The sequence below is a fragment of the Streptomyces rishiriensis genome (genome assembly GCF_030815485.1).
In the GTDB taxonomy this organism is placed as follows: Bacteria; Actinomycetota; Actinomycetes; order Streptomycetales; family Streptomycetaceae; genus Streptomyces; species Streptomyces rishiriensis_A.
The window spans coordinates 3,322,191-3,379,706 of sequence record NZ_JAUSWV010000002.1 but is presented as its reverse complement, the minus strand read 5'-3'; the positions used below and the strand labels follow the sequence as shown (position 1 = coordinate 3,379,706).

Here is a 57,516-nt window from a genome sequence, read left to right as displayed (position 1 = left end):
GGGACGCGGTGGAACTGCTCACCGATCCCGTCGCCCGGGCGGGACTGCGGCAGTGCGCGGGGGACAACTGCCCGATCGTGTATGTCGACATGTCCCGGGGGCGTCGGCGTCGCTGGTGTTCCAGTGAGGTCTGCGGGAACCGGGAGCGGGTGGCGCGGCACCGTCGGCGGGCGGCGCTCGCTTCGCAGCCGTAACTGCCCTGCCTGGTATGCGGCTTTCGTAGAGGCGTCGCCGACCGGCTGTCGAAGTGATTTCGATTACACGCCGTTTACCCGGGCCGCGCGCCGGGCACACGGCGTGATCTTGTCGATGTGGCGAAAACGTAAAGAAAAAGCGGTGGGAATGTGCCGCCATGTCCCCGCTCGTCATGACACCACGAAGAAAAGTGTCTCCCCGGTTTGAACGCTCAACACCCCGCTTGCGTACCCGTCGTCGAGCGACCGACTGGGGGATCCCCCGGACACCGGAGGTGGGCGTGCGCAAGGATGCGGCCGTGGCCAATGAACGTGGATCGAGGGCCCGACATCGCATGTCCCAGCCCTCGGAACCTGACGAGGAGCTGATGCGTGCTCTGTATCGGGAGCATGCCGGACCCCTGCTTGCGTATGTCCTGCGCCTGGTTGCCGGAGACCGGCAGCGCGCCGAGGACGTCGTGCAGGAGACGCTCATCCGTGCCTGGAAGAACGCCGGTCAGCTCAATCGTGCGACCGGATCTGTACGCCCCTGGCTGGTGACGGTCGCACGCCGCATCGTCATCGACGGCCACCGCAGCCGGCAGGCCCGGCCGCAGGAGGTCGACCCGTCGCCGCTGGAGGTCATTCCTGCGGAGGACGAGATCGACAAGGCGCTGTGGCTGATGACGCTGTCCGACGCGCTCGACGACCTGACCCCGGCCCACCGGGAGGTGCTCGTCGAGACGTACTTCAAGGGGCGTACCGTCAACGAGGCGGCCGAGACGCTGGGGATACCCAGCGGCACCGTGCGCTCACGGGTCTTCTATGCCCTGCGGTCGATGAAGCTGGCTCTGGAGGAGCGGGGGGTGACGGCGTGATGAGCGTTTACGGGGGATTCGGAGCAGGTGGTTCGGGTATGTCTGGACCCATGCAGGGATCTACGGGATCTCAGAGCCCGAGCGAACACGAGACCGTCGGCGCCTACGCCCTCGGGATTCTCGACGACGCCGAAGCAACCGCTTTCGAGATGCATCTCGCCGGCTGCGAGTGGTGCGCCCAGCAGCTCGACGAGCTCGCCGGCATGGAACCCATGCTGGCCGCTCTCGCGGACCTGCCGGGCACCGGCACGCCCGCGATCGGCGAGTCCCTGTCCGCCCGCCCCAGCCCGCGGCTCGCGGAACGGCTGGTCGACGAGGTGTCCGAGCGCCGCGCGGTCAAGCGCCGCCGCTCGTTCTTCCTGGTGGCGGCCGCGGCCGCGCTGATCATCGGCGGCCCGCTCACCGTGCTGGCGGCGACCGGCGGCGACAGCGGGACCAAGGGCACGGAGGCGAGTTCCACCAAGTCGGCCAACGCCGCCAAGGACACCTTCGCCACGCTCACCGACCGGGTCTCCGCCACCGACTCCGCCACCAAGGTCTCCGCCACCGTCGCCATGGGCGAGAAGGGGTGGGGCACGGAGGTCGGCGTCGAGCTGAAGAACGTCACGGGCCCGGAGAAGTGCTCGCTCATCGCCGTCGGCAAGAACGGCGAGCGTGAGACGGTCTCCTCCTGGTCGGTCCCGGAATGGGGCTACGGCATCGCGAACGCGAAGACCGAGCAGGCCAAGAACCCGCTCTACGTCGTGGGCGGCGCCGCCTTCAAGACCAACGAGATCGACCACTTCGAGGTCATGACCTTCGACGGCAAGAAGCTCGTCCAGATCGACGCGTAACTTCCTACACGGGGTCCCCTTCGCGTACGGTTGACGGCTGCCCAGCACGTCAGAAGGGGGCCCGGTGGCCGTTCAGGCACAGCAGGAAACCGCGGTCGGATCGGTTCGGCACACCGCGCCGGATTCGGTGCGGGACCGAGAGATCGGCATCGAACAGGAACACCTCGACCGGGTGTACCGGCGCCTCGAGGAGAAGATCCACGAGGCGGAGTTCCTGATGCACGACGCGGCCAAACGGGGGCAGGTCGGCACGCCCGGCGCCCTCGCCGAGCGGGACGCCCAGGTGTTCCGCGCGGGCGTCCACCTCAACCGGCTCAACAACGAGTTCGAGGACTTCCTGTTCGGGCGCATCGACCTGCTCCCGGGCAAGGACGGCGCGAAGGGCCCGGACGGCGCCTACACCGCCGTGGAGCCCGCCGAGGGGGCCGTCCGCGACGACAACACCGCCGACATCGCCGAAACGCTCCACATCGGCCGTATCGGCGTCCTCGACTCCGACTACTCCCCGCTGGTCATCGACTGGCGGGCACCGGCCGCGGCGCCCTTCTACCGGTCCACCCCGGTCGACCCGGGGCGCGTCGTACGGCGCCGGGTCATCCGCTCGAAGGGGCGTCGCGTCCTCGGCGTCGAGGACGACCTGATGCGTCCCGAGCTGAAGGCGGTGCTGGACGGCGGCGAACTGCCCGTCATCGGCGACGGCGCCCTCATGGCCGCCCTCGGACAGGCCCGCAGCCACACCATGCGCGACATCGTCGCCTCCATCCAGGCCGAGCAGGACCTGGTCATCCGCGCCCCCGCCGCCTCCGTGACCTACGTCGAGGGCGGCCCCGGCACCGGGAAGACCGCCGTCGCGCTGCACCGGGCCGCCTACCTGCTCTACCAGGACCGGCGCCGGTACGCGGGCGGCATCCTGATCGTCTCGCCCACGCCGCTCCTCGTGGCGTACACCGAGGGCGTGCTGCCCTCGCTCGGCGAGGAGGGCCAGGTCGCCATCCGCGCCATCGGCTCCCTCGTCGACGGCGCCGAGGCCACCCTGTACGACTCGCCGGCGGTGGCCCGGGCCAAGGGGTCGTACCGGATGCTGAAGGTGCTCCGGAAGGCGGCGCGCGGCGCGCTGGAGAGCGGCGGCCGGGCCGCCGCGCAGCGGGCTTTCGACGACCCCGACGACGAGACCGGTGAGACCCCCGCGCCCAGGGCGGCACCGACCCGGCTGCGGGTCGTGGCCTTCGGCCGCCGCCTGGAACTGGAGGCCGCCGATCTGGACCGCGTCCGGCAGAGCGCCCTCAGCGGCACCGCCCCGGTGAACCTCCTGCGCCCCCGTGCCCGCAAGCTGCTCCTGGACGCCCTGTGGGAGCGCTCCGGGGCGGTGGGCCGGCACAGCGACCCCCAACTCGCCGCCGAGCTGCGCTCCTCCTTCGACGAGGACGTGACCTCCGAGGACTCGTTCATCGCCTTCCTCGACGCCTGGTGGCCCGAGCTGACCCCGGAGGCGGTCCTCGCCGCCATGGCCGACGAACGGCGGCTCGGCCGCTGGGCCCGGCGCGTCCTCAACCCGGGAGAGGTCCGCAAGGTCGCCCGCGCCCTCAGGCGGGACGGCCGCTCGGTGCACGACATCGCCATGCTCGACGAGCTCCAGGCGATCCTCGGCGCCCCGCTGCGCCCGCGGAAGCGGCGCGAGTACGACCCGCTGGACCAGCTCACCGGTCTGGAGGAGCTGATGCCGGTGCGCGAGGAGACCCAGCGCGAGCGCGCCGAGCGGCTCGCCCAGGAGCGCACCGAGTACGCCCACGTCATCGTCGACGAGGCACAGGACCTCACGCCGATGCAGTGGCGCATGGTCGGCCGCCGCGGCCGGCACGCCACCTGGACGGTCGTCGGCGACCCGGCCCAGTCCTCCTGGTCCGACCCCGACGAAGCCGCCGAGGCCCGCGACGAGGCCCTGGGCACCCGCCCGCGCCGCCGCTTCCAGCTGACCGTGAACTACCGCAACCCGGCCGAGATCGCCGAGCTGGCGGCGAAGGTGCTGGCCCTGGCCATGCCCGGCGCCGAATCCCCGTCGGCGGTCAGGTCGACGGGCGTCGTGCCGCGCTTCGAGGCCGTCACCGACACCCTGGGCGCCACCGTCCGCGCGGAGGCCGGGCGCCTGCTGGAGCGGGTCGACGGCACCGTCGGCGTCGTGGTGGCCATGAACCGCCGCGAGGAGGCGAGACGCTGGCTCGCCGGGCTGGGCGACCGGGTGGTGGCCCTCGGCAGCCTCGAGGCCAAGGGCCTGGAGTACGACGCCACGGTCGTCGTCTCACCGGCGGAGATCGCGGACGAGAGCCCGGCCGGTCTGCGCGTGCTGTACGTGGCCCTCACCCGGGCCACCCAGCAGCTCACGGTCGTCTCCGGGGACCGTGACGAACCGGACGCGGACGGCGTCCCGGACCTTCTGCGGGACTGAACGGCCGATCGTTTCCTGTGAACCTGCCGGACGGGAATGGTCTTCGGCCATCCGTTTGTTAGCCTGGTCGTGACACCGGCTCGATCCAAGCCCCCGGGCCCAACCTTCGTCGCTACGAGCGACCACTTGCCGCGAGGCGAGCATGGCGGGCCGGTGTCATGAACGGGAGAGAGGCCCACATCACTGCGATGTGGGCCTCTCTCGTTGCCTTCTCCGGCGCCTGCACCGACTTGATTGAGAACAAAACGATCGCAACCCGGGGCGGCTTTCACGTACTCGTCGGTAGGTGCGACGATCGGACGGCAATCCCGCCACCCAGCAGTGCAGAGGAAGTCGGCCATGGCAACGGCGCCCAGCGTCTCCTACTCGATCACGGTCCGTCTGGAGGTGCCCGCCAGCGGAACGGCGGTCTCCCAGATCACCACGGCCGTGGAGTCCCACGGAGGCTCGGTGACCGGCCTCGACGTCACCGCGTCCGGTCACGAGAAGCTCCGGATCGACGTCACCATCGCCGCCACCTCCACCGCCCACGCCGACGAGATCGTCGAGCAGCTGCGCGGCATCGAGGGCGTCACCCTCGGCAAGGTCTCCGACCGTACGTTCCTGATGCACCTCGGCGGCAAGATCGAGATGGCGTCCAAGCACCCCATCCGCAACCGTGACGACCTCTCGATGATCTACACGCCGGGCGTGGCCCGCGTCTGCATGGCGATCGCCGAGAACCCCGAGGACGCCCGCCGCCTCACCATCAAGCGCAACTCCGTTGCGGTCGTGACGGACGGCTCGGCCGTGCTGGGCCTCGGCAACATCGGCCCGATGGCCGCGCTGCCGGTCATGGAGGGCAAGGCGGCCCTCTTCAAGCGGTTCGCCGGCATCGACGCCTGGCCGCTGTGCCTGGACACCCAGGACACCGACGCGATCGTCGAGATCGTCAAGGCCATCGCCCCCGGCTTCGCGGGCATCAACCTCGAGGACATCTCCGCCCCCCGCTGCTTCGAGATCGAGGCCCGGCTGCGCGAGGCCCTCGACATCCCCGTCTTCCACGACGACCAGCACGGCACCGCGATCGTCGTCCTCGCGTCCCTCACGAACGCCCTGCGTGTCGTGAACAAGGGCATCGGAGACGTGCGGGTCGTCATGTCCGGCGCCGGCGCGGCCGGTACCGCCATCCTCAAGCTGCTGCTGGCGGCCGGCGTGAAGAACGCGGTCGTCGCCGACATCCACGGCGTCGTCCACGCGGACCGCGCGGACCTGGTCGACGCGGCCCCGGACTCGGCGCTGTGCTGGATCGCCGACAACACCAACCCCGAGGGCCTCACCGGCACCCTGAAGGAGGCCGTGCGCGGCGCGGACGTCTTCATCGGCGTCTCCGCCCCGAACGTCCTCGGCGGCGACGACGTGGCCGCCATGGCCGACGACGCGATCGTGTTCGCGCTCGCGAATCCGGACCCCGAGGTCGACCCGGCGATCGCCCGTCAGACGGCCGCCGTCGTGGCCACCGGCCGCTCCGACTTCCCCAACCAGATCAACAACGTGCTGGTCTTCCCGGGCGTCTTCCGCGGCCTGCTGGACGCGCAGTCCCGCACCGTCAACACCGAGATGATGCTCGCGGCCGCGAAGGCCCTCGCGGACGTCGTGAGCGACGACGAGCTCAACGCGAACTACATCATCCCCAGCGTCTTCAACGACAAGGTCGCCGGCGCCGTGGCGGGTGCGGTGCGGGAGGCCGCGAAGGCGGCGGGAGCGTCGGCCTCGTAAGCCCGGGATCGGCACAAGCCCGAGATCGGCGCCATGATCTCGGCGCCGCCGGGTATGCGGGGGCTGTGAGGATCGCCACGGCGGCCCCCGCAACGGCGCGTCGCGGAACCTCGCGCCGTCGACAGCCCTCTAGGGTTGCGCCCGACCCAACCGTCCTTCGTGTGACTCCCAAGGGTTGTCTCACGACTCCGTGCGGGTGCCGGATTGGCTTTCGCGCCGCTGGTAGGGGCAGGATGCGTCTCTGGGCGCGTGCACATCGACTTTCGCTGTGCCCAACATGCGGCTCCGCCGCGTGGCACGCCGCAACGGCAAGAAGAACACGGGAGTAACAACATGAACCGCAGTGAGCTGGTGGCCGCGCTGGCCGACCGCGCCGAGGTGACCCGCAAGGACGCCGACGCAGTGCTGGCCGCGTTCGCCGAGGTCGTCGGCGACATCGTCTCCAAGGGCGACGAGAAGGTCACGATCCCCGGCTTCCTGACCTTCGAGCGCACCCACCGTGCCGCTCGCACCGCCCGCAACCCGCAGACCGGTGACCCGATCCAGATCCCGGCCGGCTACAGCGTCAAGGTCTCCGCGGGCTCGAAGCTCAAGGAAGCGGCAAAGGGCAAGTGACCTTGCCGTCTACACCTCACCGGACGGTGTACGCGGTGTAGGCAACGTGATGGGGCGGCACCCGGATTCCGGGTGCCGCCCCATCGTTGTGCCCTCACGCACGCCCTCGAGCGCCGGCCGGGCCGGTTCCACCGGCCCGCGCCGAGGGGTTCCGGGCCAGTGCTCCGCCCGGGAGCCGGACCTCCGGGCCCAGCTCCACGAGCCTCTCCGGGCTGCCTTCTCCGTGCTGCCGCCGTGTCTGCCCGGGCGCGCCCCCCCGGACCCCCGGCCGGGTCGCTTCTCCGGGCCGGGGTGAGGCGGTGGGGGTCAGCCCAGTGCTTTGCCCGGGAGCTCGACCTTCGCGCCCAGCTCCACGAGCTTCTCCATGAAGTTCTCGTAGCCGCGGTTGATCAGGTCGATGCCGTGCACCCGGGAGGTGCCCTGGGCCGCGAGAGCGGCGATCAGGTACGAGAAGCCGCCGCGGAGGTCGGGGATGACCAGGTCGGCGCCCTGGAGCTTCGTGGGGCCCGACACGACCGCGGAGTGCAGGAAGTTGCGCTGCCCGAAGCGGCAGTTCGAGCCGCCGAGGCACTCGCGGTACAGCTGGATGTGGGCGCCCATCTGGTTGAGCGCGGAGGTGAAGCCCAGACGGGACTCGTAGACCGTCTCATGGATGATCGAGAGGCCGGTGGCCTGCGTCAGCGCGACGACCAGCGGCTGCTGCCAGTCGGTCTGGAAACCGGGGTGGACGTCCGTCTCCAGCGCGATGGACTTCAGCTGGCCGCCCGGGTGCCAGAAGCGGATGCCCTCGTCGTCGATCTCGAACGCGCCGCCCACCTTGCGGTAGGTGTTCAGGAACGTCATCATCGAGCGCTGCTGGGCGCCGCGGACGTAGATGTTGCCCTCGGTCGCCAGCGCCGCGGACGCCCAGGAGGCGGCCTCCAGGCGGTCGGACAGGGCGGCGTGGTTGTAGCCGCCGAGCTTGTCGACACCGGTGATGCGGATCGTGCGGTCGGTGTCCATCGCGATGATGGCGCCCATCTTCTGGAGCACGCAGATGAGATCCTCGATCTCCGGCTCCACGGCCGCGTTCGAGAGCTCGGTGACGCCCTCCGCCAGGACGGCGGTCAGCAGCACCTGCTCGGTCGCGCCGACGGAGGGGTACGGCAGCACGATCTTGGTGCCGCGCAGCCGCTGCGGGGCCTCCAGGTACTGGCCGTCCTCCCGCTTCTCGATCTTCGCGCCGAACTGCCGCAGCACGTCGAAGTGGAAGTCGATGGGCCGGCCGCCGATGTCGCAGCCGCCCAGGCCCGGGATGAACGCGTGGCCGAGGCGGTGCAGCAGCGGGCCGCAGAACAGGATCGGGATCCGGCTCGAACCCGCGTGGGCGTCGATGTCGGCGACGTTCGCGCTCTCCACGTAGGTCGGGTCGAGCACCAGCTCGCCCGGCTCCTCGCCCGGCCGGACCGTCACACCGTGCAGCTGGAGCAGGCCGCGTACGACCCGCACGTCACGGATGTCCGGAACATTGCGCAGCCGACTCGGCTCACTGCCCAGCAGGGCGGCGACCATGGCCTTGGGTACGAGGTTCTTCGCACCGCGGACACGGATCTCGCCCTCGAGCGGGGTGCCGCCGTGGACAAGCAGTACGTCGTCAGAGCCGTTGACGGTCATGTATCTCGCGTTCCATGGATGGTGGATGGGGCAAGGGCCGTTGATGTCGGGGGCAGGGCCAGATGAGACAGAGTAATCGCCGCCGACCCCTGTCCCGTAAGCCCAGGGACCGCCCAGGTGCGTCATAGCTGTGTCACAACACGAACCGTTCCCCACCGGGCACATGGGGTCACCGCCGACCGCCGCGCGGGCCTGTGCGCCCGGACCGCACCCGTGCGCGCCCCCGGTGCCCGGGTTGCCTCCCCACTTCACGGGAAGATGCGGGATCATGTCTGGCATGACCGAGGTGTCCTCGCTCACGGGGCGGCTGCTCGTGGCAACGCCCGCCCTGGCGGACCCGAACTTCGACCGTGCGGTGGTGCTCCTTCTCGACCACGACGAGGAGGGCTCCCTCGGTGTCGTCCTCAACCGGCCCACTCCGGTGGGCGTGAGCGACATCCTGGAGGGCTGGGCGGATCTCACCGGTGAACCCGGCGTCGTCTTCCAGGGCGGCCCGGTCTCCCTCGACTCGGCCCTCGGCATCGCCGTCATCCCGGGTGGCACGACCGTCAACGGCACCCCGATCGGCTGGCGCCGGGTGCACGGCGCGATCGGTCTCGTCGACCTGGAGGCCCCACCGGAACTCCTGGCCTCGGCCCTCGGCTCCCTGCGGATCTTCGCCGGATATGCCGGCTGGGGCCCGGGTCAGCTGGAGGACGAGCTGGAGGAGGGCGCCTGGTACGTCGTGGAGTCCGAACCGGGTGACGTGTCCTCGCCGTCCCCCGAGAGACTCTGGCGCGAGGTGCTGCGCCGCCAGCGCAGCGAACTCGCGATGGTGGCGACCTATCCGGACGACGCCTCGCTCAACTGACGGGTGTGAGCTTCGGTACGCGGCTTCAGTACCCTTGGCGTCATGAGCACTCTTGAGCCTGAGACCCAGCCCCAGCGAGGCACTGGGACGGGAACCCTCGTAGAGCCGACGCCGCAGGTGTCGCACGGCGACGGGGACCACGAGCGCTACGCCCACTACGTCCAGAAGGACAAGATCATGGCGAGCGCCCTCGACGGGACGCCCGTCGTGGCGCTGTGCGGCAAGGTCTGGGTGCCCGGCCGCGACCCGAAGAAGTACCCCGTCTGCCCCATGTGCAAGGAGATCTTCGAGTCCATGGCCGGTGGCGGGGACGACAAGGGCAAGGGCGGCGACAAGAAGTAGCCGCAGGACTCAGCAGCTTTCCCGAGGCCCCCGGGGCGCGTCACCACGCGCCCCGGGGGCCTTGTGTCGCCTTGCGCCGTCTTTGTCGTTGCACGGGGTGCGTCAGGTGGTCACAGAGTGGTGGAGACCTCTTGTCGGCGCGTTCCTCCAGTCCATAGCCTCCGGTGTGTTGTGCAGAGCGAAACAGTCATTGCATATGTTGCAACGCTCGGAGGATCGCGCCATGAAGCTCCCCACCCGACTGGCCGTGCTCACGGCCGCCGCCCTGGTCGTCACCGCCTGCGCCCCCCAGACATCCGGCAACTCCTCTTCCGACACGGACGACAAGACGGGCACCCTGCGCGTCTGGCTCTTCCAGGAGGTCGGCAACCAGCCCAAGGAACAGGTCGTCGACGCCGCCGTCACCGCCTTCGAGAAGGCCCACGAGGGTGCGAAGGTCGACGTCGAGTACATCCCCGTCGAAACCCGCGCCCAGCGCGTCAAGGCCGCCTTCAACGACCCGAAGTCCGCTCCCGACGTCATCGAGTACGGCAACACCGACACGGCCGGATACGTCCACGACGGCGGACTCCTGGACGTCACCGAGGACTTCGCCGACTGGAGCGAGGCCAAGGCGACCGACCCCACGGCCAAGCAGTCGGTCACCGTCGACGGCAAGCTCTACGGCGCGCCCTTCTACGTCGGCGTCCGCGCCCTGTACTACCGCACGGACGTGTTCGAGGAGCTGGGGCTGGCAGTCCCGAGGACCATGGCCGAGCTGGCGGCCACCGCCCGGAAGATCCGGGCCGCCGAGCCCGATCTGTACGGCCTGGTGGTCGGTGGCGCCTACACCTACGGCGCGATGCCCTTCGTATGGGCCAACGGCGGTGAACTCGCCACCGGAAAGAGCGGCTCCTACGCCTCCGGCATCGACAGCGCGGCCGCCCGGAAGGGCATCGCCGCGTACACGTCGCTCTTCTCGGACGACAACTGTCCCGCCGCCAAGTGCGCGGGCATGGGCGGCAACGACACCGTCACCGCCTTCGCCGCGGGCAAGGCCGGGATGGCGATCGGCGGCGACTTCAGCCACACGGCCGTGGAGGCCGGCAAGGTGAAGGGCGAGTACGCCGTCGTACCGCTGCCGGGTGTGACGCCCGGCTCGATCGCCCCGGCCTTCGCGGGCGGCAACAACATCGGCGTGCTGAAGAGCACCTCGCACCGCACCCTCGCCGTCCAGCTGATGGAGGCCCTCGCCTCGAAGAAGACCCAGGCCGCGCTGTTCGACGCGATGGGCTTCCTGCCCACCTTCACGGACGTCCGGGACCAGGCCGCCGCGAAGGAGCCCTTCGTGAAGCCCTTCGTGCAGACCCTGGCCGCCGGGACCGAGTTCGTGCCCGCGTCGCCCGCGTGGTCGCAGATCGACTCCTCCCTCGTCCTGCCGACGATGTTCCAGGAGATCGTCAGCGGCAGGAAGGACGTGGCCGCGGCCTCGGCGGAGGCCGCGAAGAAGATGGACGCCGCGTTCGGCTCCGCCGGGTGACGCCCATGACACCCGACAGCTCAACCGCCGAGGTCCGTGGGCGACCGCGGGCCGCAGCAGTCCGGTCGCGCCCACGCGGCGGTGGCCGCACATCCGATACCGCCTCGCGCCCCTCGGCAGGGCGGAGGGGGCGGCGGCAGACGGCGCCCTGGCTCTACCTCGCGCCCGCGCTCGTCGTCCTCGCCGCGCTGCTCGCCTACCCCGTCTACCAGCTCGGCCTGATCTCGCTCTTCCGCTACACCCAGGCCCAGGTCAGCGGCGGGGAGCCCACCGCCTTCCGGGGCTTCGGCAACTACGCGGACGTCTTCTCCGACGACCGGTTCTGGCAGGTGCTCCTGTCGACGGTCGTCTTCGCGACGGCCTGTGTGGTCTCCACCCTGGCCGTCGGCTGCGCACTCGCCGTGCTCCTCACGCGCGTGCGTGCCGTGCCGCGGCTGGCGCTGATGCTGGCCGCGATGGGCGCCTGGGCGACCCCCGCGGTCACCGGCTCCACGGTCTGGCTCTTCCTGTTCGACCCCGACTTCGGTCCGGTGAACCGGCTGCTGGGCCTCGGCGACCACTCGTGGACGTACGGCCGCCTCAGCGCCTTCCTCCTCGTCCTGCTCGAAGTGGTCTGGTGTTCCTTCCCGTTCGTGATGGTCACCGTCTACGCCGGGATCCGTTCCGTGCCGTCCGAGGTCCTGGAGGCGGCGGCGCTGGACGGCGCCTCGCAGTGGCGGATCTGGCGGTCCGTGCTGGCCCCGATGCTCCGCCCGATCCTCGTGGTCGTCACCATCCAGTCGGTCATCTGGGACTTCAAGGTCTTCACCCAGATCTACGTGATGACCAACGGGGGCGGCATCGCCGGGCAGAACCTCGTCCTGAACGTCTACGCCTACCAACAGGCCTTCGCCTCCTCGCAGTACGGCCTGGGAGCGGCGATCGGCGTCGTGATGCTGCTGATCCTGCTCGCCGTCACGCTGGTCTATCTGCGGCTGCTGCGCCGACAGGGGGAGGAACTGTGAGAGGAGTCGCGAAACGCGGAAGCGTGCGTTCTGTGCGGGGCGCGGTGGCCCGTCCATGGCGGTTCGCCGCCGAGGCCTGCGCGCTGCTGGTCGCGGTGGTCGTCGCCTTCCCGCTGTACTGGATGGTGCTGGGCGCCTTCAAACCGGCCGGGGAGATCCGCTCGAGCGAGCCACGGCCGTGGACGCTCGCACCCTCCCTGGATTCCTTCCGGCGCGTCTTCGGGCAGCAGGAATTCGGCCGCTACTTCCTCAACAGCCTGGTCGTGGCGGGTGCGGTGGTGATCGCCTCCGGAGTGATCGCGTTTCTCGCCGCGACCGCCGTGACCCGGTTCCGGTTCCGCTTCCGCACCACCCTGCTGATCATGTTCCTGGTGGCCCAGATGGTGCCCGTGGAGGCGCTGACGATCCCGTTGTTCTTCCTCATGCGGGACTTCGGCCAGCTGAACACCCTGGGCTCCCTGATCCTGCCGCACATCGCTTTCTCACTGCCCTTCGCGATCTGGATGCTGAGAGGGTTCGTGAAAGCGGTTCCGGAAGCGCTGGAGGAGGCCGCGTACCTCGACGGGGCGAGCCGTACGCGCTTTATGTGGCAGATCCTTTTCCCGCTCGTCCTGCCGGGTCTGGTGGCCACGAGCGTGTTTTCCTTCATCTCCGCCTGGAACGACTTCCTGTTCGCCAAGTCCTTCATCATCAGCGACACCTCGCAGTCGACGCTGCCGATGGCCCTGCTGGTCTTCTACGAGCCGGACGACCCCGACTGGGGCGGGGTGATGGCGGGTTCCACGGTCATGACGATTCCGGTTCTGGTGTTCTTCGTACTCGTACAGCGACGGCTGGTCTCCGGGCTGGGCGGAGCGGTAAAGGACTGATGTGACTTCTGCATTCGACCTCGTCGACCTCGTCCCCGCGCCGCGTGCCGTGGAGGGCCCCAAGCGCTGCGGTGTCGACATCGACGAGCACACCACCGTGTGGGCCGCGCCCGGCACGGAGGGCACCGAACGCTGGCTGCGCGCCACCCTGGGCGCGGCCTTCGGGGTGCCCCTGCGTCCCGGGCCGCAGGGCGCCCGCGACTCCGTGCGGCTGTGTCTGGACGACACGATGGAGCCGGAGGCGTACCGGCTGAGCGTCGTCGCCACCCGGGGCATCGAGATCCTCGGCGGAAGCCCGGCCGGTGTCTTCTGGGGCGCGCAGACGCTGCGTCAGCTGCTCGGCCGGCACGCGTTCCGGCGCGCCCCCGTGCGGCCCGGGATCACCTACGGCGTCCCGCACCAGATCATCGAGGACGCCCCCCGCTTCCGCTGGCGCGGCCTGATGCTCGACGTCGCCCGCCACTTCATGCCCAAGGACGGCGTCCTGCGCTACCTGGACCTGATGGCGGCGCACAAACTCAACGTCTTCCACTTCCACCTGACGGACGACCAGGGCTGGCGCATCGAGATCGAGCGGTACCCCCGGCTGACCGAGGTCGGTTCCTGGCGGACCCGCACGAAATTCGGCCACCGGGCCTCACCGCTGTGGGAGGAGAAGCCGCACGGTGGCTTCTACACGCGGGACGACATCCGGGAGATCGTCGCCTACGCCGCCGAGCGGCATATCACCGTGGTCCCGGAAATCGACGTCCCCGGCCACTCGCAGGCCGCGATCGCCGCCTATCCGGAACTCGGCAACACCGACGTCGTCCCCGCGTCCGCCGACGGGGGCGCCGCCCTCTCCGTGTGGGACGACTGGGGGATCAGTCCCCACGTACTCGCCCCCACCGACGACACCCTGCGCTTCTACGAGGGCGTCTTCGAGGAAGTGCTGGAGCTGTTCCCCTCGGAGTTCATCCACGTCGGGGGTGACGAATGCCTCAAGGACCAGTGGCGGCGGTCGCCTGCCGCGCAGGCCCGCATCGGGGAACTCGGCCTCGCCGACGAGGACGAGCTCCAGTCCTGGTTCGTCCGGCACTTCGACACATGGCTCTCCGCGCGCGGGCGCCGGCTCATCGGCTGGGACGAGATCCTGGAGGGCGGGCTCGCGGACGGGGCGGCCGTGTCGTCCTGGCGTGGCTACGCGGGCGGGATCGCCGCCGCGCGAGCCGGGCACGACGTCGTGATGTGCCCCGAGCAGCAGGTGTACCTGGACCACCGGCAGGACGGCGGAGCGGACGAGCCGGTGCCGATCGGGTTCGTGCGCACCCTGGAGGACGTCTACCGGTTCGAACCCGTTCCCGAGGAGCTCACACCGAAGGAGGCGGGGCACGTGCTCGGCACGCAGGCCAACCTGTGGACCGAGGTGATGGAGGACCACGCGCGCGTGGACTACCAGGCCTTCCCCCGGCTCGCCGCCTTCGCCGAGGTCGCCTGGAGTGTCCTGCCCGCCCCGGCGGAGCGGGACTTCGCCGACTTCGAGCGGCGGATGGAGGCCCACTACGAACGGCTCGACGCGCTGGGCGTCGGCTACCGTCCGCCCACCGGGCCCAGGCCGTGGCAGCGGCGCCCGGGCGTCCTGGGGCGCCCGATCGACGGCCCACCCCCGAACCGGTGATGCCGTACGTCCTGGATAAACCCCGGCATGCTCACCGAAGAGTGGCAATTCACGCGCACCGGCGATGCCGTACGAAAACGGACCATCTCCCCGATGAGGTGGGCGAATGCCTCCTAGCGGACCCCCGCGTTCGGGTGTTGCGAAGATGTGCCAGAGTTGCCACGTCCGCCCTGTCAGCACGTACCGTACGGCAGCACAGGTGGGACCAGGTGGGGCAGCGGGAAGGGGCAGCCGGTTTTGACCACGCACGCACCGCAGGCGGGGCAGGCCGTCACCCTGCCCACGACGCTGGACGAGGCCGTGGCGGCGCTGGCCGCCATGCCCGCCGCCGTCCCGGTGGCCGGCGGCACCGACCTGATGGCCGCCGTCAACTCGGGGCAGCTCAGGCCCACCGGCCTGGTCGGCCTCGGCCGCATCAGCGAGATCCGCGGCTGGCAGTACCAGGACGGCCACGCGCTGCTCGGCGCCGGACTCACCCACGCGCGGATGGGCCGCCCCGACTTCGCCGCCCTGATCCCGGCGCTCGCCGCGGCCGCGCGCGCCGCGGGCCCGCCGCAGATCCGCAACGCGGGCACCCTCGGCGGCAACATCGCCTCGGCCGCTCCCACGGGCGACGCGCTGCCCGTGCTGGCCGCGCTGGAGGCGACCCTGATCATCGCGGGCCCGGGCGGAGCCCGCCGTGAGATGCCGGTGTCGCACCTGCTCGCCGGCATGGAGATGCTGCGCGGCGGCGAACTCATCGGGTACGTGCGCGTGCCGCTGCTGCATGCCCCGCAGATCTTCCTGAAGGCGACCGGCCGCACCGGTCCGGGCCGTGCGGTGGCCTCCGTGGCGCTGGTCCTCGACCCCGCCCGGCGGGGCGTCAGGTGCGCCGTCGGGGCCATAGCGCCGATGCCGCTGCGGCCGCTGGAGGCCGAGCAGTGGGTCGCCCGGCTCATCGACTGGGACAACGCCCGCGCCATCGTCCCCGAGGCGCTGACCGCCTTCGGGGAGTACGTCGCCGCCGCCTGCATCCCCGACCCGGTGCCGGACGTGGACGGCTCCGTACCGGAACTTCCGCCCGCCGTACTGCACCTGCGGCGCACTGTCGCCGCGCTGGCCCGACGAGCACTGGGGAGGGCGCTGTCGTGAGCGACGACCAGCACGGACCCGGACACGGACAGGAAGACGGGCAGGGCCGGGGCGCGCCGCAGGGCGGCGGCCGCTGGGACCCGCTGCCCCAGGGGGACTACGACGACGGCGCGACCGCCTTCGTGAAGCTCCCCGAGGGCGGCATCGACGCCTTCCTGGCCGCCCGCGGCGACAGTCCCCTCGCCGCGCCGGGCCATGGGTACGTGCCGCCGCAGATAGCGGTGGCGCCCCCCACGGACGGCACCGGACCCTGGGCCGCCCCGGCCGGCGGCTCCGACTGGCCCGTCGCGCAGGACACCCCGCAGACGGTCGGCGACGACCGGTTCACCTACCACCCCGGCGCGACCGGCCAGTGGGCCTTCGAGGACACCTCCGGCGAGTCGGGCGCACCGCGGCCGGCGCCCGGCCACGACGTGACGGGCCAGTGGTCGATCCCCGTCGCGGGCGGCGACCTGCCCGACGAGTCGGGCGAGTTCACCACCTCGTCCCTGGTCGAGCAGTGGGGCGGCACGCCCCCGTCCACCCTGCCCGGCGGCGCGTCCGCGCCCTGGGCGACGGAACCGGCAGGCCCGGCGGACCACGGTGTCACGGACCACGGTGTGACGGACCAGGCGTGGGGGCAGCGCACCGACGAGGCGCACACGGCCGTGCGGCCGGCGACCGAGGAGTCCGCGTTCGGGCAGGCGCCGGAGCGCGGCCCGATGGGCGGGGAACCCGACCGGCACCACCCCGCCGCCGAGCACCCCGCCGAGTACACCGGGCAGCACGCGCACCCGAACGGGACCTACGCCCCGGAAATCTCCGCCGAGGCGTACACGGTGGCACCGAGCGGGCCTGCGGAGACCGCCGGGCGGGACGCCCAGCGGGCCGCTGAGGCCGAGGGGACCGCCGAGGCGTCCGGCGAGACCGACTACGCCCACGAGGCCGCTGACGAGCCCGCTGAGGCCTCCCACGGGCCCGCGCGACCGCCCGTGGAACCCGCGCCCCCGCACGGAGCCGCGCACGGCCCGGCCGAGGCGTCGGAGGACCGGTCCGCCGACGCGGACGCCCCTCGGGATCCCGAGGCCCACGCCGCTCCCGACACCGCCCCGCCCCGGTCCGCCGAGGCCGCCGAGCCGGCTGGGTCCGACGGGCCCGCGGACGAGACGGACGACGCCCCGGCGCCGTTCCACGAGGAACACCCCCTCGCCGGCTACGTGCTGCGCGTCAACGGCTCCGACCGCCCCGTCACCGACGCCTGGATCGGCGAGTCGCTGCTCTACGTCCTGCGCGAGCGGCTCGGCCTCGCGGGCGCCAAGGACGGCTGCTCGCAGGGCGAGTGCGGGGCCTGCAACGTCCAGGTGGACGGGCGGCTCGTCGCCTCCTGCCTGGTCCCGGCCGTCACCACCGCCGGCAGCGAGATCCGCACCGTCGAGGGCCTGGCCGTCGACGGCCAGGCCTCGGACGTGCAGCGGGCGCTCGCCCGGTGCGGTGCCGTGCAGTGCGGCTTCTGCGTGCCCGGCATGGCGATGACCGTGCACGACCTGCTGGAGGGCAACCCGGCCCCCACCGAACTCGAGGCCCGCCAGGCCCTGTGCGGCAACCTGTGCCGCTGCTCCGGCTACCGGGGCGTCCTGCGCGCCGTCCAGGACGTCGTGGCCGAGCGGGAGGCGACCGCCGCCGCGGACGCCGAGACGGACGGCGACGAGGCACGTATTCCGCACCAGGCGGGCCCGGGCGCCGGAGGCGTCCACCCGTCGGCGTTCGAGAACCCTGCACAGCCCCACCCGCACGACCCGGCGTACGGACAGGGCCAGGACGGAGGCCAGGCGTGAGCAACGAGACGGTCACCACGACGACCCCCGTGGATGCCGCCCCGGCACCCGAGCCGATCCCGCACGGGCTCGGCGCCTCCCTGCAGCCCGCCGACGCGCGCGCCAAGACGGAGGGCACCTTCCCGTACGCCGCCGACCTGTGGGCCGAGGGCCTGCTGTGGGCGGCCGTGCTGCGCTCGCCGCACCCGCACGCGCGGATCGTGTCCATCGACACGTCACACGCGCGGGAGATGCCCGGCGTCCGGGCCGTCGTCACCCACGAGGACGTCCCCGGCCGCGCCCTGCACGGTCGCGGCAGGGCCGACCGTCCGGTGTTCGCGTCCGACGTCGTACGCCACCACGGCGAGCCCATCGCGGCCGTCGCCGCCGACCACCCGGACACCGCGCGGATGGCCGCCGCGGCCGTCATCGTCGAGTACGAGGTGCTCGAGCCGGTGATCGACCCGGAGCAGGCCTTCGAGGCGCAGGCGCTGCACCCCGACGGCAACCTGATCCGGCACATCCCGCTGCACCACGGCGACCCGTCCGCGGCCGGCGACGTCGTCGTCGAGGGCCAGTACCGTATCGGCCGCGCGGATCCCGCCCCGATCGGCGCCGAGGCCGGCCTCGCGGTGCCCCGTCCCGACGGCGGTGTGGAGCTCTACCTCGCCTCCACCGACCCGCACACCGACCGGGACACCGCCGCCGCCTGCTACGGCCTCGAACCCGAGCGCGTGAAGATCGTCGTCACCGGGGTGCCCGGCGCCACCGCCGACCGCGAGGACCAGGGCTTCCAGCTCCCGCTCGGCCTGCTCGCGCTGAAGACCGGCTGCCCGGTGAAACTCACGGCCACGCGCGAGGAGTCCTTCCTCGGCCACGCCCACAGACACCCGACGCTGCTGCGCTACCGTCACCACGCCGACGCCGACGGCCGGCTGGTGAAGGTCGAGGCCCAGATCCTGCTGGACGCCGGCGCGTACGCCGACACCTCCGCCGAGGCCCTGGCCGCCGCCGTCTCCTTCGCCTGCGGCCCCTACGTCGTCCCGAACGCCTTCATCGAGGGCTGGGCGGTCCGCACGAACAACCCGCCGTCGGGCCATGTGCGCGGCGAGGGCGCGATGCAGGTCTGCGCCGCCTACGAGGCGCAGATGGACAAGCTGGCCAAGAAGCTCGGCGTCGACCCGGCGGAGCTGCGGCTGCGCAACGCCATGGCGACCGGGGACGTCCTGCCGACCGGCCAGACGGTGACCTGCCCGGCCCCCGTGGCCGAACTCCTCCAGGCCGTCCGGGAGTTCCCCCTCCCGGCGCTCCCCAAGGACACGCCGGAGGACGACTGGCTGCTGCCCGGCGGCCCCGAGGGCGCGGGCGAACCCGGTGCGGTGCGCCGGGGCGTCGGCTACGGGCTCGGCATGGTGCACATGCTGGGCGCGGAGGGCGCCGACGAGGTCTCCACGGCGACCGTGAAGGTCCAGGACGGCGTCGCGACGGTGCTGTGCGCGGCGGTGGAGACGGGGCAGGGCTTCACGACGCTGGCCCGCCAGATCGTCCAGGAGACGCTGGGCGTGGACGAGGTCCACGTGGCCCCCGTCGACACCGACCAGCCGCCCGCGGGCCCCGGCTGCCGCGGCCGGCACACGTGGGTGTCGGGCGGCGCCGTGGAGCGCGCGGCGAAGATGGTCCGCACGCAGTTGCTCCAGCCCCTGGCGCACAAGTTCGGCATGTCCACGGAGCTGCTCCAGATCACGGACGGCAAGATCACCTCGTACGACGGCGTTCTGTCGACGACCGTCATGGAGGAGATGCACGGCAAGGAGCTGTGGGCGACGGCCCAGTGCCGCCCGCACCCGACCGAGCCGCTGGACGCGGCAGGCCAGGGCGACGCCTTCGTAGGCCTCGCCTTCTGCGCGATCCGCGCGGTCGTGGACGTCGACATCGAGCTGGGCTCGGTCCGGGTCGTCGAACTCGCGGTCGCCCAGGACGTCGGCCGGATCCTCAACCCGGCGCAGCTCACCGCGCGCATCGAGGCCGGTGTGACGCAGGGGGTCGGCATCGCGCTCACCGAGAACCTCCGCACGCCGAGGGGCCTGCTCCGCCACCCCGACCTCACCGGTTACGCGCTGCCCACGGCTCTGGACGCCCCGGACATCCGGATCGTCAAGCTGGTCGAGGAACGCGATGTGGTCGCCCCGTTCGGCGCGAAGGCCGCCAGCGCGGTCCCGGTGGTGACCTCGCCCGCGGCGATCGCCTCCGCCGTGCGGGCCGCCACGGGCCGCCCGGTGAACCGGCTGCCGATAAGGCCGCAGGCGGCCGTGGTGACGGACCGGTGAGCGAGCGGCAGCCGGCGCCGGACGCACCTGCGGGCCCGGAATCGGACTCGGGCTCGGATCCGGGCTCGGACGCGCAGCGGTTCGAACCCGCGCCCGGCGTGGGCAGGCTGCTGGGCTGGATCCTGCTGTTCGTGGTGGCGGCGGTGGTCGTGGTGCTCGGCGGTGTGTACCTCACCTGAGAGGTGATCGGGCCGATCGGGCCGAAAAGGGAACTCGCGAGGCCGCCCCGACGTCTGTCAGTGCGGGACCGGTGACAGGTGTGCTGGGTGCAGTCGCTGGTCAGCGCCGTTGTCAGTGGTGCCGCATAGGCTGCGGAGCAGTGGGACGGCGCACGCAACTTTCCGCACGGGGGACCCGATGGGCACGACCAGGACCACCACCGCCACGACGACGATCACCTTCACCGAGGACGAGCTCTTCCCTCACGTCACGCATGCGCCGACGCGCCGCTGGCTCACCGGCCCCGGCCTGCCCGCGACCCCGGGCGACGGCGGCCTGCTGACGTTCGAGGCGCTGCGCACGGACGGCCTGCGCACGGTGGGTGACTCCACGGGCGACCCCGGCGGCCGTCTGGCGGCGGAGCTGCGTGACCGGCTGGTGATAGGCGGGCTCCTGGGCGCCGACGGCCGTGAGACGGAGTCCGTCCTGCTCGACGGCATGACGGGCGAGATCTCCACGACCTACTTCCTGCACGACCGCCCCGACCTGATGGACCTCCGCCCGCTCGCGCCCTCCCTGGAGAAGCTGGTGCGCTACGCGACGGCGGTGGACGAACTGGCGGCGCTGCGCGGCCAGTTCGCCTGCTACGCGAGCCGGCTCGGGCCGAAGGCGGTGGCGGAGGCGTCACGGCAGCTGCTGGCCGTCTTCGAGGAGGGCGCGAAGGACACGGGCGGCGCGTCCGGCCCCTTCTGGAAGCTGGCCGCGGTGATCCGCCCGCTGGCCCTGGTGGCGGGCCCGGGCACGGCGTCCGGCCTGGCCCTGGATCTGCCGGTCCGTCTCCTGGACGAGGAGTTCGGCTCCGGCGAGGTCGTCCGGTTCGAGGACGTCGACTGCCCGAGGGCACTCACGCACGCCCCGACCCGCCGCTTCCTGCGCGAGGTGGGCCTGCCGGAGCAGGTCGTCTGGTTCTCGCTGGAGACGGACATGCCGCTGCAGACCCTCGCCGAGTACTACGCGGACGACCGCGCCGGCGTCCTCACCGAGGAGCTGCTGCCCGCGAACGCCGACCGGCTGATCCGCCTGGGCCATCTCCTCGAGGACACCAGCCTGGTCGTCGACGGCGCCACCGGCGCGGTGCTGAGCTGGAGCGAGCCGGACCTCGGCCTGCGCCCGCTCAACGCCGACATCTCGACGCTGGCGTTCACCCTCTGGCTGATACGCCGTGAGCGGGCCCTGGACGCGGTGCACCGGCTGACCGAGGCCTACGACCAGCTCGCCGAGACGATGTCCCGCACCCTGGCCGCCGTCGACCCGGTCGCCTGCGACCCGACCCCGGTTGCGGCCGTCCCCACGGACGACGGCCGGCGGTACTGGCCGGAGGTCTTCGAGGACGAGGCGGGCGGGGGCCTGTACGCGTAACCCGGGCCCGCACCCGCCCGCACCCGCTCCGCCGTTCTCCTGCTCCGCGGTCAGTCCTTGCGGCACCGGCTGACGTCGATCCGTACGACCTGCGGGTCGTGATCGCTGGCCTGGTCGGCGAACTCGGCGTTGATGTGCACCACGTCGTAGTCGTAGTGCGTGACGGCCGGGCTCGTCAGGATGTGGTCCAGGGTCTGCGAGTTGCCGTCGTAGACGTAGGTGTAGCGCTCCGCGGCCGGCAGGGTGCTGATCAGCGGCTTGAGGACCTTGCCGTCCGTGAGGGTGGTGACGGTCCGGGAGAACTCGTAGTCGTTGAGGTCGCCGAGCACCACCGTCCTGGCGTTCTTGTCCGCCGCGAGCAGGGACTTGACGAACGAGTTCACCTCGGCCGCCTGTGCCTGGCGCTGGGTCTCGGAGCTGCGCGACGGCGGCTGGTAGCGGCCGTGCAGGGGCTGGTCGCCGCCCTTGGAGGTGAAGTGGTTGGCGATCACGAAGACCGTCTCGCCGTGGAAGACGAACTCGCCGACCAGCGGCTTGCGGCTGTTGTCCCAGGCGTCGGAGGCCGGGTCGATGCGACCGGGGGAGGCGGTGAGCCTCGCGCCCTTCCTGGTCTTCACCACGCCGGTGGCCGTGACGGCGTCACCGCCGGCCCGGTCGGCGAAGGAGACCCGCTCGGGGTTGAAGAGGAAGACCTGACGGATGTTGCCGCCGGGCTCGCCGCCGTCCTGGTCGTCGGTGGGGGCGATGTAGCGCCACCGGTAGCGGGGGCCGCCGGCGGCGCGGATGGCGTCGGTGAACCGCTTCAGGGTGGCCTCGGAGGTGACGGTGCCGTCGTCGGTGGCGCCGTTGTCGTCCTGGATCTCCTCCAGGGCGACGACGTCCGGGGAGTTGAGGTTGACGGCGACACCGTGGGCGAGCCGGTCGATCTTCTCCTGGGCGTCCAGCGCGTCCAGGTTCTCCACGTTGTACGTGGCGACCGCGAGCTCGTGGCCCTTCTGCCGGCGGGTCACTTCCTGCTTCAGCCCGTTGTCGACCAGGGTGCCGAGTCGCGTGGCCTGGACGTTGTAGCCGCCGTAGGTGGAGTAGTCGAGCGGCCCGGTGGTCGTGCCGGACAGTTCGTCACCGACGTCGGCGCTGGGGAAGGCGGAGGCGCTGTCGAGCGACATGACCTCCAGGCGGCCGGTGTTCGGCCGGTCGTAGGACGAGTAGAGGGTCCCGCCGCGGGGTGTGGCGTCCTCGTCCGGCTTGACGGTCACCCACAGCTCGCCGTACGCGTCGCTCGCGCCGACGACACGGGCGTCGGAGAAGGCGACCCGCATCCCCTCCGCCGCCTCGTAGAAGTCCTGGGCGTACACGCCCGGTTCGAGGGCGAGCGACTCGATGCTGCCGCCTCCGGCGGTGGGGATGTACGCGTCGGGCACGTCGGCGGCGTTCAGGGCGACGGCGGCGGGCAGCGCGTCGCCGCCGGACAGCACGGTCGTGGTGGGCGCGGTGAGCTCGGTGACCGACTGGCTGGTGCTGCTGGGGTAGTACTCGCTGACCTTGCCGTCGACCAGCACCGAGTCCCCGACGGCGACGGTGGGCGTGGCGGAGCCGGTGTACACGAACACGCCCTCGCTGGTGCGGGGGTCGGCGTCCGCCGTGGGGTCCTGGATCCAGTACCCCTTGGACCCGGAGGCCCGCACCCCGGTGACGACGCCCGGCACCCGGCTGACGGTCTGCCCGGCGAGCGGGGAGAGCCGGGTGGTGCCCTGGATGTCGTGGACGCGGACGGCGCCGGGCGTGGTGGGATCGCTACTGCCGTCCCCACCGTCCCCGCCGTCTCCTGAACCGGGCGTCTGTCCGGCGGAGTTGACGGGCGAGGGCGTCCCGGCCGTGAGATCGGCGGCGTTGTCGTCGCTGTCGCCCAGCGCGGCGCCCCGGGCGACGGCGGCGGTGTTGGAGGACCCGCTGGCAGGCCCGCTGCCCTCCCGTACGAGAGCGCTGCCGTAGCCGACGAGGTCGACGATCCGGCTGTCGGCGGCGCAGTCGGCGGCGGTCCTGCACGTCAAGGCGGTGGTGCCGGAGACGAGCGCGACGGTGCCGCTGGTGGCGCTCATGGCGACGGACCCGGTGGCGTCGGCGGTGGGCAGCGCGGTGCTCCCTCCGGTCCCGGCGGCCTCGGCGACGAGGAAACGCCCGCCGGGCGCGACGGCCCCGCTCAGCGTGGTCACCTGCCACAGCGAGGAAGCCGACGGCGCGCCCGGCAGGTACTGCACGCTGTACCCGGCCAGGTCATAGGCCGCCGAGCCCGCGTTGCCCAGCTCGACGAAGTCCCGGGTCAGGGTCGCCCCCGAGTTCCCGCCACCGCCGTACACCTCGGAGATCACCGCGGTGGCGGACGGCGTGGCGTAGGCGGCGGGCAGCGAGGTGACGGCGAACGCGCTCGCGACGCCCACGGATGTGAGCGCGTACGCGGCACGGCGGGATCTGTTTCCTACGGGTCTGGACACGCTGGGGGTCTCCTCGTACGTCGTGTACGGCCGATGACGGTGTGGGGGAGTCGGCTCAAGTTACGCGCGTAGAGAGGGACTTGTTAAGGGGTCGTAGGTTAAATCGGGGGAACGGAAAGGTGTGTTGCCCGTGTGGGGGAGTTCGCGCCGCCGCGACGAGGAGGAGGGCCCGATGCCGGGGGATCCGGTCCCACGTGAGGTCGCTTTCCCGAGTGGGCCGGTGCGTCTGGCCGGCTCACTGACGGTGCCGGGCGTCGCTGGGGCGGACGTGTTCCTGAGGGGTGCAACCGCCGCCGACGCGGCTACGGCGGACGGGACCACGGCAGGCCTGATCACGGCGGGCGCGTCGCCGGCCGGCTGTGCCTCGGCGGGTGTGGTCATGGTCGGTGGGTCCGGGCCGTCGGACCGGCACAACGACACGTACTTTCCGCCGATCCGCAGACACCTCGTGGACGCCGGTCTCGCCGTGTTGTCCTACGACAAGCGCGGTGTCGGCGGATCGTCCGGCGAGTGGCGCGACGCGACCCTGGACGACCTGGCGGCCGACGCGGTCGCCGCGCTGGACTTCCTCCGCGCGCAACCCGGCGTACGGCCGGAGGCGGTGGGCCTGTTCGGCCACAGCGAGGGCGGCTGGGTCGTGCTGCGCGCGGCCACCACTGCCCGGGACGGCCCGTCCTGGGTGATCACCAACAGTTGTCCGGGGGTGACTCCGGCAGCCCAGGAACGCCACGCGCTGTCCCGCGCCCTGCGTGAGCGGCGACGAGCACGGCCGGACGTCGACATCGACGGTTCCCTGGCCCTTTTCGACCGCCTCGTCGAAGTGGGCCGCAGGGACGCGGACTTCGCGGAGGCGGCGCGTCTGGTCGAATCCGCGGGCCGGGCGGCCTGGTTGGGCGACTACTGGGCCGGCGTGGACGAGCGCCTCTGGGAGTTCCTCAAACGCAAGCAGGACCATGATCCGCTCTCGGACACGCCGCGTCTGCGCTGCCCCCACCTGGCGGTCTTCGGCGGCGCGGACCCGCTGGTACCCGTCGCCGAGAGCATCCACCGGTTCGCCACCGCGGCCTGCGGCCCCGGCCGCCACCCCCGGGCAACGCTGACCACAGAGGTGTTCCCCGACGCCGACCACCGCATCCACACGGCCATCGGGACCCGCCCGGCGCCTGGTCACCTCACCGGTCTGACCCGGTGGATCGGAGGCCACACGGTCGGCCGCCCGCTCCCGTAGCACGCTGTCGAGGTGGCGAATAGGCTGGTCGTAGGGGGTCGGCATGGTTCGATCCGAGGAGCCTTCCATGAGGAAGAACAGAAAGGGCGCCTGGCGCGCGACGGGAATCGTCACCGCACTCGCCACGGCCGCCGCGATCGCCTCCGTCGCACCGGTTCAGGCCCAGTCCACCGCCCAACTGTCCGCATGGGTCAGCGACGGCTGGGGCGGCGGCACCATCACCAGCACGCCCGCCGGGATCAACTGCCACCAGACGGCCTGGGATCCGTACGCGGCCGACCCGGAACCGCAGCCGTACCCGACCGGCAACTGCACCGCGAGCTTCGAGATCGGAACGAGGGTGACCTTCACGGCCACACCGGACTCGGGTTCCTACCTCAACGACGGCCCCACGCCGAACCCCGTCACCATCCGGACCGGCTACAACTTCACCTGGGTGATGTTCTGCCCGGACGGCGGCCTCTGCTCCGCGGGCTGACGAACAGAAGGGCGGCACCCCCGAAGGAGTGCCGCCCTCTCGTTCCGTTCAGAACAACTCATTGATCTACTGCGTCCACCGCAAAGCGCGGGTGGAGGAGCAGGTGTCAGCCGGTAAGCGCTGGCTGGCCAACTGTGGCCTAGTTCCGAGCCCGTCTCGGGTGGCGCTGTAACCAGCAGGCCGCCCGAGATTCGTAAAGGCCTAGCTGCTGAAGCCCGTTGGCAACGTAGTCAGCCAACGAGTCGGTAGCAGATTGTGTGCAGTGTGGCGTTCCATGAGAACGCGACGTCACAGTAGTGCCTCGTCAGCGTTTTTCCCTCATTGTGTGCAGTGCAGAGGATGGCCCCAACGGGATCCTTCGCGGGACTCGGGCACGGGGCCTTCGCTGAAACCGTTGGTACGGACGCCGTTGGGGACGCTGCGGCCGTAGTGGATGGGATGAGCAGTATCAGAGACGCTGCCATCACTAGACCGAAAATCAATCCGAAGAACTGCTTGATTCTCATGATCTGGCCTCTTTTAGAGAGGCTGGGCCAGGTCTTAGATCAAAGATGCGGCTCAGCTTGGCTATTTATGCAATTCCATGGTATGCGACGCGTCGAGCCGTGTCATCTCGGTAGTTATCGTTCAAGGTTCCATCTCTTATGGCTCAAGTCGCGCAAGTGTGCCGGGAACTGTTGCGAGTGAGGCCATCTGGGGTGCTCATACGCTCCATCGCGCAGTCATCTGGGGACGCCAGCAAGGATCTTTCGGCGTGGCTGCGGAACTGGGATCGGCCTCGGTCGCGGACCCCGAACTGGGCAGTTCGGCCTTGAGCTATCGGAGGGCGGAACTGAGACGAGAACTGAGACGGACGACGAAAGGGCGGCACCCCTTGGAGGGGACCGCCCTTTAACTTCGTCTGGTCAGGCACTTGAGGCCGTGGCGGGAATCGAACCCACGTAACTCGCTTTGCAGGCGAGTCCCTAAACCACTCGGGCACACGGCCGGGTCGGGTGCGGGGTTCTCGCCCCGTCCGAACTCGGTGGGTCGACCGTACGGGGCGGGTGGGAAGGGACTCAAGGGGGGCGCGGGGGCTGCAACGGGACTGCCACACGCCGTTCATGAAACGGGGGTGCGGGCCGGTGGTCGTAGGACCATCGTCCCGGGCACTGACCCGTCTTCCGACAGGGGCCAATGTCGGTTGTGGACCTTACCCTGGCGACCATGGCTGCCCTCGAACCCCGCGACACCGGTGTCGCCGACGAAGTCCTGTCCTCCTCCTCCGCCGCCCTGGAGCGCGACGGCGGGACCGGCGAGGCCGACGAGGCCGGCGAGACCGTCCTGGGGCGTTCCTACCGCGCCCTCACCATCGGGATCGTCTCCGTGGTGCTGCTCATCGCCTTCGAGGCGACCGCCGTGGGGACCGCGATGCCGGTGGCGGCGCGGGAGCTCGACGGGGTGGCGTTGTACGCGTTCGCGTTCTCCGGGTACTTCACCACCAGCCTGTTCGGGATGGTGTTCGCCGGGCAGTGGTCGGACCGGCGCGGGCCGCTCGGGGCGCTGGGCGGCGGCATCGCGGCCTTCGCCGCCGGGCTGCTGCTCTCGGGCAGCGCCGGGAGCATGTGGGTGTTCATCCTCGGCCGGGCCGTGCAGGGGCTCGGCGGGGGGCTGGTGATCGTCGCCCTGTACGTCGTCGTCGGGCGGGCCTATCCGGAGCGGTTGCGGCCCGCGATCATGGCCGCGTTCGCCGCCTGCTGGGTCGTACCGTCCGTGGTCGGGCCGCTGGCCGCCGGTGCGGTGACCGAGCGGCTGGGCTGGCGGTGGGTCTTCCTCGGGATACCCGCCCTCGTGGTGCTTCCGCTCGCGCTGGCGCTGCCCCGGATACGGCGCCGGGCGGGCGGGCCCGTGGAGGGCATGACCGGGGGCGCCTTCGACCGGCGGCGGATCCGGCTCGCCCTCGGCATCTCACTGGGCGCCGGACTGCTCCAGTACGCCGCCCAGGATCTGCGGCCGGTCTCCCTCGTGCCCGGCGCGGCGGGCGTCGCGCTGCTCGTGCCCGCCGTGCTCGGGCTGTTGCCGCGCGGCACGTGGCGGGCGGCCCGCGGGCTGCCGTCCGTGGTGCTGCTGCGCGGGGTGGCCGCGGGGTCCTTCATCGCCGCCGAGTCCTTCGTGCCGCTGATGCTGGTGACGGAGCGGGGGCTGAGTCCGACCCTTGCCGGGTTCTCGCTGGCGGCCGGCGGGGCGACCTGGGCGCTGGGGTCGTGGGTGCAGTCACGGCCGTGGGCGGAGCCGTACCGGGAGCGGCTGATGACGCTCGGGATGGTGCTGACGGCCGCCGCCATCGCCACCGCGCCCACGGTCCTGGTCCCTTCCGTGCCCGTCTGGACCGTGGCCGTCGCCTGGGGCTTCGGGTGTCTCGGGATGGGGCTGGTGATCGCCGCCTCGAGCGTGCTGCTCCTGAAGCTGTCCGCGCCCGAGGAGGCCGGGGCCAACTCCGCCGCCCTCCAGATCTCGGACGGACTGTCCAACGTGCTGCTGCTGGCCGCGGGCGGTGCCGCCTTCGCGGCGCTCGGCGGCGGCAGTGTGGCGCACGCGACGACAGCCGGGTCGACGGCCGGGACGTCCGCCGGTTCCCACCCGGCCGCCTTCGCCGCCGTCTTCCTGCCGATGGCGGCCGTCGCGCTGTTCGGTGCCTGGGTGACGACGCGGCTGCGGGCGGAATCGCGATGACACCGTGCGGTACCGGCCCGTACCGGCATGGCACGGCCGGACCGGACCGGACCGGCCGAGCGGTTCGTGGCGGACGGGTGTCAGGGCGCCCTCGGCGTGCCCGGTATCGCGGCCCGGTTGCCGCGCTTCGCGCGCCGGACCGGCGCCGCCCGTCCGCTGTGACCTGAGTCCCACCCGCACACGACCCGGCCTGGTTCGCTCGTTGACGGCGTCGGGCCGCCGGTAGGGTGGCCCGGTTGTCGTACGCAGCCGAGAGCCCCGAACCCGGAGACCGTGACTACCACCGCCGCTTCCTCCACCTCCCACTCCCACCATCTGTCACCGGCCTTCCCGGGCCGAGCCCCCTGGGGCACCGCGAGCAAGCTGCGGGCCTGGCAGCAGGGGGCGATGGAGAAGTACCTCCAGGAGCAGCCGCGCGATTTCCTCGCCGTCGCCACACCCGGCGCCGGCAAGACGACCTTCGCGCTGACGCTCGCCTCCTGGCTGCTGCACCACCATGTCGTGCAGCAGGTGACCGTGGTCGCGCCGACCGAGCACCTGAAGAAGCAGTGGGCGGAGGCGGCCGCGCGGATAGGGATCCGGCTGGACCCCGAGTACAGCGCGGGCCCGCTCAGCAAGGACTACCACGGCGTCGCCGTGACGTACGCGGGTGTCGGCGTCCGCCCGATGCTGCACCGCAACCGCAGCGAACAGCGCAAGACCCTCGTCATCCTCGACGAGATCCACCACGCCGGTGACTCCAAGTCCTGGGGCGAGGCCTGTCTGGAGGCCTTCGAACCCGCGACCCGTCGCCTCGCGCTCACCGGTACGCCGTTCCGCTCCGACACCAACCCCATTCCCTTCGTGACGTACGAGGAGGGCAACGACGGGATCCGGCGGTCGGCCGCCGACTACACCTACGGGTACGGGTCCGCGCTCGCCGACCAGGTCGTCCGGCCCGTCATCTTCCTCTCCTACAGCGGCAACATGCGCTGGCGGACCAAGGCGGGCGACGAGATCGCGGCGCGGCTCGGCGAGCCGATGACCAAGGACGCGATCAGTCAGGCCTGGCGTACGGCGCTGGACCCGCGCGGTGAGTGGATGCCGAGCGTGCTGCGCGCCGCCGACCAGCGGCTCACCGAGGTCAGGAAGGCGATCCCGGACGCCGGCGCGCTCGTCATCGCCTCCGACCAGGAGTCGGCCCGCGCCTACGCCAAGCTGATCCGCGAGATCACCGGGACCAAGGCGACGCTCGTCCTGTCCGACGACACCGGCGCGTCCAGCCGTATCGACGACTTCAGCGGCGGCAACGACCGCTGGATGGTCGCGGTGCGCATGGTGTCGGAAGGCGTCGACGTGCCGCGGCTCGCCGTCGGGGTCTACGCGACGACCATCTCCACACCCCTCTTCTTCGCGCAGGCCGTCGGGCGCTTCGTGCGGTCCCGGCGGCGCGGCGAGACCGCCTCCGTCTTCCTCCCGACCGTGCCCGATCTGCTCACCTTCGCCAACGAGATGGAGGTCGAGCGCGACCACGCCCTCGACAAGCCCAAGAAGGAGGGCGAGGAGGATCCGTACGCCGAGTCCGAGCAGGAGATGGACGAGGCGAACAAGGAGCAGGACGAGGACACCGGCGAGCAGGAGCAGTTCGCCTTCGAGGCGCTGGAGTCCGAGGCCGTCTTCGACCGGGTGATGTACAACGGCGCCGAGTTCGGCATGCAGGCCCACCCGGGCAGCGAGGAGGAGCAGGACTACCTGGGCATTCCGGGCCTGCTGGAGCCCGACCAGGTGCAGATGCTGCTCCAGAAGCGGCAGGCCAAGCAGATCGCGCACAGCCGCAAGAAGCCGGACACCGAGGCCGACCTGCTGGAGCTGCCGGCCGAGCGGCGGCCGGTCGTCTCGCACAAGGAGCTGATGGAGCTGCGCAAGCAGCTCAACACGATGGTCGGGGCGTACGTCCACCAGAGCGGCAAGCCGCACGGGGTGATCCACACCGAGCTGCGACGGGTGTGCGGCGGTCCGCCGAGCGCGGAGGCCACGGCGGGGCAGCTGCGGCAGCGCATCGCCAAGGTGCAGGAGTGGGCGACCCGGATGAAGTGACGGCGCCCGGTCGCCCCCGCCGTGCCCGGCGGGGGCGCGAGCCACGATGTCACGCTCCGTACGTATCGGGATAAATGCAAGTAGTCCATACCGGCCACTGACCGGATTCTGGACGGAGCCTTCCGCTCAGCGAACCTGCTTCGCTACTGTCCCGCTACGCACACGCCCCGTGGCAGCGCCGCCGCGGAGCGCAGCCGTGAAGCGACTGGGCCCGGACACGCCGGGCCCATCTGTCGATCGGCGGCCTCTGACGCGCGTCACTGACGGGACTCGGTGACGCATCCGCCGCGACGGAGGTTGCCGGCCTCACCACTTAAGGAGTGGGCGTCGTGACCGCGGAGACCTCCCAGACGCTCGATCGAGGACTGAAGGTCCTCAAGTTGCTGGCCGATACCGACCACGGGCTGACCGTCACCGAACTTTCCAACAAGCTGGGCGTCAACCGGACCGTTGTGTACCGGTTGCTCGCCACACTGGAGCAGCACGCACTCGTACGGCGTGACCTGGGCGGGCGAGCCAGGGTCGGCCTCGGGGTGCTGCGGCTCGGCCGCCAGGTGCATCCGCTGGTGCGGGAGGCCGCGTTGCCCGCGCTGCGGTCGCTGGCCGAGGACATAGGGGCGACCGCGCATCTGACCCTGGTGGACGGGACGGAGGCGCTCGCCGTCGCCGTCGTCGAGCCGACCTGGACGGACTACCACGTGGCCTACCGGGCCGGATTCCGGCATCCGCTGGACCGGGGAGCCGCCGGCCGGGCCATCCTCTTCGCCCGGCAGAAGTCGACGCGTCCGGCGGACGAACCCGGCTACACGCTGACGCACGGCGAGCTGGAGGCCGGCGCGAGCGGTGCCGCGGCCCCGCTGCTGGGCGTGACCGGCGTCGAAGGCAGCGTGGGCGTGGTGATGCTGGCCGACGCGGTGCCGGAGCGGGTGGGGCCCCGGGTCGTGGACGCGGCGCGGGAGGTGGCGGAGGCCCTGCGCTGACACCGCCAGGGCCCCGGAGCGGCGAGGTGCGGACGAGGTGCGGACGGTGAGGGGACGAGCCGGGGCCCCGCGCTCGACCGGAGGACATCCCGCCGCATCCAGCCGCGAGCGGGAACTCGTCGTCACGTTAGATTGACCTCGTGCTCTCACGCCTCTCACGCCCCAAGGCCCTCACCGTCTGCGCTCTGCCGCTCGTGGCGCTGCTCGCGACGGCCGCGTTCGCGCCGCTGCCGTTCTCGGTGGCGCAGCCGGGCATGACGGCGAACGTCCTCGGCGAGAACAAGGGCACCCCGGTCATCACGATCACCGGCGCGCCCACCCGGAGCACGAGCGGGCAGCTGCGGATGACGACGATCGAGGCGACCAACCCCGATACGGACATCAGGCTCTCCGACCTGATCGACGGCTGGTTCCGCGCCGACCAGGCGATCATGCCGCGCGACTCCGTCTACCCCAGCGGGGAGAGCACCAAGGAGATCGAGCGGCACAACACCGAGCAGATGGAGCAGTCCCAGGACGCCGCGACCGAGGCCGCGCTGAGGTACCTCGACCGCGGCGACGACGGCATCGAGGTCACGCTGAGGCTGTCCGACGTGGGGGGCCCCAGCGCCGGGCTGCTGTTCTCGCTCGGCATCGTCGACAAGCTCGACGGCGACGGCAGCGGCGGCGACCTCACCGGCGGGCGCACGATCGCCGGTACCGGGACCATCGAGGCCGACGGCACGGTCGGCGCGGTCGGCGGCGTGGCACTGAAGACGCAGGCCGCCCGGCGGGACGGGGCGACCGTGTTCCTGGTGCCCAAGGCCGAGTGCGCCGACGCCGAGGCCGAGCTGCCGAAGGGACTCCGGCTGATCCCGGTCACCACCCTGAAGGGCACCGTGAACGCGCTGACCGCCCTGGCGAAGGGAAAGGGCTCGGTCCCGAGCTGCTAGGCGACCGCGACCGCGACCGCGGGCGCCGGCCCGGGTGTGGGCGCCGAGCCGCGGACCGACTCCCATGAGGGCGCGGGGGCGCTGCACGGCGCCCGGACGGGACGGGCGCTGCACGGTTACCGGACGGGACGGGCCCGGTTCGCACGTCCTGCGGGCGGATCGCCTACTTCACGAACCCCTCCGCCTTCATCCAGTCCAGCGCCACCTGGTGGGGATCCTCCCCGTCGACGTCCACCTTGGCGTTCAGGTCCTGGGCCACCGTGTTGTCCAGCTTCTTCGTGACCGGGTCGATGACCTTCGCGATGGCCGGCCACTTCTTCAGCGTCCTGGAATTGATCACGGGGGCCGCGTTGTAGTTGGGGAAGAACTTCTTGTCGTCGGCCATCACCACCAGGTTCATGGACTTGACGCGCCCGTCGGTGGTGAACACCTCCCCGTAGGCGCAGGCCCCCTTCTGGATCTGGGTGTAGATGATCCCGGTGTCCATCTGGGTGATCCGCGACGCCTGCACGGACATCCCGTACGCCTTCTCCATGCCCGGCAGTCCGTCGGCCCGGTTGGCGAACTCGCTCTCCACGCAGAGCGTCACGGCCTGCGGGTCGGACGTGGACAGCGCGGCCACCTGTGACAGCGTCCTGGTGCCGTACTTCTTGAAGTTGGCCTGGTTCATGGCCAGCGCGTAGGTGTTGTTCAGCCGCGAAGGAGGCAGCCAGGTCACGCCGTTCCTCAGGTCGGCGTCGTGCACGGCCTGCCACTGCCGCCGCGGGTCGGTGATCGGCTCGCTGTTGCCCTGGTAGGTGATCCAGGCGGTGCCCGTGTACTCGTACATGGCGTCGGCGTCGCCGTTCCTGACCGCCTCGCGCGAGCCGATGGAGCCCTGGATTCCGGTGCGGTCCAGGACGTCCGCGCCGGCCGCCTGGAAGGCGATGCCCATCATCGCGCCGAGGATGAGGTTCTCGGTGAACGACTTCGACGTCACCGTGAGGTCCGCGCCCTTGAGCGGCTCACCCTGTCCGATCGAGCCGGGCGAGACGTCGTCGACCATGGGGGAGCCGCTGGTGAGTCCGCACCCGGCCAGCGCGCAGCCGGTCAGCGCGGCCAGGACGCCGGCGGTCACCTGGCGCAAGCGCTTCACGAGTCCACCTCCAACCCTCGCGGCCGCAGCAGCACTTCCGCCAGCGAGGCCAGCCAGTCCACGAGCAGTGCGAGCGAGACGGTGAGGACCGATCCCAGCACCAGCACCGGCATGCGCTGGTTGGTGATGCCGGTGGTGATCAGCACGCCCAGGCCGCCGCCCCCGCCGAAGGTCGCCAGGGTCGCCGTGCCGACGTTGAGGACGAGGGCCGTCCGCACGCCGGCCAGGATCAGCGGGACGGCCAGCGGCAGCTCGACCTTGCGCAGCACGCCCAGTGCGGACATTCCGATGCCGCGTGCCGCCTCCAGCAGCGTCGGGTCGTTCGACTTCAGGCCCGCGACGGTGTTGGCGAGGACCGGCAGGATCGCGTAGGCGATGATGCCGATCAGGGCGGCTCTCGTGCCCGTGCCCAGCCAGATCACCAGCAGGGCGAGCAGACCGATCGCGGGTGTCGCCTGACCCATGTTGGCGACGGCCATCGCGAACGGCGTGGCTCTGCGCAGCGAACCCCGGGTCAGCAGGACGCCGAGCGGGATGGCGATGATCAGCACGAAGAAGGTGGAGATCACCGTGAGCTTCACCTGCTGCCACAGCGCCTTCGACACCTGCCCGTTCGACAGCGCGTTCTCGGAGATCGGGTCCAGGTCCGCCTGCTGGAACCACAGCCAGGTCGCGAGCAGCAGGGCGACGAGGAAGGCGGGCAGGAAGGTCAGCTTCTGCCAGGTGAGCCGGCGGCGGGGCGGCGCCGGGGTCGGGGTCCGGGTCTCCTGCCGCTCGTCATCGGCCTCGTCGTGCGGCCCGCGGGTCCCGTCCGGGCCGCGGCTCTCGTCCAGGCGGAGAGCGCTCACGCCTTCACCTCCCCGGCCGGGCCCTCCTGTTCCGCGTGCGTCTGCGCGGCGCGGGCCTCCTCCAGTTCGTGCTGCGCCTCCAGCGCCTCCAGCCGGTCGGCCTCCAGCAGCTCGTGCACGGAGTTCAGCAGCGTCTCCATGTCGACGACCCCGGTGTACTCGCCCCGCCGTCCGGTGACCGCGACCCGCCCGGTGTTGTCCGTGAGCACCGCCTCCAGCGCGTCGCGCAGGGTGGCGTCCCGGGTCACCGTGTCGCTGACCAGGGTTCCGGCCCGCGCCAGCGAGCCCCTGGCCCGCATCAGGTCGCCGCGGCGCAGCCACTTGTAGGGCCGTCTGCGCTGGTCGAGCAGCAGGATCTCGTTGGTACCGCTGGAGCGGAGCTTGTTGAAGATGGTCTGGAGCGGGTCGTCGACGGTCACCGTCGGGTAGTCGGTGATCTCCACGTCCCGCACCCGGCTCAGGTTGAGCCGCTTCAGCGCCGCCCCCGCCCCCACGAACCCGGACACGAAATCGTCCGCCGGGTTGGTGAGGATGGCCTCCGGGGTGTCGAACTGGGCGATGTGCGAGCGTTCGCGCAGCACCGCGATCCGGTCGCCCAGCTTGATCGCCTCGTCGAAGTCGTGGGTGACGAACACGATCGTCTTGTGCAGCTCGTGCTGGAGCCGGATCAGCTCGTCCTGGAGGTGGTCGCGGGTGATCGGGTCGACCGCGCCGAACGGCTCGTCCATCAGCAGAACGGGCGGATCCGCCGCCAACGCCCGCGCCACGCCCACCCGTTGCTGCTGCCCGCCGGACAGCTGGCGCGGATAACGGCCGTGGAACTCGCCGGGGTCCAGCCCGACCAGGTCGAGCATCTCCTCCACCCGGTCCCGGATCCGCCCCTTCGTCCAGCCGATCATCCTCGGCACGAGAGCGATGTTCTGCGCGACCGTCATGTGCGGGAAGAGACCGGACGACTGGATCGCGTACCCGACCTTGCGGCGCAGCTTCACCGGGTCGATGTCGGTGACGTCCTCGCCGTCGATCCGGATCCGGCCGCCGCTCGGCTCGATCAGCCGGTTGATCATCTTCAGCGTGGTCGACTTCCCGCAGCCGGACGGGCCGACGAAGACGACGGTCTCGCCCGCCTTGATCTCCATGGTGACGTTGTCGACGGCGGGGTGGGGGTTGCCCGGATAGCGTTTGGTGAGGTTCACCAGCTCGATCGTCGCCCCGTGGGCGGCATCCCCCGACTCGGTCTCAGACACGGATCCCCCTGGGAATCGTCAGCCGTCCGATGAGGACGTACGCGGCGTCGAACAGCAGGGCCAGGACGATGATCCCGAGCGTGCCCGCCAGGACCTGGTTGAGCGCGTTCCTGCTGCCGAGCGAGGCGATGCCCCGGAAGATCTCGTTGCCCAGGCCGGGCCCGGAGGCGTACGCGGCGATGGCGGCGATGCCCATCAGCATCTGGGTCGAGACCCGGATCCCGGTCAGGATCGGCGGCCAGGCCAGCGGGAGCTCGACCCGCACCAGCCGCATCGTCGCGGACATCCCGATGCCCCGGGCCGCGTCCACGAGCGTGGGATCGACGCCGCGCAGCCCCACGATGGCGTTGCGCACCACCGGCAGCAGTCCGTACAGGGTCAGCGCGACCACCGTCGGCGGTACGCCGAGCCCCACGAGCGGGATCAGCAGACCGATCATCGCCAGCGACGGGACGGTGAGGACCGCGGAGGTGCCGAGGGTGGCGAGGTTGCCCGCCCAGCCGCTGCGGTAGGTGACGACCCCGATCACGACGCCCAGCAGGGTCGCCGCGACCATGCACTGGAAGACGACGCTGGCGTGCTGGTAGGCGTCGGTGAGCAGCTGCTGGTGACGGCTCTGCACGTACTCCCAGAAGTTCACACGCCCTCACCGCCCCGTCGACCGGATCCCGACCAGCTCCGGGTCGGGCCCGCTGGGTCAGGGCCTTGCCCGGTCGTCCTCGGCCGCCTGCTCCACCAGCGGGATGATCCGCAGCGGAACGGGGTTCTCCATCACGATCGCGGTGGAGGCCCGGACGATGCCATCAAAACCGACGACCAGGTCGATCACCCGCTGGAGGTCGGCGTTGGAACGGGCCACCAGCCGGCACAGCATGTCCCCGCCGCCGGTGGTGGTGTGCAGCTCCAGCACCTCCGGCACGGACCCCAAGTGCGCCCGCACGTCGGCCCCTTGCCCCTGCCGGATCTGGAGCGTGGCGAACGCCGTGACCGGGTAACCGAGCGCCGCCGGATCGACCTCGGGCCCGAATCCCCGGATGACTCCATTCGACTGAAGCCGGTCGAGCCGCGCCTGCACCGTCCCCCGGGCCACCCCCAGCCGCCGGGACATCTCCAGTACCCCCAGACGCGGTTCCCGGGCCAGCAGCACGATGATCCGGCCGTCCAGTCGGTCGATCGCCATACCCGTCCGCCTCCGCGATGGTCACCCTGTACAGAAAGCCGGTCGATACCGCCGTACCGCTGAACACATTGCCCAGCGATGGAGCAAACTATTGCGCACCTTGCTGCCCGGCGCGAGGCTTCGGCTATGACGCAGACCACACACCACACTCCCGACACCGCCCGGCAGGCCGACCCCTTCCCGGTCAAGGGAATGGACGCGGTCGTCTTCGCCGTGGGCAACGCCAAGCAGGCGGCGCACTACTACTCCACCGCCTTCGGCATGAAGCTGGTCGCCTACTCCGGACCGGAGACGGGCAGCCGCGAGACCGCCTCGTACGTGCTCACCAACGGCTCGGCCCGGTTCGTCCTGACCTCCGTCATCAAGGCCGCCACCACCTGGGGCCACTTCCTCGAGCGGCATGTGGCCGAGCACGGCGACGGCGTCGTCGACCTCGCCATCGAGGTCCCCGACGCGCGGGCCGCGTACGCCTACGCGATCGAACACGGCGCCCGCTCGGTCGCCGAGCCGTACGAGCTGAAGGACGAGCACGGCACCGTCGTCCTCGCCGCGATCGCCACCTACGGCGAGACCCGCCACACCCTCGTCGACCGTTCCGGCTACGACGGCCCCTACCTCCCCGGCTTCGCCGTCGCCGAGCCGATCGTCGAGCCGCCCGCCCACCGCACCTTCCAGGCGATCGACCACTGCGTCGGCAACGTCGAACTCGGCCGGATGAACGAATGGGTCGGCTTCTACAACCAGGTCATGGGCTTCACGAACATGAAGGAGTTCGTGGGCGACGACATCGCCACCGAGTACAGCGCCCTGATGTCGAAGGTCGTCGCGGACGGCACGCTCAAGGTCAAGTTCCCGATCAACGAGCCCGCCATCGCCAAGAAGAAGTCCCAGATCGACGAGTACCTGGAGTTCTACGGCGGCGCCGGCGTCCAGCACATCGCGCTCAACACCAACGACATCGTGCAGACGGTACGGACGATGCGGGCGGCCGGGGTCCGGTTCCTCGACACCCCCGACTCCTACTACGACACCCTCGGCGAGTGGGTCGGCGACACCCGCGTCCCCGTCGAGACCCTGCGCGAGCTGAAGATCCTCGCCGACCGCGACGAGGACGGCTATCTGCTCCAGATCTTCACCAAGCCGGTCCAGGACAAGCCGACCGTGTTCTTCGAGATCATCGAGCGGCACGGCTCGATGGGCTTCGGCAAGGGCAACTTCAAGGCCCTGTTCGAGGCGATCGAGCGCGAGCAGGAGAAGCGCGGCAACCTGTAGGCACGCCGGCCGGACCCGATGCGGTGATCGGGCGGGCGGCGGCGTGACCCCTACTCGGGCAGCTCGGCCGGGGCCGGTTCGCCGCCCAGCCGGGCCACCGCCGCCCGGGCCACCGGGCCCAGCAGCGGCGAGAAGTACGGGTTGATCTGCAGGGCCTCCCGGAGGTGACGCCGGGCCGGGCCCTCCCTCTCCAGCGCCCGCTCGATCATGCCCAGGTGGTACATGTACGGCGCGCTGTGCACGGCGCCACCGTGCACCCGGTCGGTGGCGATCAGGGCGAACCGCAGCGCCTCCTTGTCGTCCCCGGCCCGGTGCAGCGCCCAGCCCAGCGCGTCCGCGACCGCGATCCCCGGCTGCTGCCGCCACTCGGCCCGCAGCCGCCGTACCGCCGAGGCCGGGTCCCCGTGGTCCGCCTCGAAGCGGCCGAGCACCAGCGCGCCGTCCACCCCGCCCGCCGCGTCCTGCCGGACCCGGGCCCGCAGCAGGTCGTACTGGACGCGCGCCGCCTGCGTGAGCCCCAGCGACTCGTACAGCTCGCCCAGCTCCAGCGCGTAACCGGGCGACGGCTGCTTGGCGAGCGCCACCTGGTACGCGTTCAACGCCTCCGAGGTCCGCCCCAGAGCCGCCAGCGCCCGCCCCTGCCCGGCCTGCGCGGCCCGCTGGTCGGGATCGATCCTGACCGCCTCCTGGAAGTGCCGCAGGGCGTCCGCCCGCTCACCGCGCTCCCAGGCCAGCTGCCCCGCCCGCTCCAGCCAGGCCGCCTGCTCGGCGGGGGAGGAGGCGCCGGCCGCCGCGTCGGCCAGCGCGGCCTGTGCGTCCTCGCGCCGGCCCAGGTCCCAGAAGACGCCGGCCGCCCGGGCCCGCACGGCCGGGCCGGAGTGCAGCGCCGTCAGCGAGTCCAGGGCCTTGCGGGCCTTCTTGTAGTCGCCGAGCCCGGTGTACGCGTCGATGAGCTGCGGATACGTCGTCCAGCGCTTCGGCGCCAGCTTGCGCGCGGCCTCGCCGAAGGACCGGGCCGCCCGGAAGTCACGGCGCGCGTTCGCCAGCGCGGCCAGACCGTCCAGAGCCTCGGCGTTGGCTTTCGGACGCACCTTCAGCGAGGTCCGCAACGCCCGCTCGGCCTTCGGATACAGCGCGGCGGCGTCGGCGGTGCGCCGGCCCTGCTCGACGTAGGCCGTGCCGAGCACCGCCCAGGACCGCGCGTCCCGTGGATGCGCCCGCACCCGGCTCTCCCGCTCGTCGATCAGCACCGCCAGATCCGACAGCGCGGCCGGCACCCCCGCACGGACCGCCGTGCCGGCCTGCGCTCCCGGCGCCGGTCCGGGCCCCCGCCGCACCGCCGGCTCCCCGTCGGGCAGGCACAGCAGCACCCCGCCGCCCAGCGCGAGACACCCCGCGAGGACCCCGACGAGCAGCCGTCGGCGCCGCCGGGAATCCCTGCCGGTGGCCGCGGGAGCCGCGTCGCCCGCGGCGGCCTCTTCGGTGGCGGTGCGCTCTTCGGCGGCGCGCTCTGCGTTCTCCATGGCGCTCACTGTGCGTCAGTACGACGACCGTACGACGTCAGCCGAAGGGTCGGGCGGACGGGTTCACACCGATGGCCCCGGGTGCGAACCTGTGATCATGAGCCGTCACCTCGTCGACCGTCTGCTCGCCGGCCTGCCCGCCGAGGCCGTCCTCACCGACCCGGACATCACGGGCTCCTACGCCAACGACATGGCCAGTTTCTGCCCGGCCGGCACCCCCGCCGCCGTGGTGCTGCCGCGCACCGTCGAAGAGGTCCAGCACGTCATGCGCACGGCGACCGCACTGCGGGTCCCGGTCGTCCCGCAGGGCGCCCGCACCGGGCTGTCCGGGGGCGCCAACGCCTCCGAGGGCTGCGTCGTCCTCTCGCTGACGAAGATGGACCGGATCATCGAGATCAACCCGGTCGACCGGATCGCCGTCGTCGAACCGGGTGTCGTCAACGCGGCGCTCTCCCGCGCGGTGAACGAACACGGGCTCCACTACCCGCCCGACCCCTCCAGCTGGGAGACGTGCACGATCGGCGGCAACATCGGCACCGCCTCGGGCGGACTGTGCTGCGTGAAGTACGGGGTGACGGCCGAGTACGTCCTCGGCCTGGACGTGGTGCTCGCCGACGGCCGCCTGATGACCACCGGCCGCCGCACGGCGAAGGGCGTCGCCGGGTACGACCTCACCCGGCTGTTCGTGGGCTCCGAGGGCTCGCTGGGCATCGTCGTCCGGGCGGTCCTCGCCCTCCGGCCGCAGCCGCCGCGGCAGCAGGTGCTGGCGGCCGAGTTCGCGTCCGGGGCCGCCGCCTGCGACGCGGTGTGCCGGATCATGGCCGGCGGACACGTCCCGTCCCTCCTCGAACTCATGGACCGTACGACGGTCAGGGCCGTCAACGACCTGACCCGCATGGGCCTCCCGGAGACCACCGAGGCGCTGCTGCTGGCCGCCTTCGACACCGCCGACCCGGCCGCCGACCTCGCCTCCGTCGGCGCGCTGTGCGAGGCGGCCGGCGCCACCCAGGTGGTCGCCGCCGACGACTTCGCCGAGTCCGAACTCCTGCTGCAGGCGCGGCGGTCGTCGCTCGTCGCGCTGGAGGCCGTCAAGGGCACGACGATGATCGACGACGTGTGCGTGCCCCGGTCCAGGCTCGGCGAGATGATCGAGGGCGTCGAGCGCATCGCGGAGAAGCACCGGCTGACCATCGGGGTCGTCGCCCACGCGGGCGACGGCAACACCCACCCCACGGTCTGCTTCGACGCGGCGGACCCCGACGAGTGCCGGCGCGCCCGCGACTCCTTCGACGAGATCATGGGCCTCGGCCTGGAACTCGGCGGCACCATCACCGGCGAGCACGGCGTGGGCGTGCTGAAGAAGGAGTGGCTGGCGCGCGAGATCGGCCCCGTGGGCGTGGAGATGCAGCGGGCGGTCAAGGCGGCCTTCGACCCGCTGGGCATCCTCAACCCCGGCAAACTGTTCTGACGACGACAACGCCGCCGCCGGGGCCATGGCCGGACCCCGGAGCGGCGCCTCACTCCCCGTCCGCGGACTCGTCCGACGGCCACGGGTCGCACAGCCACAGGTCGTCCGCGGGCGTCGGGGCGAGCAACTCGGCCAGACCGTCGTCGATACCGAGCTGATCGGCCTCCGTCCCCGGGGGCACCACCCGCAGGGTCCGCTCCAGCCAGGCCGACACCTGGGCCGCGGGCGCCTCGAGCAGCGCGTCCCCGTCGGGCGAGCTCAGCGCCATCAGCACGACGCCGCGCCCTTCCACCTTCGTCGGCCACACCCGCACGTCCCCGTGCCCGCACGGCCGGAACACGCCCTCCACGAGCAGCTCACGGGCGAACGTCCAGTCGACCGGGTGCTCGGAGTTGACGTGGAAGGCGACATGGACGGCGAACGGGTCGTCGCTGCGGTAACGCAGCCGGGCCGGGACCGGGATGCTGCGCTCCGGCGACAGGATCAGCTTGAGCTCCAGTTCGCGTTCCACCACGGTGTGATGCATGTCGGTTCTCCTCTCGAGACGGACCTCGCGCGGACCCGCGGTGGGCCCGTACGAGTGGAGAGCGGCTCGGCCCGGAACCATTACGCGGCTTCGGAGAACTTTTTTCGGAGCGTCCGTGACCCGGGCTCCGCCGGGTGGTTCCGAACGTGTGAAGAGCCTGCACGGGGTTGCCCGGAAAGGGGCGGGTCCGACAGGACTGGCAGTGGGGCTTGCGTCGGTCTGATAGATGTGGAGCCCCCCAACCCACCCCCGAGCAGATACGGGACGACGGACATGAGCGCCCCAACCCCGGCACCCGGCGACGACAGGCCCCGCGAGGGGTACTACCCGGACCCGTCCATCCCTGGATACGTCCGGTACTGGAACGGTGCCTCCTGGGTACCGGGCACCAGCCGGCCGGCGCCCTCCGACGGCCGACCGCTCACGCCGCCGCCCGGCTCGCCCCCGGCCTCCGTGGAGGAGACCGGCCCGCACTTCTTCGACGAGGACCCGGCACCGGCGGAGCCGTACGGCGGCCGTCCCGAGCCCGCCTCCGCGTGGGGCGCCGACCGCGCCCACCAGTCCGGCTTCGGCGGCGACCAGGACCGCCGGGTCTCCTGGGGCGCCCCGCAGGGCGCCGACCCCAGGGTGCCCTCGCCCGCCCCGGCGCAGCCCGAGGGCCGTTCCACGAGCACGGACGGCACGTCCACGATCCCGCCCGCGGAACCGGAGGACGGCGCCGGCGCCGGGGACGTGGTCTCCGGGGGCACGTTCGTCTTCCGCCGGCCGACGGCGGGTGGTGGTGCCGCCCCCGCGCCCGGGGCCTCCCGCGCCCCGGGGCCCGTCCCCGACGAGGGCACGGTCACCTTCCGTGCGCCCGCTCCGCGCACGGAGCACCAGGACGGCGCGTCCGGCGCCCGACCGGCGGGCAACGCCGCCGCGTTCCCCGCCGCCGCCCAGGGACCCGGCCCCACGCAGGCCCCCGGCCCATCCGGATCCGGCGGCCCCGCTTCCGCCGCCTTCGGCGCTCAGGGTCAGGCCGGGGCGCCCGCCGACGGCGGCACCGCCCCCGCCAAGCCCGGCTTCGGGGCCGGCAAGGCGGCCGCCGAGCGTGCGGCGGCTCAGACCCCGGGCGTCCCGGCCCCGCAGGGCCCGGCCCACATGGCCGCTGCCGCACCGGCCCCGGCCCCCGCGCCTGTTCCGGCCCCCGCGCCTGCACCGGCCCCCGTTGCCGCCCCCGCACCGGCCCCCGCCGCTGCGTCGGCCCCCGCCCCACAGGGTGCCGCCGGGTTCCCGGCCGGACAGGCCGGCGCTGCTCGGCCCGGTGCCGCCCAGGCTCCCGCGCCCGGGTCCGCCCCCTTCTCCGGCCCGCAGCCGGGTGCCGTGCCCGGCGTGCCCCAGCAGAGCGGCGGCCCTCAGCCCCAGCCCCCGCAGGCCGCCGCGCAGGCCGCCGTCCCGATGGCCGCGGGGCCCGGTGGCGGGCAGCCCTCGTGGGCGCAGCAGGTGCACCGGCTCGCGGGAGCCGAGGACGGACCCGTCGCGCCCTGGAAGCCGCCGGTCGACGACATCTTCCAGGCGGCCGCCCGACGGGCTGCCTCGGCCCGTCCCGCGGGCCTCGGCAAGCGGCTGGCCGCCCGGCTCGTGGACACGCTCGTGGTCGCCGCCGTCACCTCCGCCGCCGCCGTGCCGCTGGGAGCGAAGGCCCTCGACCACGTGACCGCGAAGGTCGACGCGGCCAAGCTCACCGGGGAGACCGTCACCGTCTGGCTGCTGGACGGCACGACGTCGGTCTACCTCGGGATCGTCCTCGCCGTGCTGCTGGTGTTCGGGATCGTGTACGAGGCCGTGCCGACCGCGAAGTGGGGCCGCACGCTGGGCAAGAAACTGTTCGGTCTCGAGGTGCGCGACATCGAGGGCGGCGAGCCGCCGTCCTTCGGGGCGGCCCTGCGCCGCTGGCTCGTCTACAGCGTGCCGGGTCTGCTGGTCGTCGGTGTGGTGGGCGTCGTCTGGGGCCTGTTCGACAAGCCGTGGCGGCAGTGCTGGCACGACAAGGCGGCCCACACCTTCGTCGCCGGCTGACCCGTACCCGCGCTACCGCCGTGCCGCTGTGCCGCTGTGCCAGGGCTACTGCGGTGCGTGTGGTCGCGCCGCTGAGCCGCCGTTCCGTGTGCCCGGGCTAGTGCGGTGCCCGCGCTGCCGCTGTGCCCGGGTGCCGCCGTGCCGCCGTGCCAGCGGTGCCGCTGTGCCCAGGGCGATTGCCGTGCCCGCGCTGCCGCTGTGCCCGCTGTGTCCGCCGTGCTCGCGGTCCCCGCGGTACCCCCTGCCCGCCGTACCCCGTACCCCGTACCCCGTACCCGCGCCACTGCCGTATCCGTGCAGCCCGTGACTGCGTGCCCCGGGCCGCCGTCGTCCCCCGGACGGCCGCTCGCCGGATGCGGAGTCCGCGGGTTCGCGGTCGACTCGGGGCATGACGACCGAACCGCCCCCCGGCTCCGGCGGCGGCGAGCCGCCGGAGGACGACCCGTTCAGGAAGCGGCCTCCGCGGCAGGAGCCCCCACAGCCCCCGTACGGCCAGGGTCGGCCCCCGTCCGGTGCGGGGCAGGGCTCGCCGTACGACGCGTCGCACGATCCGTACGGCGGTGGGGGGCCGGGGCAGCCTCCGCCCCCTGGCGGCGGCCCGTACGGCGGCGGCCCGCAGGGCGGCGACCCCTACGGCGGCTATCCGGCCGATCCGCTCTCCGGGATGCCCCCGCTGGCCGACAGCGGCAAGCGCACCCTGGCCCGGATCATCGACATGATCCTCGTCTTCGTCGTGGTGTCGCTGCTGGCCTGGGCCTTCGGGGTCGCGCAGTACACGGTGGACGCGGACGACATCGAGTTCGGCAAGACCTTCGGGCGGGAGCTCCTCGCCGCGATCCTGTACGTCGCCTACGACACGATCCTGACCGCCAAGTCCGGTCAGACGCTGGGCAAGAAGTGGCTCGGCCTGCGCGTGGCCAACCTCGACAACGGTTCCACGCCGTCCGTGCAGACCTCGCTGGTCCGCGCCCTGGTGCTGTGGGTGCCGTTCGCGTTCTGCTGCGCCTGTGTGTGGACGGCGGTCTGCGGCGGCTGGAGCTTCTTCGACAAGCCCTACAAGCAGGGTCTGCACGACAAGGCGGCCAAGACGGTGGTGGTCAGTACGCGGTGAGCCGGCCGCGCGCACGACGAAGGGCCCGCCACGGGGGCGGGCCCTTCGTCATGTGCGGGGGTGTCAGGGGGCCATGGGCTCCCGGACGGCCTCGGACGCCGAGGCGACCGAAGCGCGGACCGACGCGTGCACGGGGGCACGCGCGGCGACGGTGACGGGCTCGGGCCGGCTCGCGGTCACGCTCGCCGTCGGGCGGGCCGCGGGTCGGATCACGGAAAGGGTCGTCGAGCGGGCCACGGGGGCGCGCGACGGCTTCGGCACCGGTACCGTCATGGCGACCAGCACGCCGAGCGCGACCGCCGCGACGACGACGACCGCGATCCCGGGGCCCGAACTCGTCTGTGACAGCAGCAGCATGGCGAGCGTCGACAAGATGACGGTGCAGGAACCGTACGTGAGCTGTGCGACAGTCGGACGAGGCATGGCAATCGGTGTCCTCGGAAGCGGGGGCGGTCTCGACTCTAATCGCCTGCATGCCCGAGCGGGACGAACGGTAAGCGTGACCTAACCCACGGTGTCGGTGCACAGGGGGCGCACGGAGTCATGGCGTCCATCAAGTGGACCGTCGTGCGCGCCTGTCACGGCATCCTTCACGTAACCGTCACATGTCCGCAATGCGAACACTGCCTCCCAATAATGCAGTTGACTTGTCCAAGTCAAGGTCTGTCTTTTCTCGTAAACCAGTAGTCAAATAGCGTCACTTGACTACACGCGTATAACAGCGCGCGGACCTTCCTTGACAGGGATCCCCCCTTTCCGCGCGTCCGGACGCGTGCGTGGGAGGACATCAAGTGACCAGTAGATCCTGGACGTTCAGAACGGCCTCGACGGTCGTCGCCCTTGCGGCGGCCTCGGCGACGTTCTCGACGTTCGCCGTGGCACAGGCTGCCGACAACACCTCGGCGAAGGCCCCGGCGGTGGACCGGCAGGACCCTCAGCCGGCCAAGGCCAAGGAGCACGACTTCGACGGCCCGCTCAGCAAGACCCAGGAGGCACAGCGAGAGGAGGCCCTCGAGCAGGTCATATCCGGCGAGGCGTCGGTGAAGGACCGGGACGGCTCGAAGGTCGTCCAGCTCAAGAGCCGCAAGGGCGACAGCAAGTACGTCGAACTCGGCCGCGAGAAGACCGACAAGATCTTCACGATCCTCGTCGAGTTCGGCGACCAGGTCGACAGCCGCTACGGCGGCACCGCCGGCCCGCTGCACAACCAGATAGCCGCGCCGGACCGCAGCAAGGACAACTCCACCGCCTGGCAGGCGGACTACAACCAGAAGCACTTCCAGGAGCTGTACTTCGGCACCGGGAAGAACACCGAGTCGCTGAAGAAGTACTACGAGAAGCAGTCCTCGGGCCGCTACTCGGTCGACGGCGAGGTGACCGACTGGGTCAAGGTCCCGTACAACGAGGCCCGGTACGGCTCCAACAACGCCTCCACCGGCGCCTGGTACGCGGTCCAGGACGGCGTCAACGCGTGGGTGGCCGAGCGTGAGGCGGCCGGCGCCACCGCCGCCGAGATCAAGGCGGAGCTGGCCGAGTTCGACCAGTGGGACCGCTACGACTACGACGGCGACGGCGACTTCAACGAGTCCGACGGCTACATCGACCACTTCCAGATCGTGCACGCCGGCGAGGACGAGTCCGCGGGCGGCGGCGCCCAGGGCGAGGACGCCATCTGGGCGCACCGCTGGTACGCCTTCGGCACCGACGCCGGCTCCACCGGCCCGGACACCAACAAGCTCGGCGGCGCCCAGGTCGGCGACACCGGCATCTGGGTCGGCGACTACACCATCCAGCCGGAGAACGGCGGCCTCGGCGTCTACGCGCACGAGTACGGCCACGACCTCGGCCTGCCGGACGAGTACGACACGTCCGGCGGCGGCGAGAACTCCACCGGCTTCTGGACCCTGATGTCCTCCGGTTCCTGGCTCGGCACCGGCAAGGAGGCCATCGGCGACCTGCCCGGCGACATGAACGCCTGGGACAAGCTCCAGCTGGGCTGGCTGGACTACGACGTCGCGGCGGCGGGCAAGAAGTCCACCCACACGCTGGGCGTCGCGGAGTACAACACCAAGAACGCCCAGGCCCTCGTGGTCCAGTTGCCGGAGAAGGAGGTCACCACCGAGGTGGTCGCCCCGGCCGAGGGCGCCACGCAGTGGTGGAGCGGCAGCGGTGACGACCTGCGCAACACCCTGACCCGCGCGGTCGACCTGACCGGCAGGACGTCGGCGTCGCTGTCCCTGGACGGCTGGTGGGACATCGAGCAGGACTACGACTACCTGTACACCGAGGTCTCCACCGACGGCGCCAACTGGACGCCGGTCGACGGCACTCTGGCCGACGGCAGCGCCATCCCGCGCGACGGCAGCGGCAAGCCCGCCCTCACCGGCACGGTCGACGCCTACCAGAAGCTGACCTTCCCGCTGAACGCCTACGCGGGCCAGAAGATCAGCATCCGCTTCCGGTACGCCACCGACGGCGGCGTGGCCCAGAAGGGCTTCGCGGCCGACGAGATCACGGTCACGGCGGACGGCGCCACGCTCTTCGCCGACAACGCGGAGTCCGCGGACGCGGCGTGGACGGCGACCGGCTTCTCCCGCATCGGCGCGGCCATCACGGACGACTACGCCCAGTACTACATCGCCGAGAACCGCCAGTACGTGTCGTACGACAAGACCCTCAAGGTCGGCCCGTACAACTTCGGCTTCTCGACGACCCGTCCGGACTGGGTGGAGCACTACGCGTACCAGAACGGTCTGCTGATCTGGAAGTGGGACACCTCGCAGGCGGACGACAACACCAGCCAGCACCCGGGTGAGGGCCTGATCCTCCCGGTGGACTCGCACCCGACCGCGCTGAAGTGGGCCGACGGCTCCGTGATGAACGCCCGTCTGCAGAGCTTCGACTCGCCCTTCAGCCGCTACCGGACGGACGCGATCACGCTGCACAAGGCGGACGTCGCGGTCAAGATCAAGTCGCGTCCGGGTGTCCCGGTCTTCGACGACGGGAAGTCCACGTACTACGACGCGACGACCCCGCTCGCGGGTGTCAAGGTCACTGACACCAACACCTCGATCAAGATCGTCGATGAGGCCATCAGTGGCTCGACGATCAAGGTGAAGGTCGGTCCCTCGACCAAGTAGTCGGTGTTTTAGCAGGTCAGACGCGTATCGGCGGCCACCCCCTGGCGGGTTGCCGCCGATCGTGTTTAGGTGCCTCCTGTGTTCTTCTTATTGACGCCGAACTCGATACCGACGCGCACGGGGGTGTGACCGCATGGCCGCAGGAGGCTTCTGCAAGCTGCCCGACGGCATGGTGGTGGTGGCGCTGAACCTGCCCAGCCCCACCGCCCGAGAGGGCCTGGCGGGCCCCTCCGCGGACGTCCGCGTGCTGGTCCACGCCCACAACCGGGCCCGAGCCCTGACCAGGCTCCGCAACCTGGGGCTGCGGGCCGTCTACCTGCGCGGCAACGCTGCGCCACCCACCCCGGACGAGGTCACGGCGGTGCTCCACCACCCGGACGGCCTGATCTGGCGCACGGCGCCGGGCAACGGCGTCCCGTTCGGCGTCGTGGCGGTACCCGAGCTGTGGCGCCCCATCCGGTCGCTGCTGCGGGGCGCGGCGGCGGCGTAGGCGCGGGGCCCGCCGACGCCCGGCGGGCGCCTCAGTACGCCTCGACCACCCGGACGTCCTCCTCCGTGACCACGCCGTCCACGATGCGGAACGAGCGGAACTGGAACTCGCCGCCGCCGTCCGTGTCCGCCGTCGACACCAGCACGTAGTGCGCGCCCGGCTCGTTGGCGTACGAGATGTCCGTGCGGGACGGGTACGCCTCGGTGGCCGTGTGGGAGTGGTAGATGACCACCGGGTCCTCGTCGCGGTCGTCCAGCTCGCGGTAGAGCTTGAACAGGTCACCCGAGTCGAACTCGTAGAACGTGGGTGACATGGCCGCGTTCAGCATCGGGATGAAACGTTCCGGGCGGTCCGTGCCCGCCGGGCCCGCGACCACGCCGCACGCCTCGTCGGGGTGGTCCTTGCGGGCGTGGGCGACGATCTGGTCGTGCAGGGCCTGGGTGATGGTCAGCATGGTCGCCAGGATAAGCAAAAGGAAATGAGGCGCGCGAAGGGTGTCCGGCAGGGTATCGGCGGGCGGCGGGAGGACGACGGGCGGGCCGTCCCGTACCGGGGGAGTGGTACGGAACGGCCCGCGTCGCGGACGTCCTGAGCGGCTGGCGCAGGGGGCGCCACGAGTGCTCCCTGCGGCCGGACGTCCCGGGGGTGGTCGACCGGTCGGTCAGCCGACCTTCTCGAACTCCGGCTCGCGCCGTGCGGTGATCTCGGGGTTGCGGCTCTTCAGGACCGCCCAGCCGATGCCGAGCGCGACCGCCCAGCCCGCCATCACGTACAGGCAGACCCGGGAGTCGGCGTCGTACGCGATCAGGCCGGTGACGAAGAGCAGGAAGGCGATGGCCACCCAGCTGAACGCCGAGCCGCCCGGGGCCGGGAAGGACGAGGCGGGCAGCCGGCCCGCGACGACCGCGCGGCGGTAGAGGACGTGGCTGATCAGGATCATCAGCCAGGTCCAGATGCCGGCCGCGGTGGCCACCGAGGTGACGTAGCCGAAGGCCTTCTCCGGGACGACGTAGTTCAGGATCACGCCGATGCCCATGAACAGGACCGAGACCGTGATGCCGAAGGCGGGCGTCTTGGTCGACGACAGCTTGCGGAAGACCGCGGGAGCCTCGCCGCTGTCGGCCAGGTTCCGCAGCATGCGGCCGGTGGAGTACATGCCCGAGTTGCAGGAGGACAGGGCCGCCGTCAGCACGACGAAGTTCACGATGCCGGCGCCCGCCGGGATGCCGATCTTCGCGAACGCCTCGACGAACGGGCTCACGCCCGGCGCGAACTCCGTCCACTTCACCACGCAGAGGATCACCGTGAGCGCACCGACGTAGAACAGCGCGATACGCCACGGCAGGGTGTTGATCGCCTTCGGGAGCGTCTTCTCCGGGTCCTGCGACTCGCCCGCCGTGACACCGACCAGCTCGACCGCGAGGTAGGCGAACATGACGCCCTGGAGGGTCATCAGGGAGGAGCCGACGCCCTTGGGGAAGAAGCCGTCGAAGGCCCACAGGTTGGAGACCGCGGCCGTGTCGCCGGCGCTGCTGAAGCCGAAGGTGAGGACGCCCAGGCCGATGACGATCATGCCGATGAGCGCGGTGACCTTCACCATCGAGAACCAGAACTCCAGCTCACCGAAGAGCTTCACGGAGATCAGGTTGACCCCGAAGAGGATCACCAGGAAGACCAGTGCGGTCACCCACTGCGGGACGGCCGGGAACCAGTAGTTGACGTAGATCGCGGCGGCCGTCAGCTCGGCCATACCGGTGACGACCCACATCAGCCAGTACGTCCAGCCGGTGAAGTAACCGAAGAACGGGCCGAGGAACTCGCGCGAGTACTCCGCGAAGGAACCCGAGACCGGCCGGTAGAGCAGCAGCTCGCCCAGCGCCCGCATGATGAAGAAGATGATCCCGCCCGCGAGGGCGTACATCAGGATGAGGCTGGGACCGGCCTTGGCGATGTTCGCCCCGGCGCCCAGGAAGAGCCCGACGCCGATGGCGCCGCCGATCGCGATCATCTGGACCTGGCGGCTGCCGAGTCCGCGTTCGTACCCCTCTTCGGGAGTGTCAGTGACAGCGGTGTCAGTGACCTTCTCAGAGGTCATGTGTGGTGCGCCTTTCTCCATGCCGAACCGGGCCTCTCGTCGGCCTCGGATCGGGTTTCGATCCCCCCGGATTGATGGAGCGATGCCTGGCCGGCGATCAACCGGCTCGGTGGCGCACCCGGCCGAACATACGGGTGGTGTTCGCCGGGCGGTCGTGAAGATTTATCACGCCCGCAATATCGATCACCCGGGTGGCCTGTGGCACACGACACAAGAAGAAGCGGATGAACGAGACACAAAGAGGACACTCCCGGCCGTCGCGTTGACGCGATCGTTATCCGGATTTGAGCGTCCTCTGAGCGAACAGGAGTGCGTACGAACTAGGGCAGAAGAGTCGTCACCAGCGTCTCCTGGAGCCCGCCCAGCCACAGGTACGCCATCACCATCGGCTTGCGCGGGTCCTCGTCCGGCAGCCGGTAGAGCAGGTCGGTGTCGTCCTCGTTGGTGATCTCCAGGCGGGAGCCGATCGCGAGGCGCAGATCGTTCAGCGCCCGCAACCACTGCTGGGACTCCTGCGGCGTCAGCTTCAGTACCGCCCCGCCCGCACCGGCCGCCTCGGCGGCCAGCGCGTCCAGCGAGCGGACCACCGTGAGGGCGTTCTCGCGCTTGCCGGCCCGCAGGTCGTTCTCGGTGTAGCGGCGGAACTCGGCGGAGTGCGCCTTCTGCTCGTCCGCCAGCCGGGGTCCCGAAGTGCCCTCCGGGTCGGTGTAGGCGTCCGGGAAGAGGCGGCGCAGCACCGGGTCGGCGGGGGGCTCGCTCGGCCCGTCGGCGAAGAGCTCGGCGAGCGGGTCGTCGGGGGCGTCCCCGGCGGGGCCGGGGCCGATGAGCTCCAGGAGCTGCACGGCCAGCGACCGGATGATGGAGATCTCGACGTCGTCGAGCGCGACGGCCGCGCCGCCGCCGGGGAGCGGTTCGAAGTGTCCAGGCATAGGAGGGGAGGCTACTTCCGGTCCTGCTGGAGGGTGGCCCACAGGCCGTATCCGTGCATCGCCTGCACGTCGCGCTCCATCTCCTCGCGCGAACCGCTGGAGACGACCGCCCGGCCCTTGTGGTGGACGTCGAGCATGAGCTTGGTGGCCTTGTCCTTGGTGTACCCGAAGTACGACTGGAAGACGTACGTCACGTAGCTCATGAGATTGACCGGGTCGTTGTGGACGATCGTGACCCAGGGGACGTCCGGCTCGGGTACGGCGAAGACCTCCTGCGCCGACTCGGTGCGTTCGATCTCTAGGGGAGCGGGTGACGTCACAAGCCCATGCTGCCACGCCTCCGGGAAATCGTCACACCGACGAAAAGGGAGTACTATCCGTTGCCATGAACACAGCGGACCTTGGGCTGCCAGAAGAAGAAGGGCGCGAAGCGCTTCCTCGGAAGGGCGGTGGTGGGCGACGGGTGGGCGTCCCGTCGACGGCGCTCTTCACGGACCAGTACGAGCTGACGATGCTCCAGGCGGCCCTGAAGGCGGGCACGGCCGAACGGCACAGCGTGTTCGAGGTCTTCACCCGGCGGCTGCCGGAGGGCCGGCGCTACGGAGTCGTCGCGGGCACCGGGCGGGTGCTGGACGCCGTGGAGAACCTCCACTTCGACGAGGACGTCCTCGACTTCCTGCGCGAGCGGAACATCGTCGACGAGGAGACCCTGGACCGGCTCGCCGGATACCGCTTCTCGGGTGACATCTGGGGCTACCCGGAGGGCGAGGTCTACTTCCCGGGCTCGCCGATCATGCGGGTCGAGGGCTCCTTCGCCGAGTGCGTGCTCCTCGAGACGGTGATCCTCTCCATCCTCAACCACGACTCCGCGATCGCGGCCGCCGCCTCCCGGATGTCCTCCGCCGCGGGCGGGCGCCCGCTGATCGAGATGGGCGCCCGCCGCACCCACGAACTGGCCGCGGTCGCCGCCGCCCGCGCCGCCTACATCGGCGGCTTCGCCACCACCTCCGACCTCGCCGCCGGCTACCGCTACGGCATCCCCACCGTGGGCACCAGCGCCCACGCCTTCACCCTCCTCCACGACAGCGAGCGGGACGCCTTCCGGGCCCAGGTCGACTCGCTCGGCCGCGGCACCACCCTGCTCGTGGACACGTACGACGTCGCCGAGGCCGTCCGGACCGCCGTCGAGGTCGCCGGGCCCGAGCTCGGCGCGGTCCGCATCGACTCCGGCGACCTGCTCCTCGTGGCCCACCGGGTGCGCCAGCAGCTCGACGAGCTCGGCGCGACGGACACCCGGATCATCGTCACCTCCGACCTCGACGAGTACGCCATCGCCTCACTGGCCGCGGCCCCCGTCGACGCGTACGGCGTCGGCACCCAGCTGGTGACCGGTTCCGGGCACCCGACCGGCTCGATGGTCTACAAACTGGTCGCCCGCACCGGATCCGCGGACCCGCACGCGCCGCTGGTGCCGGTGGCGAAGAAGTCCTCCGGCGGCAAGACCTCCATGGGCGGCCGCAAGTGGGCGGCGCGCCGGCCCGACGCCGACGGGGTGGCCGAGGCCGAGGTCGTCGGCACCGGACCCGTCCCCGCCGAACTCGCCGGACATCAGCTCCTCGTCGAGCTGGTCAAGGGCGGCGAGGTCGTCGGCCGGGAGCCCCTCGACGCCGTCCGCGACCGCCACACGGCGGCCCGCGCCGGCCTGCCCCTCTCCGCGACCCAGCTGTCGCGAGGGGAACCCGTCATTCCCACGGAGTATGTACGGGGCCCGTCGGGTAACTAGGGCGTGTGCCCGGCGACCGCCGGGCGACGCCCCCTCCCGCGGGGCCGACAAAGTCTCTAGGCTCAATTACTTCACCCTCAGTCGAAGGACACCGACCATGCGCCGCGCCTTGATCGTCGTAGACGTGCAGAACGACTTCTGCGAGGGAGGCAGCCTCGCGGTGGCCGGCGGCGCCGACGTGGCCGCCGCCATCACCGAGCTGATCGGGCAGGCGCCCGCCGGTTACCGGCACGTGGTGGCCACCCGCGACCACCACATCGCGCCCGGCGGCCACTTCGCCGACAACCCCGACTACACGCACTCCTGGCCCGCGCACTGCGTGGCGGGCACGGAGGGCGTCGGCTTCCACCCCAACTTCGCGCCCGCCGTCGCCTCCGGCGCCATCGACGCCGTCTTCGACAAGGGCGCCTACGCCGCCGCGTACAGCGGTTTCGAGGGAGCCGACGAGAACGGCGCCACACTGGGCGACTGGCTGCGGGACCGCCAGATCGACGAGGTGGACGTCGTCGGCATCGCCACGGACCACTGCGTACGCGCCACCGCCCTGGACGCGGCCCGCGAGGGCTTCCGCACCCAGGTGCTGCTGGACCTCACCGCGGGGGTGGCCAAGGAGAGCACCGACCGGGCCCTGGAGGAACTTCGCGCGGCGGGCGTCGAACTGACGGGCAAGCCGGTCGTCTGAACCCGGCGCCGCCCCCACGCGCCGGTTACCGTTTCCGCAAAGGTGCACGCACAACTCGCCCCGACGGAGATGGTGTTGACGCAACGCTCGCACGCAAGGCGGCCCACGCTCGAAGACGTCGCCCGGCAGTCGGGGGTCTCGAAGTCGACCGTGTCCCGGGTGATCAACGGGGAGGACCGGGTACGGACGGAGGTCGTCGACCGGGTCCGCCGGGTGATCTCCGAGCTGGGCTACGTCCCCAACCAGGCCGCCAGGCAACTCGTCACCCACCGCACGAACGCCGTCGCCGTGGTCGCCGCCCAGCCCGAGAACCGGCTCTTCATCGACCCCTTCTTCGACCTCCTCCTGCGCGGCGTCCGCCGCGAACTCGCACTTCACGGCGCCCAGGCCGTCCTGCTGTTCCTGGAGGAACCGGACGACTACGCACGCGTCGCCGACTACCTCGGCGGCGGCCACGTCGACGGCGCGATCCTGTTCTCCCTGCGCCCCGGCGACCGACTCGCCGAGATCATCGACCGGCTCGGCCTCCCCGCCGTGTTCGGCGGCCGCCCGCTGCTGCGCGACGGCGACCCCGTGCGGGCCGGCCAGGCCCATGTCGACGGCGACAACCGGGGCGGCGCCCGGCTGGCCGTCCAGCATCTGGTGGACCTCGGGAGGCGGCGGATCGCGACCGTCGCCGGGCCCTACGACCAGGAGAACTCCGCCGCGGACCGGCTGGCCGGGTACCGGGACGTGCTCGGCGACGCCCACCCGCCGCACCTCGTCGAGCGGGCCGACTACACCCGGCAGGGCGGCGCCGACGCCATGGCCGCGCTGCTGGACCGCCACCCCGACCTCGACGCCGTGTTCGTCGCCTCCGACCTCATGGCGTCCGGCGCCCTGCAGACCCTGCGCGAACGCGGCCGCAGCGTCCCCGCGGACGTGGCCGTCGTCGGCTTCGACGACCTCACCTCCATCGCCGAGGCGACCGACCCGCCGCTCACCACCGTCCACCAGGACGCCGAGGAGATGGGGCGGCTGATGGCCCGCCTGCTGCTCGCCCTGGAAGACGCGCCGCACGGGCCGGGGGGCGGGGCGGCGGACAGCTCGCCGGACGGGTCGTCCGACGGGCCCTCCGTGATCGTCCCCACTCGTCTGGTGCGCCGCGCGTCGGCCTAGCGGCACGGTGGCATCTCACCCTCCGGCCCGCTTCCGTCCGCGATGTGGGATCACATTCCAGGAGGCGGACCGGGAATCGATACGATGAGCCCATGGTTCTGAACGACGTGAGCGAGAAGACGCCGGGCGCACTGCTCGTGGCGCGGCTGCACGTCGACCTGTGCAGGCTCGCCAGCGCCATCTGTTGACGCACCACCCGCCGCCGTACGGCCGTGAGCCGACCGGGGGAAACGCCCGCGCGAGCGCAGCCGACCGCGGGGGAGCCGCACACGCACGAACCCGCGCTGCCCACACCTTCCGACAGGAGCCCTGAGCCATGGCCATCGAGGTCCGCATCCCCACCATCCTCCGCCAGTACACCGACGGTCAGAAGGCGGTGGAGGGCAACGGTGAGACCCTCGCCGACCTGTTCACCGACCTCGAGACCCGGCACGCGGGGATCCACGCCCGCATCGTGGACGACGGGAAGCTGCGCCGCTTCGTCAACGTGTACCTGAACGACGAGGACGTCCGCTTCGTCGACGGCATCGACACCAAGCTGACCGACGGCGACACCGTGACCATCCTGCCGGCCGTGGCCGGCGGCATGGCCTGATCGGCCCCGAGCCCCATGCGTTACGACTCCCCGCTGGCCGCGGTGGGCAACACCCCTCTGGTGCGCCTGCCGCGGCTCTCGCCGTCCGCCGACGTCCGCATCTGGGCGAAGCTGGAGGACCGCAACCCCACCGGCTCGGTCAAGGACCGCCCCGCTCTGCACATGGTCGAGCAGGCCGAGAAGGACGGCCGGCTCACCCCCGGCTGCACCATCCTGGAACCGACGAGCGGCAACACCGGCATCTCCCTCGCCATGGCGGCCAAGCTCAAGGGCTACCGCATGGTCTGCGTGATGCCCGAGAACACCTCGCAGGAGCGCCGGGACCTGCTCGGCATGTGGGGCGCCGAGATCATCCCCTCCCCGGCCGCGGGCGGCTCCAACACCGCGGTCCGCGTCGCCAAGGAGCTCGCCGCCGAGCACCCCGACTGGGTGATGCTCTACCAGTACGGCAACCCCGACAACGCGGGCGCCCACTACGCCACCACCGGCCCCGAGATCCTCGCCGACCTCCCGTCCATCACCCACTTCGTGGCCGGCCTCGGCACGACGGGGACCCTGATGGGCGTCGGCCGCTTCCTTCGCGAGAACAAGCCGGACGTGAAGATCGTCGCCGCCGAACCGCGCTACGACGACCTGGTCTACGGCCTGCGCAACCTCGACGAGGGCTTCGTGCCCGAGCTGTACGACGCCTCCGTCCTCACCACCCGCTTCTCGGTCGGCTCGGCGGACGCCGTGACCCGCACCCGGGAACTCCTCCAGCAGGAGGGCATCTTCGCGGGCGTCTCCACGGGCGCGGCCCTGCACGCGGCGATCGGCGTCGGCAAGAAGGCGCTGGCGGCGGGGGAGAGCGCCGACATCGCGTTCGTCGTCGCGGACGGCGGCTGGAAGTACCTGTCGACAGGCGTCTACACCGCGGCCACCACGGAGGAAGCGATCGAGACCCTCCAGGGCCAGCTCTGGGCGTAGGGTTTCAGGTAGCCAGGTGACGGACCTGGTCCCACAGGACCGGGTCCACCACACCCACCCTGCGCCGGAAGTCGCTCACCCGGACCTGGCGCAGCTCGTCCGTCTCCAGGAAACTCGGCCGCCCCTGCGCGTCGCCCACGGCACCCGGCGGCAGCGGGATCACTCCGGCCCGCTCGTCGTGGTACTTGCTGGTGATCTTCGCGACGGTGGCGCGGTCACCGTGCACCATGAGCACCAGACACGGCCGGTCCTTCACCCCGGGACCGTCCTCGAACGGCACGTCCGCCCACCAGATCTCCGCGGGTTGTGGACGGCCCGTGACGTCATGGCCCCGGGTCGACCGGCCCGAAGGCCGCTCCGTCGTCCGGCCCGTCGTGCGCCCCGTCGTCCGGCCCGGCGGCCGGGTCCTGCGCCGCCGCGGTCGCCGGCCCCGCCCCCAGCCGTCCACGAGCGTCGCGACCAGAGCGAGCAGTACCACCGCAGCGAGCGCGAGCCACCAGGACGTGTCCATACGACGACGTTACCGGCGTGCGAGCGGCGCCGCGCGCCCCCTCGGCACTTCACATGCCCCTGGTCCAGCCGAACCGGTGACACCACAGGTGAGTTCGCCCACAACGGCCCCTGGCGGAGGAGCGACCCGGGGTTTTGCGCCTTACGCTCGACGCACCGCACGACCCCCCGTTGCCCCGTTCAACGATCGTTCGTTCCACGATCCGTCCCCCGGACCTCACCCGGTACTTCTCGGTTTCCCGCCAGCGGAGGTTTCGCCTTCATGAAGCTCACCGTCGTCGGCTGCTCGGGGTCGTTCCCGTCCGCGGAATCGGCCTGCTCGAGCTACCTCCTCGAGGCCGACGGCTTCCGGCTGCTTCTCGACATGGGCAACGGCGCCCTGGGCGAGTTGCAGCGCCACTGCGGTCTCTACGACCTCGACGCGATCTTCCTGAGCCATCTGCACGCCGACCACTGCATCGACATGTGCGCCTACTTCG

The 57,516-nt window shown here is 71.5% G+C and carries 52 protein-coding genes and 1 tRNA gene (2 of these 53 running past the window's edge); 37 read left to right on the top strand and 16 right to left on the bottom strand.

All coding sequences use genetic code 11. The annotated features are described in order from the left end of the window. The 6 genes from QF030_RS17530 to QF030_RS17505 form a co-directional block, all read left to right on the top strand. On the top strand, positions 1-194 hold the end of the coding sequence (locus tag QF030_RS17530; protein ID WP_307163618.1) for a CGNR zinc finger domain-containing protein. The gene continues 382 nt to the left of window position 1, outside the view; 194 of the gene's 576 nt are visible here — the last part of the coding sequence; its start codon lies off the left edge, out of view; its stop codon occupies positions 192-194. Between the two features lie 335 nt (positions 195-529). Then, positions 530-1,051, top strand: a complete 522-nt coding sequence (locus tag QF030_RS17525; protein WP_010039908.1) for a sigma-70 family RNA polymerase sigma factor — start codon at positions 530-532, stop codon at positions 1,049-1,051. Between the two features lie 38 nt (positions 1,052-1,089). Then, a complete protein-coding gene (locus QF030_RS17520; protein WP_307163617.1) occupies positions 1,090-1,884 on the top strand; it encodes an anti-sigma factor family protein in 795 nt (264 codons plus the stop codon). A gap of 64 nt (positions 1,885-1,948) precedes the next feature. After that, positions 1,949-4,327: a HelD family protein gene (locus QF030_RS17515; RefSeq protein WP_307163616.1), complete on the top strand. Its 2,379-nt coding sequence runs from the start codon at positions 1,949-1,951 to the stop codon at positions 4,325-4,327. 339 nt (positions 4,328-4,666) lie between these two features. Continuing rightward, positions 4,667-6,085 carry an NAD-dependent malic enzyme gene (locus QF030_RS17510; protein WP_307163615.1) on the top strand — a complete coding sequence of 473 codons (1,419 nt, stop codon included), beginning with the start codon at positions 4,667-4,669 and terminating at the stop codon, positions 6,083-6,085. 333 nt (positions 6,086-6,418) lie between these two features. Continuing rightward, positions 6,419-6,700 carry an HU family DNA-binding protein gene (locus QF030_RS17505; protein ID WP_004000874.1) on the top strand — a complete coding sequence of 94 codons (282 nt, stop codon included), beginning with the start codon at positions 6,419-6,421 and terminating at the stop codon, positions 6,698-6,700. A 306-nt stretch (positions 6,701-7,006) separates the two neighbouring features. On the opposite strand, the gene murA is transcribed toward QF030_RS17505, so the two are convergent. Beyond that, positions 7,007-8,353, bottom strand: a complete 1,347-nt coding sequence (gene murA, locus QF030_RS17500) for a UDP-N-acetylglucosamine 1-carboxyvinyltransferase (protein ID WP_307163614.1) — start codon at positions 8,351-8,353, stop codon at positions 7,007-7,009. A 277-nt stretch (positions 8,354-8,630) separates the two neighbouring features. On the opposite strand from murA, the gene QF030_RS17495 reads away from it, so the two are divergent. The 11 genes from QF030_RS17495 to QF030_RS17445 all read left to right on the top strand — a co-directional run bounded on the left by QF030_RS17495 (position 8,631) and on the right by QF030_RS17445 (position 21,423). Then, positions 8,631-9,203, top strand: coding sequence for a YqgE/AlgH family protein (locus tag QF030_RS17495; RefSeq protein WP_307167600.1), 573 nt, complete (start codon positions 8,631-8,633; stop codon positions 9,201-9,203). Positions 9,204-9,245: 42 nt separating this feature from the next. Further along, the gene (locus QF030_RS17490) at positions 9,246-9,545 is read left to right on the top strand and encodes a DUF3039 domain-containing protein (RefSeq protein WP_078616040.1); all 300 of its coding nucleotides are present in this window, start codon (positions 9,246-9,248) and stop codon (positions 9,543-9,545) included. Between the two features lie 223 nt (positions 9,546-9,768). Beyond that, positions 9,769-11,064, top strand: a complete 1,296-nt coding sequence (locus QF030_RS17485; protein ID WP_307163613.1) for an extracellular solute-binding protein — start codon at positions 9,769-9,771, stop codon at positions 11,062-11,064. Between the two features lie 5 nt (positions 11,065-11,069). Continuing rightward, positions 11,070-12,068, top strand: coding sequence for a carbohydrate ABC transporter permease (locus tag QF030_RS17480; RefSeq protein WP_307163612.1), 999 nt, complete (start codon positions 11,070-11,072; stop codon positions 12,066-12,068). 23 nt (positions 12,069-12,091) lie between these two features. Then, positions 12,092-12,937: a carbohydrate ABC transporter permease gene (locus QF030_RS17475; RefSeq protein WP_307163611.1), complete on the top strand. Its 846-nt coding sequence runs from the start codon at positions 12,092-12,094 to the stop codon at positions 12,935-12,937. Between the two features lies 1 nt (position 12,938). Then, the gene (locus QF030_RS17470; protein ID WP_307163610.1) at positions 12,939-14,594 is read left to right on the top strand and encodes a beta-N-acetylhexosaminidase; all 1,656 of its coding nucleotides are present in this window, start codon (positions 12,939-12,941) and stop codon (positions 14,592-14,594) included. Between the two features lie 237 nt (positions 14,595-14,831). Beyond that, the gene (locus QF030_RS17465) at positions 14,832-15,725 is read left to right on the top strand and encodes an FAD binding domain-containing protein (RefSeq protein WP_307163609.1); all 894 of its coding nucleotides are present in this window, start codon (positions 14,832-14,834) and stop codon (positions 15,723-15,725) included. After that, positions 15,722-17,539, top strand: coding sequence for a 2Fe-2S iron-sulfur cluster-binding protein (locus QF030_RS17460; RefSeq protein WP_307163608.1), 1,818 nt, complete (start codon positions 15,722-15,724; stop codon positions 17,537-17,539). Before QF030_RS17465 ends, QF030_RS17460 begins: the two co-directional genes overlap by 4 nt. Next, the gene (locus tag QF030_RS17455) at positions 17,536-19,845 is read left to right on the top strand and encodes a xanthine dehydrogenase family protein molybdopterin-binding subunit (RefSeq protein WP_307163607.1); all 2,310 of its coding nucleotides are present in this window, start codon (positions 17,536-17,538) and stop codon (positions 19,843-19,845) included. Before QF030_RS17460 ends, QF030_RS17455 begins: the two co-directional genes overlap by 4 nt. Next, positions 19,842-20,024, top strand: coding sequence for a hypothetical protein (locus tag QF030_RS17450; protein WP_307163606.1), 183 nt, complete (start codon positions 19,842-19,844; stop codon positions 20,022-20,024). The genes QF030_RS17455 and QF030_RS17450 overlap by 4 nt, the downstream gene beginning before the upstream one ends. Positions 20,025-20,202: 178 nt before the next feature. Further along, positions 20,203-21,423 (top strand): SUKH-4 family immunity protein, encoded by a 1,221-nt coding sequence (locus QF030_RS17445; protein ID WP_307163605.1) that lies wholly within the window; start codon positions 20,203-20,205, stop codon positions 21,421-21,423. A gap of 50 nt (positions 21,424-21,473) precedes the next feature. Here the strand turns inward: QF030_RS17445 and QF030_RS17440 are convergent, their stop codons facing one another. Further along, positions 21,474-23,861, bottom strand: a complete 2,388-nt coding sequence (locus QF030_RS17440) for a lamin tail domain-containing protein (RefSeq protein WP_307167599.1) — start codon at positions 23,859-23,861, stop codon at positions 21,474-21,476. 322 nt (positions 23,862-24,183) lie between these two features. Between QF030_RS17440 and QF030_RS17435 the strand changes: the two genes are divergently transcribed. Both QF030_RS17435 and QF030_RS17430 read left to right on the top strand, forming a co-directional pair. Beyond that, positions 24,184-25,143, top strand: a complete 960-nt coding sequence (locus QF030_RS17435) for an alpha/beta hydrolase family protein (RefSeq protein ID WP_307163604.1) — start codon at positions 24,184-24,186, stop codon at positions 25,141-25,143. A gap of 67 nt (positions 25,144-25,210) precedes the next feature. Continuing rightward, positions 25,211-25,621 carry a hypothetical protein gene (locus QF030_RS17430; protein WP_307163603.1) on the top strand — a complete coding sequence of 137 codons (411 nt, stop codon included), beginning with the start codon at positions 25,211-25,213 and terminating at the stop codon, positions 25,619-25,621. A 916-nt stretch (positions 25,622-26,537) separates the two neighbouring features. Here QF030_RS17430 and QF030_RS17425 read toward each other — a convergent pair. Next, positions 26,538-26,609: transfer RNA gene (locus QF030_RS17425), tRNA-Cys, on the bottom strand. A gap of 218 nt (positions 26,610-26,827) precedes the next feature. Here QF030_RS17425 and QF030_RS17420 point away from each other — a divergent pair. The 5 genes from QF030_RS17420 (at position 26,828) to QF030_RS17400 (ending at position 32,321) form a co-directional block, all read left to right on the top strand. Continuing rightward, entirely contained in the window at positions 26,828-28,333 is a 1,506-nt protein-coding gene (locus QF030_RS17420; protein WP_307163602.1) for an MFS transporter, read from the top strand. A gap of 27 nt (positions 28,334-28,360) precedes the next feature. Then, complete coding sequence (locus QF030_RS17415; protein ID WP_307163601.1) at positions 28,361-28,495, top strand: hypothetical protein; 135 nt, start codon at positions 28,361-28,363, stop codon at positions 28,493-28,495. Positions 28,496-28,606: 111 nt separating this feature from the next. Beyond that, positions 28,607-30,409 carry a DEAD/DEAH box helicase gene (locus tag QF030_RS17410; protein WP_307163600.1) on the top strand — a complete coding sequence of 601 codons (1,803 nt, stop codon included), beginning with the start codon at positions 28,607-28,609 and terminating at the stop codon, positions 30,407-30,409. A gap of 329 nt (positions 30,410-30,738) precedes the next feature. Next, positions 30,739-31,389 carry an IclR family transcriptional regulator gene (locus QF030_RS17405; RefSeq protein ID WP_307163599.1) on the top strand — a complete coding sequence of 217 codons (651 nt, stop codon included), beginning with the start codon at positions 30,739-30,741 and terminating at the stop codon, positions 31,387-31,389. Positions 31,390-31,529: 140 nt separating this feature from the next. Beyond that, positions 31,530-32,321, top strand: coding sequence for a YlbL family protein (locus QF030_RS17400; RefSeq protein WP_307163598.1), 792 nt, complete (start codon positions 31,530-31,532; stop codon positions 32,319-32,321). 163 nt (positions 32,322-32,484) lie between these two features. On the opposite strand, the gene QF030_RS17395 is transcribed toward QF030_RS17400, so the two are convergent. Genes QF030_RS17395 through QF030_RS17375 form a run of 5 tightly spaced genes read right to left on the bottom strand, consistent with a single transcriptional unit; the run spans position 32,485 to position 36,731 of the window. Continuing rightward, entirely contained in the window at positions 32,485-33,456 is a 972-nt protein-coding gene (locus QF030_RS17395; RefSeq protein ID WP_307163597.1) for a glycine betaine ABC transporter substrate-binding protein, read from the bottom strand. Beyond that, positions 33,453-34,304: an ABC transporter permease gene (locus QF030_RS17390; protein ID WP_307163596.1), complete on the bottom strand. Its 852-nt coding sequence runs from the start codon at positions 34,302-34,304 to the stop codon at positions 33,453-33,455. The genes QF030_RS17395 and QF030_RS17390 overlap by 4 nt, the downstream gene beginning before the upstream one ends. Then, positions 34,301-35,551, bottom strand: a complete 1,251-nt coding sequence (locus QF030_RS17385; protein WP_307163595.1) for a betaine/proline/choline family ABC transporter ATP-binding protein — start codon at positions 35,549-35,551, stop codon at positions 34,301-34,303. Before QF030_RS17385 ends, QF030_RS17390 begins: the two co-directional genes overlap by 4 nt. Continuing rightward, entirely contained in the window at positions 35,544-36,191 is a 648-nt protein-coding gene (locus QF030_RS17380; RefSeq protein WP_307163594.1) for an ABC transporter permease, read from the bottom strand. Before QF030_RS17380 ends, QF030_RS17385 begins: the two co-directional genes overlap by 8 nt. A gap of 57 nt (positions 36,192-36,248) precedes the next feature. Next, positions 36,249-36,731 (bottom strand): Lrp/AsnC family transcriptional regulator, encoded by a 483-nt coding sequence (locus QF030_RS17375; protein ID WP_307163593.1) that lies wholly within the window; start codon positions 36,729-36,731, stop codon positions 36,249-36,251. A 126-nt stretch (positions 36,732-36,857) separates the two neighbouring features. Between QF030_RS17375 and hppD the strand changes: the two genes are divergently transcribed. Next, positions 36,858-38,003 carry a 4-hydroxyphenylpyruvate dioxygenase gene (gene hppD / locus QF030_RS17370; RefSeq protein ID WP_307163592.1) on the top strand — a complete coding sequence of 382 codons (1,146 nt, stop codon included), beginning with the start codon at positions 36,858-36,860 and terminating at the stop codon, positions 38,001-38,003. Between the two features lie 50 nt (positions 38,004-38,053). Here hppD and QF030_RS17365 read toward each other — a convergent pair whose 3' ends face one another. Beyond that, positions 38,054-39,526, bottom strand: coding sequence for a tetratricopeptide repeat protein (locus QF030_RS17365; RefSeq protein ID WP_307163591.1), 1,473 nt, complete (start codon positions 39,524-39,526; stop codon positions 38,054-38,056). A 97-nt stretch (positions 39,527-39,623) separates the two neighbouring features. Between QF030_RS17365 and QF030_RS17360 the strand changes: the two genes are divergently transcribed. Continuing rightward, positions 39,624-40,994, top strand: coding sequence for an FAD-binding oxidoreductase (locus tag QF030_RS17360; protein WP_307163590.1), 1,371 nt, complete (start codon positions 39,624-39,626; stop codon positions 40,992-40,994). A 49-nt stretch (positions 40,995-41,043) separates the two neighbouring features. Here QF030_RS17360 and QF030_RS17355 read toward each other — a convergent pair whose 3' ends face one another. After that, entirely contained in the window at positions 41,044-41,520 is a 477-nt protein-coding gene (locus QF030_RS17355) for an SsgA family sporulation/cell division regulator (protein WP_307163589.1), read from the bottom strand. Between the two features lie 273 nt (positions 41,521-41,793). Here QF030_RS17355 and QF030_RS17350 point away from each other — a divergent pair, with 273 nt between their 5' ends. Together QF030_RS17350 and QF030_RS17345 are read left to right on the top strand one after the other, a co-directional pair. Continuing rightward, a complete protein-coding gene (locus QF030_RS17350) occupies positions 41,794-43,578 on the top strand; it encodes an RDD family protein (RefSeq protein ID WP_307163588.1) in 1,785 nt (594 codons plus the stop codon). Between the two features lie 388 nt (positions 43,579-43,966). After that, positions 43,967-44,689 carry an RDD family protein gene (locus QF030_RS17345; protein WP_307163587.1) on the top strand — a complete coding sequence of 241 codons (723 nt, stop codon included), beginning with the start codon at positions 43,967-43,969 and terminating at the stop codon, positions 44,687-44,689. A gap of 63 nt (positions 44,690-44,752) precedes the next feature. Here the strand turns inward: QF030_RS17345 and QF030_RS17340 are convergent, their stop codons facing one another. After that, on the bottom strand, positions 44,753-45,112 hold the full coding sequence (locus QF030_RS17340; protein ID WP_307163586.1) for a hypothetical protein: 360 nt from the start codon (positions 45,110-45,112) through the stop codon (positions 44,753-44,755). A gap of 368 nt (positions 45,113-45,480) precedes the next feature. Here QF030_RS17340 and QF030_RS17335 point away from each other — a divergent pair, with 368 nt between their 5' ends. Further along, a complete protein-coding gene (locus QF030_RS17335; RefSeq protein ID WP_307163585.1) occupies positions 45,481-47,829 on the top strand; it encodes an immune inhibitor A domain-containing protein in 2,349 nt (782 codons plus the stop codon). 133 nt (positions 47,830-47,962) lie between these two features. Further along, positions 47,963-48,319 carry a hypothetical protein gene (locus QF030_RS17330; protein ID WP_307163584.1) on the top strand — a complete coding sequence of 119 codons (357 nt, stop codon included), beginning with the start codon at positions 47,963-47,965 and terminating at the stop codon, positions 48,317-48,319. Positions 48,320-48,350: 31 nt separating this feature from the next. Here the strand turns inward: QF030_RS17330 and QF030_RS17325 are convergent, their stop codons facing one another. From QF030_RS17325 to clpS, 4 genes are all read right to left on the bottom strand, one after another. Next, positions 48,351-48,773 (bottom strand): M67 family metallopeptidase, encoded by a 423-nt coding sequence (locus QF030_RS17325; RefSeq protein ID WP_307163583.1) that lies wholly within the window; start codon positions 48,771-48,773, stop codon positions 48,351-48,353. A gap of 207 nt (positions 48,774-48,980) precedes the next feature. Further along, a complete protein-coding gene (locus QF030_RS17320) occupies positions 48,981-50,414 on the bottom strand; it encodes an amino acid permease (RefSeq protein WP_307163582.1) in 1,434 nt (477 codons plus the stop codon). Positions 50,415-50,734: 320 nt separating this feature from the next. After that, complete coding sequence (locus QF030_RS17315; RefSeq protein ID WP_307163581.1) at positions 50,735-51,343, bottom strand: DUF2017 domain-containing protein; 609 nt, start codon at positions 51,341-51,343, stop codon at positions 50,735-50,737. Positions 51,344-51,354: 11 nt separating this feature from the next. Beyond that, the gene (clpS, locus tag QF030_RS17310) at positions 51,355-51,663 is read right to left on the bottom strand and encodes an ATP-dependent Clp protease adapter ClpS (RefSeq protein ID WP_307163580.1); all 309 of its coding nucleotides are present in this window, start codon (positions 51,661-51,663) and stop codon (positions 51,355-51,357) included. Between the two features lie 65 nt (positions 51,664-51,728). Between clpS and QF030_RS17305 the strand changes: the two genes are divergently transcribed. From QF030_RS17305 to QF030_RS17285, 6 genes are all read left to right on the top strand, one after another. Further along, positions 51,729-53,126, top strand: a complete 1,398-nt coding sequence (locus QF030_RS17305) for a nicotinate phosphoribosyltransferase (RefSeq protein ID WP_307163579.1) — start codon at positions 51,729-51,731, stop codon at positions 53,124-53,126. A 97-nt stretch (positions 53,127-53,223) separates the two neighbouring features. Further along, positions 53,224-53,808, top strand: coding sequence for an isochorismatase family protein (locus tag QF030_RS17300; RefSeq protein WP_307163578.1), 585 nt, complete (start codon positions 53,224-53,226; stop codon positions 53,806-53,808). Between the two features lie 69 nt (positions 53,809-53,877). After that, positions 53,878-54,966, top strand: coding sequence for a LacI family DNA-binding transcriptional regulator (locus QF030_RS17295; RefSeq protein ID WP_307167598.1), 1,089 nt, complete (start codon positions 53,878-53,880; stop codon positions 54,964-54,966). Between the two features lie 92 nt (positions 54,967-55,058). Then, positions 55,059-55,154, top strand: a complete 96-nt coding sequence (locus QF030_RS40585) for a putative leader peptide (protein ID WP_020132206.1) — start codon at positions 55,059-55,061, stop codon at positions 55,152-55,154. Positions 55,155-55,282: 128 nt separating this feature from the next. After that, positions 55,283-55,561, top strand: coding sequence for a MoaD/ThiS family protein (locus QF030_RS17290; RefSeq protein ID WP_307163577.1), 279 nt, complete (start codon positions 55,283-55,285; stop codon positions 55,559-55,561). A gap of 15 nt (positions 55,562-55,576) precedes the next feature. Continuing rightward, entirely contained in the window at positions 55,577-56,527 is a 951-nt protein-coding gene (locus QF030_RS17285; RefSeq protein ID WP_307163576.1) for a PLP-dependent cysteine synthase family protein, read from the top strand. A gap of 4 nt (positions 56,528-56,531) precedes the next feature. On the opposite strand, the gene QF030_RS17280 is transcribed toward QF030_RS17285, so the two are convergent. Next, positions 56,532-57,038: a type II toxin-antitoxin system PemK/MazF family toxin gene (locus QF030_RS17280; protein ID WP_307163575.1), complete on the bottom strand. Its 507-nt coding sequence runs from the start codon at positions 57,036-57,038 to the stop codon at positions 56,532-56,534. Positions 57,039-57,299: 261 nt separating this feature from the next. Here QF030_RS17280 and QF030_RS17275 point away from each other — a divergent pair, with 261 nt between their 5' ends. Next, positions 57,300-57,516, top strand: partial view of an MBL fold metallo-hydrolase gene (locus tag QF030_RS17275; RefSeq protein WP_307163574.1) — the 5' portion only. It continues 536 nt past the right edge of the window; only the first 217 of its 753 coding nucleotides appear in the window; its start codon is at positions 57,300-57,302; the stop codon falls past the right edge of the window.

Excerpts from the sequence above, each read along its gene's own strand:
- QF030_RS17285 (WP_307163576.1), top strand. The coding sequence starts at position 55,577 with ATGCGTTACGACTCCCCGCTGGCCGCGGTGGGCAACACCCCTCTGGTG.
- QF030_RS17365 (WP_307163591.1), bottom strand. The coding sequence starts at position 39,526 with ATGGAGAACGCAGAGCGCGCCGCCGAAGAGCGCACCGCCACCGAAGAG.
- hppD (WP_307163592.1), top strand. The coding sequence starts at position 36,858 with ATGACGCAGACCACACACCACACTCCCGACACCGCCCGGCAGGCCGAC.
- QF030_RS17300 (WP_307163578.1), top strand. The coding sequence starts at position 53,224 with ATGCGCCGCGCCTTGATCGTCGTAGACGTGCAGAACGACTTCTGCGAG.
- QF030_RS17485 (WP_307163613.1), top strand. The coding sequence starts at position 9,769 with ATGAAGCTCCCCACCCGACTGGCCGTGCTCACGGCCGCCGCCCTGGTC.
- QF030_RS17415 (WP_307163601.1), top strand. The coding sequence starts at position 28,361 with ATGGCACGGCCGGACCGGACCGGACCGGCCGAGCGGTTCGTGGCGGAC.
- QF030_RS17350 (WP_307163588.1), top strand. The coding sequence starts at position 41,794 with ATGAGCGCCCCAACCCCGGCACCCGGCGACGACAGGCCCCGCGAGGGG.
- QF030_RS17480 (WP_307163612.1), top strand. The coding sequence starts at position 11,070 with ATGACACCCGACAGCTCAACCGCCGAGGTCCGTGGGCGACCGCGGGCC.
- QF030_RS17490 (WP_078616040.1), top strand. The coding sequence starts at position 9,246 with ATGAGCACTCTTGAGCCTGAGACCCAGCCCCAGCGAGGCACTGGGACG.
- QF030_RS17510 (WP_307163615.1), top strand. The coding sequence starts at position 4,667 with ATGGCAACGGCGCCCAGCGTCTCCTACTCGATCACGGTCCGTCTGGAG.
- QF030_RS17360 (WP_307163590.1), top strand. The coding sequence starts at position 39,624 with ATGAGCCGTCACCTCGTCGACCGTCTGCTCGCCGGCCTGCCCGCCGAG.
- QF030_RS17290 (WP_307163577.1), top strand. The coding sequence starts at position 55,283 with ATGGCCATCGAGGTCCGCATCCCCACCATCCTCCGCCAGTACACCGAC.
- QF030_RS17320 (WP_307163582.1), bottom strand. The coding sequence starts at position 50,414 with ATGACCTCTGAGAAGGTCACTGACACCGCTGTCACTGACACTCCCGAA.
- QF030_RS17430 (WP_307163603.1), top strand. The coding sequence starts at position 25,211 with ATGAGGAAGAACAGAAAGGGCGCCTGGCGCGCGACGGGAATCGTCACC.
- QF030_RS17445 (WP_307163605.1), top strand. The coding sequence starts at position 20,203 with ATGGGCACGACCAGGACCACCACCGCCACGACGACGATCACCTTCACC.
- QF030_RS17305 (WP_307163579.1), top strand. The coding sequence starts at position 51,729 with ATGAACACAGCGGACCTTGGGCTGCCAGAAGAAGAAGGGCGCGAAGCG.
- QF030_RS17505 (WP_004000874.1), top strand. The coding sequence starts at position 6,419 with ATGAACCGCAGTGAGCTGGTGGCCGCGCTGGCCGACCGCGCCGAGGTG.
- QF030_RS40585 (WP_020132206.1), top strand. The coding sequence starts at position 55,059 with ATGGTTCTGAACGACGTGAGCGAGAAGACGCCGGGCGCACTGCTCGTG.
- QF030_RS17420 (WP_307163602.1), top strand. The coding sequence starts at position 26,828 with ATGGCTGCCCTCGAACCCCGCGACACCGGTGTCGCCGACGAAGTCCTG.
- QF030_RS17520 (WP_307163617.1), top strand. The coding sequence starts at position 1,090 with ATGTCTGGACCCATGCAGGGATCTACGGGATCTCAGAGCCCGAGCGAA.
- QF030_RS17340 (WP_307163586.1), bottom strand. The coding sequence starts at position 45,112 with ATGCCTCGTCCGACTGTCGCACAGCTCACGTACGGTTCCTGCACCGTC.
- QF030_RS17280 (WP_307163575.1), bottom strand. The coding sequence starts at position 57,038 with ATGGACACGTCCTGGTGGCTCGCGCTCGCTGCGGTGGTACTGCTCGCT.
- QF030_RS17495 (WP_307167600.1), top strand. The coding sequence starts at position 8,631 with ATGACCGAGGTGTCCTCGCTCACGGGGCGGCTGCTCGTGGCAACGCCC.
- QF030_RS17355 (WP_307163589.1), bottom strand. The coding sequence starts at position 41,520 with ATGCATCACACCGTGGTGGAACGCGAACTGGAGCTCAAGCTGATCCTG.
- murA (WP_307163614.1), bottom strand. The coding sequence starts at position 8,353 with ATGACCGTCAACGGCTCTGACGACGTACTGCTTGTCCACGGCGGCACC.
- QF030_RS17330 (WP_307163584.1), top strand. The coding sequence starts at position 47,963 with ATGGCCGCAGGAGGCTTCTGCAAGCTGCCCGACGGCATGGTGGTGGTG.
- QF030_RS17295 (WP_307167598.1), top strand. The coding sequence starts at position 53,878 with ATGGTGTTGACGCAACGCTCGCACGCAAGGCGGCCCACGCTCGAAGAC.
- QF030_RS17325 (WP_307163583.1), bottom strand. The coding sequence starts at position 48,773 with ATGCTGACCATCACCCAGGCCCTGCACGACCAGATCGTCGCCCACGCC.
- QF030_RS17525 (WP_010039908.1), top strand. The coding sequence starts at position 530 with ATGTCCCAGCCCTCGGAACCTGACGAGGAGCTGATGCGTGCTCTGTAT.
- QF030_RS17375 (WP_307163593.1), bottom strand. The coding sequence starts at position 36,731 with ATGGCGATCGACCGACTGGACGGCCGGATCATCGTGCTGCTGGCCCGG.
- QF030_RS17345 (WP_307163587.1), top strand. The coding sequence starts at position 43,967 with ATGACGACCGAACCGCCCCCCGGCTCCGGCGGCGGCGAGCCGCCGGAG.
- QF030_RS17315 (WP_307163581.1), bottom strand. The coding sequence starts at position 51,343 with ATGCCTGGACACTTCGAACCGCTCCCCGGCGGCGGCGCGGCCGTCGCG.